Below are 57,671 nucleotides of genomic sequence, written 5' to 3' on the forward strand. Positions count from 1 at the left end.
TTTTGGCATGAAAAAAACCCCTCAATCCATATTCCGGATTTTGGGGTTCAGCTCAGTTTTATCCTAGCTTTTTTAATTGTATAATTTCCAATGACTAATTATCTAATCTCCTAATTTTAATATAAATTTATTATTTATATATACTATTCATTTTAAGTTTTAAAGATATTCAGCTACTGTTTTATAATAGATAGTATATAATTTTATTTACATTAAATGCTACCTCATAACAAAATACCAATTTGTGTACTTTTAAATATAGTTGTTAAAAAGATAATTTTTGAGCTTGAATACTATATAACCAGAAGTAAGATTATATTAAATAACCGAAAAAGTTACAAGAAAAGAGACAATGTTGTTAAAACCCATTTATATGGTAAGTATTTTTTGAGGAGAAACAAAGAGATGGATGATGACAAAAAAAGTAAGTCAATGCTATTAAAGTTAATGTGGTTAGACTTTATATTTGGGGTAATAGGGATTATTATAGCTCGTAATATAACACCAAGTAATGTTTCAGACCTCATTTTAAGTAGGACCGGAGGGAATGTCTATACGGTGGATGTAAACTATTATACGTATTTCTTAATTAAGCCACCTTTACTTATATACTCTATTCATAGAATATATACTGGCTTAAAAAAACTAATAATTTATAGTCCAAATTTTGCTAAAAAATCTGACAAGTAAATTTTGAATATAAAATTTGTAATAAAAAATATGAGAATTTGATAAATTCTCATATTTTTTTATTCTCTTATTATAATATTAAATTTATTTTTAAAAATTACCAGCTTCTATTTCTTCTATTGTTTCTATAGAGTTTTTAAAGGAAGATGATTCTATATCTGGAACTGTGCGTTTTTCTGCATTTATTGATCCGTCGGGCGCATAGCCTAGAGTATTTGTATAGGTAAAAACTAGGCCTGAATTTGGCATAACATCATTTATCACTCCTAGGGTTATCCCATCTCCTCCGGTTGTCTCACCGATTAGGCTTGCTGATTCAGAATTTTTCATAAAGCTTGCCATGCCTTCAGCGGCTGAAAATACCGCTTTATCAACCATTAGATAAATATTTCCATCAAATCCATATTCTTTGTTAGATTCATCAGGGTTTACTGTAATCGTGTCTTTTATATAGTAGTCAAAGTTTTTAAGATCACTTGAATGTTCTAGCTTTACCCCTGAAATATCAACATTTTTTAGGGTTTCGATATTTAAGGTATCATCTGCTAAGATTAATTTGGCCCTATCTGAGTCTTTGAAAAATAAGTGGTTAGTTACTGATTTTGGGCTTTTTAGGATTTTTGGTAAAAGGAATTTTTGCCAATAATCCATATTGCCCCCGTAGTTTTCACGGATGTCTATTATTAGCGCCTTATAAAGGTGTTTATTTCTTAAAAACTCATCTAAAATCGCCTCATCTTGGCTAAATTTTTCTGGGTCAACCATAGAATTTATCTTTAAAATAGCAATTCCTTCTGCTGGACTTTCAAGACTTAAATTCGTCTCTTGTTTTTTATTCATAAATGAAAGGGCTCTTTTTTGGGACTTTTGACCTGAATCTAACGTTTGCTCGCCATCTAGGTCGTAGCGATTTCTCACTACTTGCTTGTTCATTTTTAAAAATTCATAATAAATTGATGGTGTATTCCAATTTTTGGAATAATATTTTAACGTGTTTTGAACATAAGCTTTATCTGCAATCCTAGCGTGGGAATTGTTAAGCTCTCCTATAATTCCTGTCATCTCGTCTATAAATTCTTGGTCAGTTTTTGCATTTTCTATGCGTTTAAGATATTTATTATAAGAGCCAATAAAATCAACATTATACTCTCTTTTTAAAACTCCAAAAAATGGATAATTTGCCTTAAGCTCCTTAAAAACATAATTAAAATCTTCTATCATTTCTTTATTTGTTAGATCTTCTGGTTTTTCTGGAGCGGGCAATTGTAATTTTGGTGGTGTTTGTAAGTCTTTATACCATTTTAAATAAGAGGCAATATCATATTTATCAATATTATCTGGGAAAAAAACATCATCATTACCGTTAAATCCCCCATCATTGACAATACTTTCGGTTCGCCTTGCTTCTAGTTGGTCTAATCTTCTTTTTGCACAAGAGGTACTTGTTAGCATAAAAACGAGGACTAGACAAAAAATCTTAATCTTATTTTTCATCAAATCCTCCTCTAAGTACATAATCCCTTTTTAACAAATCATAGATTACAGGGATATTTCCTATTGGATTTACAAGTGAAAAGACAACAATTGCAATAACGAGGATATTTAATCTTTTCCTCTCACTTCTTGCAATTGCACCTAGACTTACATTTCTAATTCTTAATACAGCTATCCCGTAAATAAATGCAAGGATTCCGAAGATAATTTCAAAGATTTCTTTATAATAAATCCCAAATACCAAAACCCCAATACCAGCTAGTATCCAAATTACAGAACTTATCGTTTGCATTTTATTATATTTTTTTAATAAGTCTAAGTTTTCACTTCTTTTTCTTCTCATAATTTATATTATATCTTAAATTTCTAAATTTGGGTAAACTTTCATAAATTTATCAGATACTTCACCTGCTTGATAGTTTAAATACCCTGCCATGGCAATCATTGCTGCATTGTCTGTGCAAAGTTCAAGGGATGGATAATAAAATTTGATATTTTCTTTGGCACATTCTTCTGCCATACGTTCCCTTAATCTACTATTTGCTGCAACTCCGCCACTTAGGGCAAATTTGTCAAAGCCTGTTTCTTTTAAAAGTCTCATGGATTTTTCTACCAAAACATCCACAACTGCCTCTTGAAAACTTGCAGCAAGGTCTGCCTTATTGATTTCATTTCCCTTTTGTTCTTCTTGGTTCATATGGTTTAAGACCGCTGTTTTAAGTCCTGAAAAAGAAAAATCATATGAATCTTTTTCAAGTCTTACCCTTGGAAAATCTATGGCAGATCCATTTCCTTCTTTGGCAAGTTTATCAATTTTTGGACCACCTGGATAGCCAAGCCCCATTTTTCTTGCAACTTTGTCATAGGATTCACCCGCTGCATCATCACGAGTTTTGCCTACTACTTCATAATCTGTATAAGAATTTACTTTTACTAGATAAGTGTGGCCACCGCTTACTACTAGGGTTACAAAGGGTGGTTCTAAATCCTTGTGGGCAAGATAATTTGCACAAATGTGGCCTTGCATATGGTTTGTACCAATCATTGGTTTATTTGTTGCAAGGGATAAGGCCTTTGCTGCAGAAATTCCGACCAAAAGTGAACCCATAAGTCCTGGCCCCTTGGTTACAGAAATCAAATCTATATCATCATAGCTAAGATTTGTATCATCCAAGGCTTTTTTTATCAAAGGATTTATAGCTTCTAGATGTTTTCTACTTGCAATCTCTGGCACTACCCCACCAAAAAGTGTATGAATGTCAATTTGAGATGATATTAAATTTATTAAAAGCTCTCTATCATTTTTAAGAATTGCTACACAGCTGTCATCACAGCTGGTTTCAATCCCCATAGTATAAAAATCTGTCATTACAATTCCTTTTTCATATTGTAGGCATCTGCGCCAATTTTCTGGTAATAATTTTTCCTGATGCCCATTACTTCAAAACCAAATTTTTTGTATAAATTGATTGCTGCAGTATTTTTTGTAGAAACTTCTAGCCAAATTTCTTTTATATTTTTTGAAAGACTTGTTTCTACTAGGTGGTTTAAGAGGCTTGTGGCAATTCCCTTTTTTTGAAAATCACGATCCACTGCTATGGTAAATATTTCCGCCTCATCCATTACATGGCTTGATATATAAAAACCAACCACCTTGCCGTCTACTTCTGCAACATAATGATTTAAAAATGAATTAGATTTCAAATCTTTTATAAGATTTTTCTTAGACCACGGTTCAAAAAATGCCTGGTTTTCTATGTTATAAACCTCATCTGCATCTGAAATTTCCATTTTTCTAATCATTTTACACCTTATTCTTTTTCTCGTATTCTCTTTCTGCTTGGGATTTTCTAAGATAATTTGGGCTAATTTCAAATAAATCTGGACTATCATTTATATGAATAAGTCCTAATCTTACAAGAGACTTGCCAATACAATTATTAAAATTTATAGGCAAAGTGTGGGCACTTTTAAATTGCTCACAATATTTTCCGCTGATTTCTCCTATAAGCTCTACGTCCTCTTTTAAATCATCAACAAGTTTTATAAAATCTTCTATTTCATATAGGTCTTCTTTTATGATTTCATTATAATCCTTATCATAAACTGCTGCATAAACCCTATTGCCCCTAGCATCTAGCATAGGTGCTTTTAGTTTTTCACTTGAAGAATTATTTGCAAGGGCCAAAAGCGTGCTAATTGGTATAAGTTTTTTTTCATTTACTTGCGCTAGAGTTTTTGCCACAGTCATTCCAATTCTAAGACCTGTAAAAGATCCTGGCCCCTTAGAGATTACAAAGGCATCTATGTCTTTGATAGTCATCCCTAATAAATCCAATAAATTTTCAATCATAGGAACCAAGGATTCACTGTGAGTTTTTTGCTGGTTTACATTAAAATCCCCAATAATTTCATTATTACTTGCAATAGTTACTGTAGAAATCATAGTTGAGGTGTCAATTGCTAAAATATTCATTTATCTCTTGCCCCCTTTTTGTATCATCTAGGATTTTAATCTCACGAGTATCTTTATCTATTTTTGAAATCTCAACATTTATCATATCTTTTGGCAAGAAATCTCCTCCATTTTCTGCCCACTCTATAAAAGTAATGGCATCATCTGGATAAAAATATGTTTCAAAGTCGATTTCTAAAAGCTCATCAGGATTCTCTATTCTATATAAATCAAGGTGGTAGATGGTTTTATCTCCATCGTAAATATTTACTATAGAAAATGTCGGAGAGGAGCTATCTTTTATATTAAAATACTCAGCAATAAAGTTGGTAAGGGTGGTTTTGCCAGCACCCATATCTCCTATTAAATTTATAACATCATTTTCTTTTAGAAGGGATGCAAATTTATATGCAAAGCCCTTCATTTCATTTAAATTACTTATAATCATAAATCCTCTTTATCTTAAGTATTATACTATTTATAATAAAAAAATCCCTAGATATAAGCTAGGGATGACTTTAAATTTAAAATTTAAGCGATGGTGATATGCGTTTATAAAGCACTTGGGTAACCAAGGATTCGATAGCACCTTTTATAATATTAAATGGAGCTACTGAAAAAATCATAAGTGTGATGTAATTATTTACTAGTGAATTACCAGGAATCATACCTGCAAATGCTTCAAGATCCATATTCATCACCTTGCCATAGATTGGGAAAACTACAAAGGCATTTGATAAAGTTGCAACTGCACTCATAGCAATGACACCCAAAACTAGGGCTAAAATCGAATTTTTGCGTGTTTTTTTGTCGCGATAAATAAGTGAAGATACCAAAACAAAGGTAGATCCCACAACAAAGTTAGATAGTTCCCCAACACCGCCTGTCATAGTTTTACTTAGGTTAAGGACATTTTTAATAAGCTGAATTAAAACACCATACAAAGGTCCCATGGCAAAACCACCAATTAGCGCCGGTACATCAGCTAAATCAACTTTCATAAAAGGTGGAGCTATTGGAATAGGCAATTGAATAAACATCAATAAATATGAGATGCCTGCTAAAATACCAACTTTTACCATTCTGTCTAAACTAAATGATTTACTTCTTCTTTGAATCATAATTACCTCCTAAAATGGGCAATAAAAAATGCCCTGATCTTGGGGCACGAAAAAAATACAAAATATATATACTTCTCCCATCCAGACTATAACTGTCGGTTTTGGAATTGCACCAAATCAACCAAAAAAATGGCTCGCAGACTATAACTGCCGGTTTAGGAATTTCACCTTACCCCGAAAACAAGCCCGTCCGGCTAGAGGAGGACCCTCCACGGAGTGGCCGCAAGGCGGCACGCCCGAGGAAACTTATCCGGCATATAGAGGACTCGTGCCAATTAGGCACGGAATTACCGCAGACGCCAAGATGATTACCTATTACCGTATGGACTTTTAATCTATTTAGTTCTTGACAATATTATATCACAATCAAAACTCAATATCAATTACCTTTGAAAACAATTTCACAAAAATCAATCTTTTGGTTTACAACTATCCAAAACCCACTTATAGCCCTTGCGGTTTATGGTCTCTATTGGATTGAGATTTGCTTTTTTAAACTCAAGGCGGATTTTTCTGATATGTTCTCTTACAGACCTTTCTGTAGTCTTCATGCCTTTTTTGTTCATGGCTTCCACAATATCATCCTTGCTTAAAATTCTACTCATATTTGAAATTAAAACTGAGCAAATACTAATTTCAAATTTGGTTAGGTCTAGGATATCATTCCCAATCCTAAATATGCCATTATCCTCCTCCATTGTACAAAACCCAAGTCGGACAATATTTGTATCATTGATCTCTTCTACTTTTTCAAATACTGAGTTAATAAATTCCTCACGAGTATTTGAATGGATGACAAAGTCTTTATCATCTAGTTTTTGCTCATAAGGATTGTCTGTGTTTCTCTCTGTTAGATAAATAACAGGTGTAGTAGTTGTTTGCTTTATGTATTGAATCACCTGCAGACACTTATTGTAAGTCATATCAACCAAAATTAAATCGTATTCACTAAGGTCTAGACCTATCAGATCTTCCATTTGTTCAAATTTATGTATAACTACTTCGTTTTTATCAAATTGGGAATTTAAGAGAGATGAAACACCGTTTTCGTATTCGACTGATGCTATTTTCATATCTACTCCTTTTCTTCATTAATTATAGCCTTTTGGCATAAAAATGTAAAGATTTTTTATATAAATTTGCATTGCATTAATATAAAATACAAATTTGACTGAACTTTGTCAAGAAAAAAAAAGACTTGCCTTTGGCAAGTCCTATATCAAAATTTATAAATAGTATTTTTTAGTCATTTTTAAATCATCATCTAGTTCGTAAATTAGTGGTTGACCTGTTGGGATTTCTAAGTCCATAATATCTTCGTCAGAGATACCTTCGATGTGTTTAGCTAGTGCTCTTAGAGAGTTTCCGTGAGCTGCTACTAGAATTGTTTCATCTTTTAGTAGTTGTGGTGCAATATTATCAAAGAAATATGGTAAAGCTCTTTCTAGAGTAATTTTTAAGTTTTCTGCTGCTGGAATTACATCTTTTGGCAGATTTTTAAATTGTCTCATGTTTAGTTGTTCTTCTTGAGCTTCTTCTGATAATGTTGGAGGAAGTGTATCATAAGATCTTCTCCAAATGTGAACTTGCTCATCCCCATATTTTTCTGCTGTTTCTGCTTTGTTTAATCCTTGTAGGGCGCCGTAGTGACGTTCGTTTAGTCTCCAAGATTTTTCTACTGGGACAAATAATTGTTCAGAATATTCTAGGACATAGTTACAAGTTTTGATTGCTCTTTTTAAGATTGATGTGTGAGCGTGGTCAAAAACTATGCCGGCTTCTTTTATTTTTTTACCAGCTTCGATTGCTTCTTGTTGGCCTTGTTCAGATAAATCTACATCTACCCAGCCTGTGAATTTATTTGCAAGATTCCATTCACTTTGGCCGTGTCTTACCATTACTAATGTTTTTGTCATTATCTTCTCCTTAGTTTTTCATTATTTTCTAACTCTTTTTGCTTAGCTTTTACGGAATCATCAGCACCTTGGTCAATCTCATCAAGCCATGTTAGTGCTCGTCCTGTACCAATTACTACGCACTGGTCAGCATTTTCCGCAATATTTACATCTATTTGAAATTTATCAGCCAGTCTTTGGCGTAAGCCAATTGTGTATGCCCCACCACCTGTCAAAATAATTTGTTTTTCGTAAATATCTGCTGCAAGCTCTGGAGGAGTTACCTCTAATACTTTTTTTACCCCATCTACAATCAAATCAACATAAGGCTTGATAGCAAGCTCTATTTCTCCCACAGGTACAAAAACTTTTTGTGGAAGTCCAGTTGAAATTTCTCGTCCTGTAACTTCGATAGATCCATCAAAGTCGGTAGTTCCTGCTTTAATTTTCACTTCCTCAGCCTTATTATCTCCTAGGAGTAGTCCATATCTTTTTCTAATATAATCTTTAATTGCAGTATCAAAAGTAAGACCAGCAACTGGCACTGATGTACTTGCTATAATTTGTCCCATAGAAATTACAGCTATATCAGTAGTTCCCCCACCAATATCTACTATTAATTCTCCACCAGCATCTGTAATATCAATTCCAGCACCAATTGCGGCTGCTAAGGCCTCTTCTATTAGGTATGTTCTGTGAGCTCCTGCATTTTCGCTTGCTTGAAGAACCGCTCTTTTTTCAACTTGAGTTGCCCTACTTGGCACACAAATTAGTACGTCTGGTTTTAAAAGAGCTTTGCTTAATGACTTATCTAAAAAATATTTTAGCATACGTTCAGTAGATGGAAAGTCCGCTATGACTCCGTCTTTTAAGGGCATAACTGCTTTTACATTTCCTGGAGTTCTACCAACTAGTTTTTTGGCTTCATCTCCCACAGCAAGTATTTCATCTTTTAAAACATCAACGGCAATTACTGATGGCTCACTAAGGACAACTCCCTTGTTATTTACAAAAACTAAAACTTTGGCTGTACCAAGGTCTATAGCTACACTTCTTCTAATCCTCGCCATTTTTTCTCCTAATATTTTTTAAGTTCATCTACCTTATCAAGGGCTTCCCAGGTAAATTCTGGATTGTTTCTACCAAAATGACCGTAGCTTGATGTATTTTTATAAATTGGTCTTAGTAGATCCAAATTATCAATAATTGCTTGTGGTCTAAAGTCAAAGTTTTCTTTTACAATTTCTAAAAGTCTTTCATCTTCGTATTTGCCTGTTCCAAAACTATCAACATATATTGAAAGTGGACGGGCAACACCAATTGCATAGGAAATACCGATTTCAAGTCTATCAGCAAGACCTGCTGCAACCATATTTTTAGCTGCATATCTTGCCATATAAGCTGCAGATCTATCTACTTTTGTAGGGTCTTTTCCTGAAAATGCTCCACCACCAGATTTTGAATATCCACCGTAGGTATCTACAATTATTTTTCTACCAGTAAGCCCGCTATCGCCTTTTGGCCCACCGATTACAAATTTACCTGTTGGATTTACGTAAATTTTAGTATTTTCATCAATTAAAGATGGATCGATAACTTTATTTATTACTTCAGCTATGATATCTTCCCTAATTTGATCAAGGGATACATCTTCTGTATGTTGGGCAGAAATTACTATATTGTCAATACGAACTAGTTTATCATCATCATATTCTACTGTCACTTGAGTTTTGCCATCTGGTCTTAGGTAGTCAAGAACTTTATTTTTACGAACTTCTGTAAGTCTTTGAGCAAGCTTATGGGCATAGTTTATAGAAACTGGCATATATTCTTCAGTTTCATTATCTGCATATCCAAAGATAATTCCTTGATCTCCCGCCCCTATTTGATCGTATTTATCATTTGTTGACTTAAATTCTTGGGCACTATTTACCCCTTGGGCAATATCTGGTGATTGCTCAATTAAAGATGTAAGAACGGCTACATTTGAGTGATCAAATCCAATATTTGGATCATCATATCCAATTTCTTTTATAGTTTGGCGGACGATTTGTTCTACTGGTGCATAAGCTGTTGTAGAAATTTCTCCAACTACTAAAACTAGGCCTGTTGATGTTACAGTTTCACAGGCTACTCTTGCATTTTTATCTTGTTTTAAACACTCATCTAAGATTGCATCAGAAATTCTATCACAAACTTTATCTGGGTGTCCTTCTGTTACTGATTCACTAGCTATAAATCTACGCATCATTTCTCCTCTAATATTACAACTGCACGAGCTTCAATTCCTAGACCCTCTCCAGTAAAACCAAGGCCTTCACTTGTGGATGCCTTAATGGATACATTATCTGGGTCAGTTTTTAAGTGCTCTGCTAATAAGTTTTTAATTTTATCTCGTCTTGGGCTGATTTTTGGCATTTCACAAATGATAACCGTATCAAGATTGCCAATTTTATAGCCCATTTGTTCCATAAGCTCAACTACATGATCAAGTAGTTTTAAGGAAGATATATCCTTATATTGAGGGTCGGTATCTGGAAATAATTTTCCTATATCATCTTTAGCTAAAGCCCCTAAAATCGCATCCATAATGGCATGGATTAAAACATCTGCATCAGAATGCCCCAAAAGGCCCTTTTCATAATCAAATTTGATGCCACCTAGGATTAAATCTCTATTTTCTACTAGCCTATGAACATCATAGCCTATTCCAATTTTCATTTATTTTCCTCAATTTCTTCTTGATTTTTTATATAAGCTCTTGCAAATAGGATATCTTCATTTGTGGTAATTTTGATATTTGAATACTCTCCCTCCACTACCTTTACTGGAGTTTCCCTATCAAAAAACTCAAATAGCTGGCTGTCATCAGTTATTTTAAATTCGCTTTTTACGTATTTTTCATACATAGAAAAGATAGTTTTTTTATCAAAGGCTTGGGGAGTTTGGACATTATAAACAAAGGCCCTATTTGGTGTAAAATCAACAACCATATTTTCATCCAAAATCTTTACCGTATCCTTAGTTTTTGTTGCAGTTATCACTGCCTTATATTCTTTTAGTTCACAAAGAGTTTTATAAAAAAGCTCTCTACTTGCAAAAGGTCTTACCCCATCGTGGGTTAAGACCAATTTACAATCTTTATTTAAGGCTTTTAGCCCTTCAAATGTCGATAGCTCGCGTGTGCTGCTACCATAAACATATCTTACTTTTTTAGAAAATTTGTCATTTTTTAGTATTGATTTGATAATATCTTCATCTTCTTTTCTGATGACTAAAATTATTTCATCAAATTCATCTATACTTGTTACAGTTTCTAAAGTACGTTCGATTATTTTTTTATCATCTATGTTTAAAAAGGGTTTGTTGATATCGCTATTCATACGTCTGCCTGAGCCTGCAGATGTGATTATAGCTGATAAAAATTTGCCATCAAACATTTATTCCCCTTCACTTTTTACAAATATCATACGTCCTGCAGAAGTTTGTAAAACACTGGTTACAACAGCATTTATAGTTTGATCGATAAATTTATCTCCATCTTCTACTACTACCATTGTACCATCGTCAAGATATCCTACACCTTGATTTTTACTCTTTCCTTCCTTGATGACATCAATTCTCATGCGTTCACCAGGGATTACAACTGGTTTTAGGGCATTTGCAAGATCGTTTATATTTAAAACAGGTATGCCTTGGACATCTGCAACCTTGTTTAGATTATAGTCATTTGTAAATACTTTTGCTCCCAAATCTATGGCAAGTTTTAGCAATTTGCTATCTACTTCCTTAATATCAGGATAGTCTTGGTCTGTTATTTTTAAATTTATCTTATCTGACTTTTTAATAGCATTTACGATATCTAGTCCCCTGCGACCACGTTCACGTTTAAGATCATCTGGACTATCTGCAATGTGTTGGAGTTCTTCTAATACAAATTCAGAAATGATTAGGTCTCCTTCTAAAAAGTCTGTTTCGATAATATCTACTATTCTACCATCAATAATTACTGATGTATCAAGTACTTTTGGACTTGCTGGAGATTTGCTCCTATCAAGTTTAAAAGTAGATTTTAAGTCTTTACTATCCTTACTAGTTTTAAACAAGTTGACAAAATCATCGCTATTTTTAGCTGCCACTCTCCAACCTAAAAAACCTAAACCAAGATATAATAAAATAGATAATAGCACAAAAATTGAATTGCCCACATAAGGTAATTGTAGGCTGGTTAAAGGTCTTGAGATTAAAGTTGCAATTAAAATACCTAGTATTGCACCAACTGTTCCAACTATCAGTTTGCTTGCCGGTATGTCACTCATTTGGCCTTCAAGATTTGAAATACTGGCTATAAACTTATTTGCAAAGGATGCAAATATTACATAAAATATTACCCCACCAATTAGGCCTGCTATGACATTTGCAATAATAAATATAATGCCGCTTGGTTCAATAATGAAACTTGCGGCATTGACTACATTTAAAATTACTATGCCAAGGACTACCCCAATTAGCGTGATAAGAATTTCAAAAATTCTTTTCATAACACTCCTTGTTTTTTAAAGTCCGATAGACTCATCTATCATTTGTTCAGCTTTTTCTTTATCTAGAGAACCTGCCATGACCAATTCGCTAGCCATGATTCTTCTTGCTCTATTTAACAATTTCTTTTCTGTGGTTGATAAACCTTTTTCCTTATCCAAAATTGTAAGATTTCTAACCATCTTTGCAATTTCAAAAATATCGCCTGACTTAATAATTTCTTGATTTTCTCTGTATCTTACATTCCAGTTGTTAGACATTTCTGTTGGTTCATCATCCAAAATCTTAAGTACTTCATCGCCTTCTTCTTTGCCGATGACATCTCTTATGTTCATTTTGTCAATATTTGCTATTGGAATTGAAATATCCATAGAACCAATTGGCATTTTTAGGATGTAATAATCTTTTACTTCTCCCAAAAATTCCTTTTTTTCAATAGAATCAATAGTACCCGCACCGTGGTTCGGATATACGATTTTATCGCCGATTTTAAACATTTTTACCTCCTAGGTTCTCACTATTATTATAACAAATTTGAACCCTTTAGTAAATAAAATAAACTTTTGATAAAATCTGTTAAATCCTAGACCTAAGTCCTGTTCTCATTCTAATTTTTTGTCTTAATACCCTAATATCAGCTAGGGTTGTTGACCCTCCATATTCTCCATCTAGGGACCAGGCTACTTTTTGATTAGTTCTTACTATAAATTCGCTACCTTGGCGAAAGATTAGCATATCATTTTCTTTTCTATTTGTTAGACCAAAAACTATTTTATTTATATCAGCAAGAGATTGAGGTCGTTTTACCATGGTTAGCTCAAAAATCCCATCGGAAAGTCCTACATTTTCACCAGTTATGCCTACAAAACCACCGACAGAAACAGAATTTGTAACCATAAAGTGGATAAATTCTCCACCTATGATTTCGCCATTTACTTCCACTTCCATTTTATATGCTGGTATGTTAACTAGAGGTAAAGTTTGCTTTAATCCTTCAAAAATATAGGCAGAACGGCCAAAAATATTTTTTACATCTTGTCCTGTGCTATAAGAAACTTCTGCAATAGTTCCAAAGGCTGCTACATATACAAAATACTTTTCATCTAGTCTTCCAATATCTATATTTTTCTGGTAACCACGGCTAGCAACTTTTGTTGCTTTTTCAATATCTGCAGGAATATTTAATGATTTTGAAAAATCATTTGTTGATCCTGTTGGAATATATCCTACCAGCGGATTTATATCAGCTTTACAAACTGCAGATATAACTTCATCAAGGGTTCCATCTCCACCACTTACAAAGATTTCATCAAAACGATGACCCATTTTTTCTACTATGTAGCGAGCATCCCCTCGACTTTGAGTTGCATAAATGCTTGTTAAATATTCTCTTTCGCTAAGATAATCTACTATCCACGGCAAGTATTCATTTATAATCCTTTGGCCACTATTTGGATTGTAGACAAAAAGGGCATCTTTCATGGCATCTCCTTTATTTCTTTATTTAAGAAAAATATACACTTTATCGGATTTTTGTAAATAAAAAAGATGCCAATCTGGCATCTAATTTACGCTACGGATAGCTTGTCTTTATGGATTTTAAAAGTTGATATATAAAATATTGCTGTGATAATTAGGTTAAATAAACTTGGCAGAATCACTGTTTTCAAAAATGGTGCATTTTCCGCTACTTCAACCCTCAATTCTCCTGAAGTGGCAGTTGTCATATAGTCAGCTAAAATCCACCCTTGGAATTTAGAGAAAGTATATCCAACAATTATAAATATAATTGAAAATACAATTGCTGAAGCAGACTTTGAAGCTCCAAATATTCTAAGATGTCCTGCTGTGTTTGCAAAAGTAATCATAGCTGCAAAAGCAAGCCCAAGCATAAATAAATTTAGAATAACTCCAAAAAATATTTTGCTATCCATCTGGCTAATAGTAGTTGATATATCTCTAAGCATTTGCCAAATGCTGATTGCTTCAGTTGATTGAGTTCTCATCAACAATATAAAATTTATAAACATAGAAACAATAATTACCAAGCCTAAAAGTATATAATTTATATATCTTGCTCCTGTTACTTGACTCGCATCAAATGGCAATGCTGAGTAAAATGATGCATTATCAGAATAAAATCTCTTGTCATCATTTTTAGTCATAATTACCAGAGCAATAAGTGGTCCTATTACTAAAAGTATCCCAGAAAGTACCAATGCAATACCGACTAATGCTGAGTTATTAAAAACATTGATTAACTGAGAAAAAATCATAACTGCAGCTAAGGGTAAAAATAACCACAAAATTATAGATTTAATATCTTCCTTAAAAATTTGTCCGAGTAATTTTCCCATTACATAACCTCCGTAAAGTAATCTTCTACACCCATTTGATGTTTTAATCTTATATCGTCTACAGTTTCATTTATAATTATTTGTCCATTTTTTACAAAAACAGCCCTATCCAAAATTTTTTCAATTTCAGCAATCAAATGAGTAGATATTAGCAAAATTCCATTATAATCAAAATTTTCAATAATAGTATTTATTACCATCTTCCTTGATTTTGGATCAACACCGCTTATTGGCTCATCTAATAAATAAATTTTTGCTTGTCGGCTAAGTGTTAGGGCAATTTGGATTTTTTCTCGCATACCCTTTGAACATTCTCCAAGTTTTAATTCACTTGAAATATCAAAACCCTTTATCAGTTCATAAAATTTGTTGCTATCAAAATCATCATAAAATTTCTCATATATGCTAACCACTTCATCTATTTTTGTTTTTTTATCCAAAGGCAAGTGGTCTGGTTGATAAGAAACTATAGTATTTGTACGCCCTCCTGGTTTAGAGCCATTTATTTTGACAGAACCCATATAGTCTCTTTCAAGTCCTGCAAGTATTCTAAGTAAAGTTGTTTTACCAGATCCATTTTCTCCGACAAGACCAATTATTTGACCATCTTCTAAAGTTAAATTTACATTATCAAGGGCTGCCTTACCGCCATAAACCTTGGTTAAATTTTTTATCTCAATCATTTTTCTCCTCCCAATATTTTTTTAATTGGTTAATCGCTTCATCTTTTTTTAAGTTTAAACTTTCTGCACCGCTTATAAAATCATCCGCTATTTTATAAAAAGAATTATCTTCTAATTTAGAAATTAAGTTTTGATCATCTGTTACAAATCTGCCGGCAGTCCTACGAGTTTCTGTAAGACCGGCTCGCTCAAGCTCTGCTAGTGCCTTTTGGACAGTATTTGGATTTACCTGATAAAGACTTGCTAGATTTCTCACAGAATCAATCTTAGAGCCAGCTTGCCATTCACCAGTTGATATTTTTACCTTAAAATCTTCTAGAAGTTGCAGATAAATCGGTCTTGATGCATCAAATTCCATCCGCACCTCCATTTATTTTTGTATTATTGTATTACTATCTTAGTACAATAATATTATAACCGCTATATTTTATTTTTGCAAGTAGAAAAATAAAAAAATATTAGATAGAAAAAAATATCAAAATTTAGATAAAAAAAGCAACCTCTATGGGTTGCAAATTTTATTTCACTTATAAATCTAGTAAATCTTTTGTAATGAAATTCTTTAATAAGAATAGTATTACTAGGGCAATTGCGTATTCTACCGCTAAATATGATGCATTATAAACTATTGAATATACTAAAGCATTTTGTCCTTCTGGAGCATATGATGAGAAAAATACTACACCTGATAATACGTGTGTTATATATCTTGCAATAATTGCAATAAATGTTCCTTTTAATACTGGAGCAAATGAACGTGTCCTTTTAAATTCATCTGAGAAAAGTCCTGATAGACCAATTAGTCCGTATGGTAATGGGTAATCTAGGATTGCTTGTATAGGGTGAATTATATATCCACCAAACATCATATCTAAGATTCCATATACAGCTCCGATTAAAAATCCTTTTTTAGCACCGTATCTAAGTGAAAATATGATTAGTGGAATCATTTGGCCCGGTGTGATTTCTCCACCTTGTGGCATTTTAAATAATGTAAAACGCGCTAAAACAAATGATAGGGCAATTGCAAGTGCACCTTCCACTAGCATCTTAGTTGTCCAAGATGATTTTGTCTGATTATTTTGCATAAAAAATACCTCCTTTTGCACATACTTATAGAGGTTTAGACACTTTCCTCCGCAAGCATTACCTTGACCAGGTTAAGGGTATGTTCTCAGCCTTGTGGCACCCCTAGTGCATATTTATTATATTACATAAATAAAAAAATGCAAAAATAAAAGGGCAGAGCGCCCTATATTTCTTTTAGATATTTTGTTTTTATATATAAAGAATCACCGTTAAAATCTACCCTTATAAAGCCATTTTCACTTTCACTTAAAATCTTAACAACCGTTCCTTCATCCAATTTATCATATGCAGTAGATTCATCCATTTCTGCATAAATATCAGTTTTTTCACTTACTTCATAAAGTCCACCAATTTGTGGACTATCTTGTTTTTGATCTTGCTTTTGATTTTGATAAATTTCTATGTTTTGATCCTGGTAACTGTCCTCATTCTTGCAAGAAGTTAACATAATAAGGCAAAGAATTAGTAAAACTTTTTTAATAATAAATCACCCCTAAAAGATCAATCCCAAGTCTTTTTAGTTCTTTTACTGCGTTTTTCAAATCATTTTTTAATGCATTTTTTGAAACTAAAAGGATTTTGTAATCTTCGTATTCTGCAAGATCAATTGCATCTGAGCTATTGAAATTTGATTCCTTAATTAAAATATAAGGATAATTTGCTTTCAGTCCCTTTAATTCTTCTAAAATATTTTTCTCACTTTGAGGGTTAATCTCTACTGCGTTTAGTACTTCTGAAATATCTGTACTAATATTTTTGTTATCATTATTTTTATTAAGCTCGGATATACCTATCACGGCAGAACCTGCATTTGTTTTTATTTTTCTTTTTACTTTTGCAAGCTCAGCTTCCTTATCTTTTGTAAGATCAGCTAAAACTTCGTAATCTAGTTCACGAATATCATCAGCAGAGCTTATCTTATCTGAAATTAGTTCTCTAAGTATAAGAAGTAATATTCCAATTAGTGCTCCTACTATTAAGCCTAAAACCGCAAAAATTATGCCACGTAACTTTGAGGCCTTATTTACAACTACATTTTGTAAATACTCGATATTTTCCATACGCAGATAATTTCTTGCATAAGACCTAAATTCTTCTGCAATTAATGTTAGTGTATCTTCTGCTCGTTTTTCATTTGAATCTTTGTAAGTCAAACTAATTACCCCGCCTTGAGGGTTGACATCATAATCAAAGTTTTTTGAAACCATTTTGCTATCCCAATCTGGATCTATTTTCTCTGTAACAGTTTCAAATAAATTTTCTGATTCTAAAAACTGAGAATATACATTGGCAAGTTTTTCATTTAAAATCAGCTTATTATAGGTAATTGGCTCATCATCATTACTTGTTACAATCAATACAGCCTCAGCCTCATAATCTCCTGGCAAGATATTTTGGGTAAAATAAGCCAAAAATCCAATTAGTAGGGCTGGAATAATAATCAGCCATTTATTTTTTTTGATTGCTTTTCTAATTTCTTGTGTTGTTAACATAAATCTCTCCTATTTTAATGAGTGAATTGCATTTAAATTTGTAAAGAAAAAGTCATAGCTTGGCGCCTTTGCCATTAAGAAAATGGCGTATGGGATTAGGAAAAACACTACCGCAAGGGCAATTAAAAATTTGCCTAGCTTATCTATATTTTTTACTTTTTCTAAGACTAAAGGTATATAAATGATTTCCAAAATTGTAAAAAATGTTGAAAATCTAAAGGCTATGGCTGTTGATGACCTAAATACTAAAAGTACTAAAAGAGCAAACCACATAGCCTTGATACTTGCTTCTTCTAGGGAAAATTTTTCAAAATCTTCTTTCTTAAAGTACATCAATGTAGTGATAAATAAGGCTGCTGCAAAAATTATCCTTGGATCATAAAACTTCATTGCCCCAGCAAATTGTCCAGTAAAGGTGTAGTTTAAAACCTTAGTTGCCATTCGCCCCAAACCAATTGCCGATAAAATTTGGGCAAGGATTCTAAACATTAAGCTAGAAAAAACTGATGCCAGCAAAGCAGCACCTGCAGTTAGTATCTTAAAAAATCTACCAATATCAAAGGCCATAAAAAATAAAAATGGCAACAGTATTACGCTAGCCCTATGAAAAGTCATAGCAAATAAGAAAAATAATAAGCTTTTAAAAAACTTTTTGCTGACAAAAGAATCTATACTCAAAAGCCCAAGTCCTATGGCAGTTGCAGTTCTTGCCGTTTGCATATCAAATTGGATAAAAATTGGCAAAAATATAATTGCAGATAAAAATGGATTTGCACTTTTCTTTATGGATATATATGCCACTGGTATTATGGAAAGGGCATTCATAATTACAATTATCCACTGCCTTGAAAGGTTAAGAATATTTATCAAATAAGAAAATAATCTAAAGGCAAACTCTACTGGATAGGAAAAGTTTAAAACTTTTGAAAAATCTACTCCAATATCTTTTGCAAACCACAGGTAGTTGTAATAATCTGCATCTCCAGATCCTCTAAAAGCTGCAAAGGCAAACATTATAAAAAACATCAGTCCAGCAGCAAGATTTTTCTTGTTTTTGTCCTTAAATTTTATGAAATTGTTGATTAAAAATAAGCAAAGCTCACTTAAAGTAAATAATGCAAATCCCATATTTTCCCCTTAATATGAAATATTATATCATTGCCTTAAAATTTTAAAAAGAATTTTAGGCAAAAAAATAAAAAACAGGTCTGAAATATTCATTTAATCAGACCTGTATATTATTATTTTATTCTAAGGATTCACTTGTCCATTTATAAAAGTCATAGGCAATATTTTTCCAATAGTTCCAGTTGTGCTCATTTTCTTTTGAATCTATTTTAAACTCAGTATTAATATTACTTAGTTTTAAAGCATCTACAAATTTATTTACATCATCAAATGGTACAGTTGAGTCACCTAATGAAGTTCTTATATAAAAGTCAACATTTGAATTATTTTTTATATAAGTTTCTGGATGCATTTTTTGATAAAAATCATCAGACCATGGCTTATTAGCTTCTTTAAAAGCGTGATTATTTTTTCTTATATTATTATCTTCATCAAGCTTATACCAAACAGCTGGAGATATCAAGGTTGCTTTTGAAAATTTGTCAGGATACTTAAGGGCAAATCTTGCTGCACCATATCCACCCATAGATATGCCACCAATAGCTCGAGAGTTTCTAGAGTTTTTTGTATTGTAAGTTTTATCAATATATGGAATTAAATCTTCCATAATAGCTTTCTCCATTTTCATACCATCGTTTTGATCAATATAAAAACTATTAAATCCATCTGGAAATACTACTATCATATCTTTGCCAGTTTTTTTAATAACTTTATCCAAGATAGTTTTAGAGTCAAATCTCTCCAATAAATTTGTATGATTGCCTCCCAATCCGTGTAACATGTATAAAACTGGATAACCACCAGCTTTTTTAGGATCGTAATTTTTTGGTAGATATACATTGTAGTTCCAATCGAGTTTTAAATTTGGAGAATAAAGTGTGCTAGTTACTCTTTGACTTGGTTTTTCTTCTTTTAAAATATTATCAGCTTTTTTAAATTCTTCTAAAATATTATTTACTTCTATTAGAGTCTTATATTTTTCCTTATAATAGTCATTTACATTTTTTAAAGCAATATAGTCATTAATTTGGCCAATATTAAAGTAGTCATCATTTTCTCTAATTAATCTTTCTTTGCCCTTTAAAAGCTCATCTGATAAGGCAATAATTTGTTCTGGAGAGGACTCTTGTAATGATTTATAAAGCAAAGTTGTAATTGCTCCATATCCCGCTGATAAGGATTGGTCTGAATAAAATACATTTGGATTGTTTTCCTTATTTAAAACTGGAGAATTTTTCTTATTTGTAAGTAAAGTTATAACCATATTTTCTACTGGATCTATAACTGTTAATGTACCAGTCCAACCAGTATGACCATAGGTTTTTGAGCTAGCAAGATTTGAAAATGCCCATGCGTACTTACCATTTCCCATAAGTCTCCAACCTAAACCATAAGATGGATCGATTTGTTTTGGTCTAGTAAATAAATCTTGAGTTTCTTTATCCCAAAAAATAATATCCCCATATTTTCCATTATTTAACATAATATTAGCAAGTTTTGATAAATCTCTGGCATTTGAAAATAAACCCGCATGTCCACTTATCCCATTCATAGAGTAAAATGCTTTTTCATCGTGGACTTGACCCCAAATTGTATCCCTTCTAATATTGTTAAAATGAACTTCGCCATCTCTCGTATTTCCATTTAGTTCAGTGGCTGCTGTGTCATGTTTTTCAAAACCATTTTCCAAAGGATTAAATGTAGTTCTAGTAAGCCCAAGAGGTCTTACAAAACTTTCATTGAAATATTCATCTAATTGCATTCCTGTAACTTTTTCAATAATAAAACCTAAAAGCATATAATCTACATCAGAATATATAGTATCTTTTCCAGGTTCATATTTAAGAGGTGTTTTAAAAATCATATTTAGAGTATAATTTCTATTTTGAGAATACAAGTTATTTTTCCCGTTTTTTACACCATCATCTTTATCATATTTTTCATTATGATACTGAGGATCTGCTGGAAAACCTGCCTGGTGCATCAAAATATCTCTTATACTTATATTATTTTTTCCCTTTATGATATCAGCATCAGAATCTTTAAAATCGTCAAAATATTTATTTACCTTATCATCTAAGTTTATTTTTCCTTCATAAACTAATTTTTGAAGAGAGTAGTTAGTAACATACATTTTTGTATTGCTAGCTAGATCAAACATAGTTAAGTCATCAACTCTATCTCTTTTTTCCTTTTCAATTGGTCTTCCATCTTTATAATAATTATTTTTATATCCAAAATTATGATTATAAATTTCTTTATTATCTTTCATTATAGAGATTTGACCACCAGCAAAGTCTTTCTTAACTTCTTCATCTAAAATTTTTTCAAGCAAATCAGTGGTGCCTTTATCCAATGTCTCTTTTTTTGTTTCTAAAGGCTTTTCTTCTTTACTTGCTTTAATACTTACATTAGTTTGATCTTTAGAATCTAGGACATCTAAGTAATTCTTACCATCAGCTATATTTTCATCTACCTCTTTTTGATCAGATACTTTCTTTCCATTCAAATAAATTTCACTATCGTCAAAATCATCAATTTCAACTTCGCTTTCCCCTTTTTTTGCATCAAAAGCAAAAGATGAATTTAGTAATATGGAATCGTCATATTCACTTATATCTTTGGGAAACGAATAATCATAATAGATAATGTTTTCATTAGTTGAATCCTCATTACTATAATTGACATCAGAAGCAAAAGAAACGCCTGGAAATAGTAAAGCTACAGATAATATCAAAATGCTTTTTTTCACAATTACCTCCTTATATGAAAACTTTTTCAAGATTATTTTATAACATCCGAAATAATATTTCAACATAAATTTATATCATTTAAATAAATTATTCAACATTTTAATTTACTTATAATATTAAACAAATTCTAAATTTAACACTAACTTTACAATTCTTTTATAAATGCAAAACATTTATGCATTAACATAAATACCAAGGAAACAGTTTGAAGCTGACAGATTGATTTTCATCGCAAATGCGTGCTCTTCCTTAATAATAAATTTGTGTCAACTGTTTACCTTTCCGGGTACAAAAGTCTTAAACCCTCAAACTTTTGTGCTTCTCTCACAAACTTAAAAACTCTTCTTAGCATAAATTTTTGCAAAAAATTTTAGTGAGAGTAATCAACAGTCAAGCTGCGGCCTTGGCTGTTTTTTTGTATAAAAAATTATTTTGATATATTTCCTTAATAATAAATCATAAAAATTTTAGCTCTTTTGAATGTAACAAATAAATATGCTAAAATAATACTATGAATAATATTAATTTAGCAAAGACTACACTATTAGAAAATAACCATTCTATAGTTGTAGTTAAAGAAGATAAAGTTGTTTATAAGTCGGATAAAAATGGCTTATTACCTATTATCGATATTTATGACAGTGATGAAAACATCTTAAAGGGTGCAGCTGTTGCAGATAAAGTTATAGGTAGGGCTGCCGCACTTATTTTGATAAAGGCAAATATAAGTGAACTTTACACAGAGCTTATATCAGAAAATGCCATTAGTATTCTGGATGATACAAATATTAAGTATCAATATAATAAGAAAGTAAAGGAGATTAGGAATAGGGATAACACTGATATGTGTCCTATGGAAAAACTTTCCCTAAGCACAGATGATGCTGATCAGTTAATAGCAAAAGTTAAGGAGAAAATTAATAAATGAATACAAAAAAATTAGTATATTCAGCAGTTTTCTTGGCTTTAGGGATATTATTTCCAATGATATTTCACACTTTAGGCCTACCTGGCCAAGTACTATTGCCAATGCATATTCCTATTTTTCTAGGAGCTTTAACACTTGGACCTATTCCAGGTTTATTAATTGGTTTAGTAACCCCAATCTTATCAAGCCTACTTACTGGTATGCCTCCAATGGTGCCTATGGTTCCAATTATGGTTTTTGAGTTAGCGGCTTATGGATTTTTTGCTGGATATTTTTACGAAAAATACCAAAAAAATGTATTTCTTCCTTTAATCGGAGCTATGATTATTGGTAGAATTGTAGCAGGAATTGTTGCATCTATTGTATTTAATGTATTTAATATGGAAGCTATCAGCATCATTCCATTTATAACTGGATCATTTGTAAAGGGACTTCCTGGAATAATTTTAGCACTTGTCCTAGTGCCTCTTGTCTATAGATGGATGCCAGCTAATATTAAAAACGATTACAATCCAACAACAAATAGGATTACTTAATAAAAAAAAGACCTTTCTAGGTCTTTTTTTATTATCTAAGATTTATTTTACCAAAGGCTGCTGATGCAAAGATTTCTATATCTGTTTTTTCTAGATTTGTAGAAACTTCATAGCCTTTTTCTTTTTGCATTTTGTTTTTAAATTTATCGCTTAAGTTTAATCCTTGGCTTAAAACCTCTGCTTTTATTTCGCCAGTGTATGATTCGCTATCTATTACGATATTACCAAATCCTGAGTTTAAGTCGATTTTTTCGCTTTCTTTGATATTATAAATTCTAATATTTCCAGAATCTGTGTCTGCAAATAAGTTTTTAGTATTTAGGCCATCAACTCTAATATTTCCGCTAACTGCATCAATTTCTGCTTTTTCACCGCTGATATTAGCAAGATAAATAGATCCATTTACATTATCAATTGTTAAATCACCATTTGTATTTTTGATATCAACTTTTCCATTTGTATTTTGAATGTCGATATCTCCTTGAGAGTTAATAACATTTACTTTTGCATTGATTGAGTTAATGCTGGTATCTGTAAAGTCAACATCTTCAATTTCGATATTACCATTTACTAGGTTGATATTTAGATTTTCGTATAAATTTTTGCCTAGGGCAATTTTTATAATTGAAGTTGCTTCAAGGTTGTGATAGGCTTCATTGACACTGATATTTAAATCATTTTCAATGATTTCGATATCTAAATAATCAAGAAGTTCACCTTTTTTTGACCAAATATCTTGGTTAATTGTAATAGCAGAGTCATTTGCTCGCTCGATTAAAATTTTACCAGATGGGATATCAATATTGATGTTATTGATTTCATCATCAATTCTCATTTCTTTATTTGTATTTACTTGACCTTTGATGTTGTATTGGTTGATGTCAATATTTTCTAGGTCAATATTTGAAAGTGATTCAAAAGCATCAGTTGTTTTTTTGATAACACTTTCGATAGATTGGTTAATCCTTGCCATAAAGTCGCTATCATTACGGCCTTTTTTATTGCCAATGGCACTTAGTAAGTCGTTTGCTTCTTCGACAGTGATTTTACCTTCCTTAAGCATTTCTAAAATTAATTGTTTTTCATCATTCATCTTTTAATTCCTCCAATAATTCACGTGCTTGGTCAGCTGTGATTTCACCATTATCAAGCATATTAAGGATATCTAGACGGCTTTCTTTTTTATCGATTTTACCACCTAGTTTTGCTACTAATTTATCTATTCTATTTCTAACTGTTGGATAAGAAATACCGATTTCTTCTCCTACATCTTTAATAGATCCTCTTTTTTGTAAAAATAATTCTATAAATTCTTTATCTTCTTTATCAAGTCTTGAAAAGTTATCAATTTCAAACTCACCACTTACTTCTGTATAGCAACTATTACATCTATATGATGTGATGATCATCTCGTCACCACAGTTTGGACATTTATTAATCATTGATAGCCTCCTTTTGATAATAATATACTATCACTTTTAATTTTTGTAAAGTCTATTTTAATATTTTTAATATTTTTTGTTATATTTTTAAATTTATGAATTACAATTTGATGAATCATACTTTTGAGCAAATAAAAAAAGACTTGAATTTTCAAGTCTTATAAATAATCTTTCATCCAATATGATTTTAATGTACGGACTATCCATAATATGGTATTTACCATAACAACTGCCAAAAATAGCATTCCTAATAGTAAAAATGATGCCATGCTTATATCATTATTAAATATTTTTGGGGGAAGAAAATTATATAAAAATGCTGATACAAAGAAAAATACTATCCATTTTATGCTGGTTTTTAAATTGCCATCAAAATCTGGAAATATAAATTGCTTTTTGCCATAGCGATTTGCAAAATCATCTCTTTTTCTTCTTAGTTCTTCACGTTTATTTTTATCTGCTTGGTCAATTTTTGCTGAGTAATAGTGCTCCATGTCTTCATTACTTGTAGCATATTTTAGCAAGTTATCAACTTCATTTTGGCTGTTATCTTGATTTAGAATTTTGCTGGTAATGGATGCTTTTGATTTGTAGGTCTTGCGTTCTTCTCTTAAATCTTTTAACTTTTGGATATCTCTTGTATCTAGCAAAAGTTTTTCTGTTTCAGCCTCATATTTTCTTTGGTATTTCAAAATATTTGTAAAAATAAATACAAATACCAATATGACAAACATTTGGGCTATTAAAACCATTATCTCTCCTGCATTAAAAATTGTTGCAAGGCCCATAAATAGGGCTGGGATCAGGATTGTAATAATGGAAAGACCCAAAAATTTTAAAATAGATCTCATAAATTAAGTACCTTTTCGTAACACTCCACCAGACGTTTGCCGGTGTTTTCTATAGATTTTTCGGCAGCTTTTTTATAGCCCTCTTCTTTTAATGATGGTAATTGTCCCTCTAGTATTCCTTTTATTTTTGTTTCAAAATCATCAATTGAAGACCCCTTATAAATATTTTTGCCATCTACATAATCATTTTCAAATATTTCTATATCACGAATTAGAATGTCTGCCTTACAAGCTAGGGCTTCTAAAAGCACTATTCCTTCTGTCTCTTCGTGGGTTAAAAATACATATAAGTCTGATCCGCTGTAAGCTTCTCTAAGGTCAGTACTTGAAATATAGCCTGGAAAATGTAGATTTGAAGGGACTTTTTCAATTAATTTTTTAATTTCTGCTGGCATTACTGCATGATTTAGCTTACCGAACCAGACAAATTCGTATTCTGGCATCTTCTTAGCTAAGTAAACAAAATCATCAATACCCTTTCTTTTAATAGGCAAACCTACTGATATTATAGATTTTTTACTCTTATCTAAGCCATACTTATCATAAAAATTGTCCCTATCAAAATCCCTATCTTGCCAAAAATCTAAGTCAATCCCATTTGAAACGACTTCAATAGGTCTTTTTAGATCATAGGATTCTAAAATTTCCTTAGAATAATCAGTAGGGGTTAAAATCAAATCTCCTTTGTTGTAGCAATATTCTAGCCATTTTTTAAAGGCGGGGGCAATTTGATTTGAAAAGGTAAAAGAATTTTTAAAGTCTTCCTTTGTAGAGTGGGCATGATAGATTACCTTTTTCCCCTTTCTTTTTGCTTTTTCTGCAAAGCTCACAGATTTTGGAAAAACTGTATTTATGTGGACAATATCAAAATCTTCCTTCTCATTTAGGGTAAAATTGCAATCCACAAGTGATAAGGCCTTGATTTGGTGGTCAATTGCCTTGCCTACTCCACTTTCTTTAACTGTATCATAATCTTTTGTATATAAAAGAACTTTCATAATCAAACTCGTTTATTGCTTTCTCATATAAATTTTCACACTTGCGACCAAAACTTTCTACAGAGAAATTATCTAAAGCATATTTTCTAGCATTTGCTGATAATTCTTTTTGGTAGTCTGGATCTTCTAAAACTTTATAAATATATTCTTTGTATTCATCAAAATTATTAAATCTAAATCCATTAAAGCCATTTTTTAAAACACCATCTAGGGACTCATCATCACGGCAAACGGCAACTAAACCATTTGAAAGTGCTTCATAATAAGTAAGTCCTTGGGTTTCTGAAGTGGATGATGTAGTAAATATATCTGCTGCTTGGTAATATTTATTTACCTCACTTGGATCAACCATGCCCACAAAATGAGCATTTGCCTTTATTTTTTCATTATAAGCTATAAGCTTATCATTGTGAGGGCCACCACCTACTATAAAAAATTCAATATTAGGATCATCTAGCCTATGGTAAAAATCTATCAATTCCTCAATATTTTTCTCCTCGCCCAAACGTCCTAGATATAATAATATTTTTTTATCCTTTGGTATATCAAGCTCATCCCTTAAATCCTCATCATATAATTTTCCAATATGGACTCCGGTTGGAATTACTGCAATTTTTTCTCTATCTATATTATAAGACTCTAAAATATTTGCAGTTTTTTCAGTAGGGGCAATCATATAATCGCACATATCTGAAAAGTTTTTGCTAAAGGCTGCCACAATTTTTACACCTGCGCGTTTATTTTTTGTAAAATAGTGGGTGTAATCTTCATACACTGTATGATAGGTGTGGACAAGGGGGATATTTAAAATTTTTGCCAAAGTTTTTCCCATTACAAATGTAGAAAACTCACATTGGCTGTGAACAATGTCTGGCTCCCATTTTCTGATATTTCTTAAATGAGTTTTGGCCAAAATATTTGTAATACGAGCTTCTGGATATATTCTTTTTGCAGAAAGAGATCCTATGTAGTACACTTCCTCAGTTTGATAACTAGAAATGGTGTTTGAAAGTGTTAAGACTCTTACTTCGTGACCTTGACTTTCTAAATAATTTTTTAAATTTAATACTGATCTAACTACCCCGTTTACAACAGGATAGTACCAATCGCTTGTTATAAGTATTTTCATAAATTCCTCTCATATTACTATATTAGCTATTGATCCTTTTTACAATTCATCTTTAATTATCAATTTATTTTAGTATAGTTTATTTGAAATGAGGTGAAAAATGGGACCCCTAATTGCAACTGACATCATGCTTTTAATATTTAGTATTTATATAGGAATATTTTTTAGGCAATTTCATAGTGGCTATCCAGAAATGAAAGTAGGTTTTCACTTATGGGAAGTTTGCTATAATCAGGATACTTGGGAATACGGCAACAAATTTGCAGGCAATCTTTCAATTATCCTAGGCATATTATTTTTTGGAATTATTTATCCTATTTGCCTATATCTTAAGCTTGAAAGATCCTATATGACAGGCCTTATAATTATATTAACAATCCTTTTTCTTTTGCTATTATTTCTTATAGTGAAAATAAGGATGCGCAAAAAATTTAATCTAAAAGATAAATAAGACGGTGCTCATACTGTCTTATTTTTTTATCCTAAAAGTATTTTTGCCATAAATTTTAACTAGTGTATGAAAAATAATTATTAAAATAAGCATTATAGTGCTTACAATAATTAAAGTTAATTGTCCCTTAGATGTTTTTCCAATAATCAATGGAATAAAAATTACATTTGCATAATTTAATATATTGTATAAAACTTTGTAGCCATGTCCAACATTAGCAGCCTCAAAGTTAAAGGGTTGGAAAATATAGTAGATAAATAATTCAAAGGCCATATAAAATAAAAAACTTGCTAGCACAAAAATCTCACATACAATTAAATTTTTAATGCCTAGTGCTGGGAAAAGTATAAAAGCTAAAGCATTTATCAAAATCCCCGATAAAAGGCCAATTAAATTTATCTTTAATAAAGATTTATACCTAAGCTTATACATGGCAAAAATTGCCTCTTCCTCCTTATAAAACCCATATTGGAGCAAGGACCTATCGCAGTTTAAAAACATAGCCCTGCTAGAATTTGGATTGTTAAAAAGTATCGATACAAATATTGATTGAGTTAATAGCAAAATATTTTCCATAGCAAAGTTAGATTCACCAAATTTATACTTTGTAAATCCTAGGGCAAGGGCAGCTATAGCAAAGATAATACCAGCTTTTTTTAAAATTGGTTTGCCAAGAAGTCTCTTGTGCCTTGTAAAAAATAAATTGTTTAAAAGTTCATAGCCACTTCCATTTTCTTTTTTACCAGCTTCTATGTCAGTATCTTTTAAGGCCAAGCTATCATTGGCAATTTGATCAAAATCTAGACTTATATTAACTTCTTCGTCCTTTGCATCCTCTAATACCTTGCCATAGTCATCTAATTTTAATAGATATTTCATTGCAAAAATAGATCCTATAAGGCTAATTACAAATATTACCAGCAATATAAGAGTGTTATAAGTCTTTACATTCATAAGGATTACAAAAAGAATTATAAAGGATAGGATGTTTACCCACCACTTATCCGCATAAATTTCCTTTTGATTATTTGAAATCCTTAGTGTAAAGGTGTTTGAAATTATTCTTACAAATGCAAGGATAAAGCTTAGTAAAAATCCATTTTTGAGACCTAGAAATATCGCAAAAGCAAAGGCTCTTCCAAATCCTATCCTAAGGGGGTCAAAAACTCCTCTGATTAATCCACTTTCTTTAGGTGCCAATCTGTACTGATTATTTAGATTACGCATATCAACCTTATTTCCCGCAATGCTGTTTGAATTTATGGCAGCACTTAGGTAAAAGGCTAAAAATGATAGGTTTGAGAGGGATAGGTCGACAAATTGATTAGTCCCTAGTCCATCAAATTGTCCTGGAGTTTTTATAAGCCAAAGGATAAATCCCACAAAAGCCAAAGCCATAAAGTAAGCAACAACGCTTTTTAAAATCTGACCCAGAACAGAAAATATGGGCCCTAGGGCATAGACAAGTTTTTTTAATCCATAGGCCCTATATTTTTCTCCTGTATATTTGCCAATTATTGGTAGATGATGGAAAAAATAAATAATTTGGTTGATATTTTTGGCCAGATTTGCGTTTTCTATAATCCTATATTTTTTGTAATATTCCATACTAATCCTCCTTTTGGAGTAGGTCAATGACCCTATCTTCAAAATCAGGATTATTTTTTATTTCCCTATCCACTTCCTCTATTTGACCCTTATGTAATAAAACTATCTCATCTGATATGTCCTTGGCTAGGTCTAAAATGTGGGTTGAAAATATTATAATATGATCATGTTTTATAGACTTTATGAGGTCTTTCATTTCTTTTTGAACAACTACATCTAGGGAATTAAGGGGCTCATCCATTAAAATAACTCTTGGTTTTAGTATAAGAAACATCATCATTTGAATCTTATTTCTCATCCCAGTCGAATATCCTTGGATAAGTCTATCCTTATCATCTTCATCAAATTTTACTAGGTCAAAATAATAATTAGGATCAAGGGACCCTGCAATTCTTTTTCTATTTACATCTATAAAAAAATTTATAAACTCCCTAGCAGTTAAAAATCTTGGTAACTCTGGCTCTGCTAGCATAAAGAATACATCCTTACTATCAAGATTTATTTTTTCGTCATTATCTATTAGATAAATCTCCCCACTATCTTTTTTAAGTTCTTTTGCAATCAAAGAAAAAAGAGTAGTCTTTCCAGCTCCATTTCTTCCCAAAAGAGCATAGATAATCCCTTGGTCAAATGTAGCATCTAAATTTCTTAAGACACTCTTTTCTTCAAATTGTTTTGATAAGTTTTCGATTACTAATTTCATTTTTTCTCCCATCCCAAGATTATTTCACAATAAGGATATCAGAGAAAAATTATAATATCTAGTTTTATTAATAGTATTTAATAACATTTTAAATATATTTAATAAATTAACGCTTTATTATAGCCTTTTTATAGATGTAATTTCACTTGGTTCATCTATAATTGCATTTGGATTTTCTGCCTCTAGCACATTACGATCTCTAAAGCCCCATGAACATCCTATGGTAAATATGCTAGCATTTCTCCCGCATCTCATATCTACTTCACTATCGCCAAAGTATAAAATATCTGAAAATGGCACATCAAAATGGTTGGCGATAATCATAATGCCTTCTGGAGATGGCTTTCTTTTATAATCTTCCCTATAACCTAGGATGTAGTCAAAATATTTTTCGCCAAAAATAGATTTTAACACTCTATTACTGGTTTCATCTGGCTTATTAGAAAAAGCAGCTAATATTTCCCCATTTTCCTTTAACTTATCCAAGGACTCTTTGACTCCATCAAAGGGTTTGGTTAGATGTAGGGGATCGTTGTTGTAAGACTCGTTGTATCTATTATAGATTTCTTCTTTTAATAGCTCATCTCCGGTAAATCCAACATAATTTAAAGTTTTATCCAACAAAACTCTGGGGCCATTGCCGACAAACTCTCTAGTTTTTTCTTTGGGAACTGATTTTAATCCGTATTTTTTGAAAGTTTCGTTTATATGAAAGTTTATTGAATCAATAGTATTTAAAAGTGTCCCGTCGATGTCAAATATATACATTTTACCTCCTTTACAAAATTTAAGCTCTTAGTCTATCTTTACCCTAATAGAATAATATTTTAATAATATTTTGGATAAAGTATGAGAAAAGGGCATAATTATTGGTAAGAATAATTTTGCAAATGTTTGCAATTTTGTCCCATTGTATATACAATGAAAGAAGAAAAAGATTTTGAAAAGAGGGTTTTTATGAGTAATGTAAGAAATTTATCCATGCTCAGTGATTTTTATGAATTTACCATGGCCAATGCATATTTTAACCATGGTATGAAGGATACAATTGCTGTTTTTGATGCATTTTATAGGACAAATCCTGATGAAGGAGGATATTCCATCTTTGCAGGTTTAAATGATGTGATTGATTTTATAGAAAATCTACATTTTACAGAAGATGATATAGCTTATCTAAAAGAAGTGGGAGATTTTTCAGATGGTTTCCTAGACTATCTTCGTGATTTTAAATTCACAGGTGATGTATGGGCCTTTCCTGAAGGATCAGTTATGTTTCCAAATGAGCCAATCATCACAGTTAAGGCACCAATTATAGAATGCTCTATAGTAGAAACTTACCTATTGCTTTCTATGAATTTTAATTCGCTGATAGCTACAAAAACAAGTAGAATAGTAAAAGCAGCTGGCGACAGGCTCGTAATGGAATTTGGTGCTCGCCGTGCCCAAGGTGCAGATGCTTCTCTAACAGGAGCTCGTGCTGCTTTTATAGCTGGCGCACCAGTATCAAGTAATACTCTTTCTGCAAAAACATATGGTTTTAAGCCATCTGGAACTATGGCCCATGCTTGGATTCAAGCCTTTGATAGTGAGTATGAAGCATTTAAAATTTATGCAGAAACTTATCCAGAAAATTGTACTCTACTAATTGATACCTACGATACAATTAATAGTGGATTGCCAAATGCCATGCGTGTATTTAGAGAAGTTTTGGAACCAAAAGGGCTTACTGGTGGGGTAAGACTTGACTCTGGAGACCTTGCATACTTATCCAAAGAAATTAGAAAAATCCTAGATGATAATGGATTTACAGATACTAAAATCGTTGCAAGTAACTCACTAGACGAATTTAAAATCAACTCCTTAACTGCCCAAGGAGCAAAAATCGATGCCTTTGGTATTGGTGAAAGACTTATAACTAGTAAATCTGATCCAGTTTTTGGTGGAGTTTATAAACTGGTAGGAATATACGAAGATGATGAATTAAAAGCTCGTATTAAAGTTTCTGAAAACGTAGAAAAAATTACAACACCAGGATTTAAAAAAGTTTACAGACTTTATGATAAGGAAACTGGCAAGGCAGAAGCTGACTATATCACTCTTCGTGAAGAAGAAGTTGATGAAAGCAAACCACTAGTTATCTTTGATCCATTATTTACTTGGAAAATGAAAAAAATGGACAATTACGAAGCGCGTCTTATGCAAGTTCCTATTTTTGAAAACGGAAAATTAGTCTATGACCAACCATCTATAGAAGAAATCCACGACTACTGCAAAAAAGAACTAGATAGTATATGGGATGAGGTAAAAAGATTTGACCAACCGCACAATTATTATGTAGACTTATCCCAAGACCTATGGAGTCTAAAGCAAAATCTAATTTTAGAGGCTAAAAGAGGATTATAGATAAATATTTTTTATAGAAAAAGGAGACTAGCTAAAAGTCTCCTTTTTCATATTCTTCTTTAGCAAGTATATAGCCACCTATAAGTCCTGCTTCATTTCCTAAATTTGGGAATACTATATATTCTTCACTACTTGGTAAAATCAAATACTCTCCTTTGATTTTATCAAATTCCTCTCTAATTTTTTCTATCATACCATCCTTATTTGCAACTCCTCCACCGATTATTATTATATGAGGTCTTAAAATTGCAGTATAAGTATATAAAACTTTAGCAATATATCTTGCTGTTATTAAAAAAGCAGGATGATCAATATCTAACTCTTCACCCTTGCTACCCGCTCGTTTTTCAATAGCAGGACCTGAACAGAGTCCTTCAAAACAGGAATCGTGATAGTCACAAACGCTTTTAAAGTTATCATCAATTTCTCTTGATATTTCAATATGTCCCATTTCTGGATGAGAAAAGCCTTCGACTATCATTCCATCAACTATAAATGATCCACCTATGCCTGTTCCAATTGTTAAATACAAAGAACTCTTCTTATTTCTAGCAGCTCCTAAGAAAAATTCTCCTATCCCAGATGCTCCAACATCTGTAGTAAGTCTGATTGGGATATCCAAATTATTCTTTAAAGTTCCTATCAAGTCAAAGTTTCTCCAAAGTTTTTTTGGTGTTGATAAAATGTAACCATAACTTTTAGAATCTTTATCCAAATCAATAGGTCCAAAAGCTCCTACTCCTATAGATTTTATCTTCTCTGTTTTAAAAAAATCGCTTACTTGTTCTAAATTTCTATTTGGATCTTCTGTTTTTATCCTTATTTCTTTTATTATTTTTCCATTCTCATCAAATATGGCGCACCTAATTTTTGTACCACCTAATTCTATTGAACCATACATATTATTCTCCTGTTTCTGGCACTAGGCCTAAAGTAAATTTAATTTCACTTGCATTTATAAATTCTCTATGAGACATTTTTCTGTCCCTGTAAACTTTACCATTAACTTTCATTGTTTTGATAAATTTCTTTTGATGGTAATTTTCTTCAGTAGTTATTTTTAAAATATTTCTATTTGCAAGTTTTACATTTATTTCATCAAAAAATGGAATACCTATTATATATTCTTCTTTCCCTGGCGCAACTGGATATATACCGAGACTAGATAGTATAAACCAAGAACTAAGTGAGCCGTTGTCTTCATCGCCTGGATATCCCTTAAAATCATAGGAAAAATAATTTAGTAAAAGTTCCTTTACTAAAAGTTGTGTTTTATAAGGCTTATCTACATAATAATATAAATAAGGCAAATGAAATGAAGGTTGGTTTGATATTGCTATTTGACCAAAGTGTGCAACTTCTAATTCTTTCATTTCATGGATTACTTCTCCATACGATCCAACTTTGAAATCGGATGTCTCATTTGCTATTTCATCAAGTTTATCTTCAAAGGCCTTTTTTGATCCAAATAAACTGACAATACCTTCAATGTCATGGTAAGCATTAAAACTATTTTGAAAAGCAGCTCCTTCAGTATAAGGCGAACCCCAACTAAATTTATCAAACTCTTCAGTAAAATTACCATTTCTATCCTTGGCCCTAAACCATCCTATATCTTTATCAAAAAGATTTTGATAAGCTTTAGATTTTTTATAGTAAGTATTTGCTAATTCATCTTTAGCTAAGATTTCAGCTACTTTTCCTATAGAAAAATCTGACAAGCTATTATCTAAAGTTTGGTTTACTGATTCGTGTAAATCAGCTGGTACATATCCTAATTCATCCATCAGATTTGCACCAAATCTGCCATACTTACTCTTATTATTTTCTGGTTTTGCGGACTTTATCATTGCTTCTAGCAGTATTTCTGACTTATCATTTCCTATTTTTTTTGATAAAAGATCAGCTATAGTATTATCAACTAAAGTTCCTGGCATCATTGATCTCTCATCTGGCGATAGCCATTTTGGTAAAAATCCGGTATCTATATAAGTATTTATAATTCCTTCTAAAAGATCTTCTAAAAATTTGGTGTCAATTAAACTAAGAAGAGGAAATAAAGTTTTTTGCCCATCCCAAAATCCTATATTTGTAAACAACTTTCCATTTTTTATTGTTTTATTAAAAGTATCATAGTGGATTTCTTTATCGTCTTTATCAATTTCAAAAAATCTCATAGGAAATAAGTACGCTCTATATAAGCAGTGGTAGAAAAATTTTCTTTGTTTTTCCTTGCTGTATGAATTGTATTTTTGGTATAAATCATCTTCTTTTCTTATATTTATTTCAAAATTATTAAAAACTTTTTCCCATTTTTTACTTGTAGATGAAACTAATTTTTCAAAATCTTTTTCTAATCGTTGATGATTTATAATAGCTTGGTCGATTGAAATAAATGAAGTGCTTATATATAAATTTGTATTTTTACTATCAGTTATTATTTTATAAGCAGATTCCGTATTTTTTAAGTCAAAATCATTATCTAAGTCAATTACAATATACATTGTAAAATCTTCATCTTCGCTATCATAGCAATTTTTTACACTCCCTAAAATTAGCTTATCTTTTTTTTCAAGAAAAAGACCATCTGCATATATTAAAAAATTCGCTTTTGTATTTGCCTTATAGCTAATAATTCCAGAATAAATATCATTAGTAATTTCTGCTATTGACCCATCTTCATATATTATTTTATTATAATTAGGCCTAAAAATAGAGCTAGTGGTATCATATTTAATATTTTTTTCTAAATCAAAAGGGAGTATTGTAAGATATGAATAATCCCCCATCCATGGGCTAGGTTGATGGGTTAATCTGAAACCTTTAAAGTTATCTTCATTTGGATTAAACCACCATTCATTTTTATCAACATTACTTTGCACTGCAAAATAATTTGTTCCATGAGGCACACCTACTAATGGTAAGGTATTTCCATTAGAAAATTCTCTTTTAGAGTCCGTTCCAATCCTTGTATCAGTAAATCTAAAATCATTTAAAATTTCTTTTATAGACATATAATTTTTTCCTATTTAAAGTTCAAAACCATTATTTTCACTTAATTTCTTAAACCATTGACCTGACTTCTTTATTTTTCTTTGGCCAGTATTTAAATCTAATTCTACAAGACCATATCTATTTTTATAGGCATTTAGCCAGCTCCAGCAATCTATAAAAGTCCAAAGTTGATAACCCTTACAGTTTGCTCCCTCATTGATAGCCTTACTTAGCCAGTATAGGTGTTCTTTTATAAAATCAATCCTATAATCATCTTTTATCTGCCCATTTTCTCTAAATCTTTCTTCATTTTCAACACCCATACCATTTTCTGAAACTATCCACTCTATGTTTTTATAATTGTCACGGATATTTATTGCAATATCATAAAGGGCTTTTGGATATATTTCCCAACCTCTATATGGATTCATACGTTTGCCTGGCATATCATAAGTTAAATAATATTTGCTAGGCATAAAAAGTGCATCCTCTTTATATTGATAAGGATTTTCCCTCACTCTTAGGGGCTGATAATAGTTTACTCCTAGAAAATCAATAGTATTTTCTTTTATAATTTCAAGCTCTTCTTGGCTATATTCCGGAGTGAGTTTTTCATTTTTTATTAAGTTAATAAGTTTTTCAGGATATTTTCCAAAGACTGAAGGATCTAGAAATGAGGATTTATTGATTAATTCTGCCATTTCTGCTGCTTTTAAATCACCATTATTGTTGCTTCTTGGATAAGCTGGTGTTAGATTTAAAATTATTCCAATTTTTTTATTAAAATCCATTTCTTTATAGTTTTTAATAGCTAAGGCTGAAGCAAGCTGAGTGTTAAATGCTGCTTGGACTGCTTTTTTAGGATCTACTTCTGCTGGATAGTGATAACCATAAAGATATTGGCATTCTACTTGGACTATCGGCTCATTAAAGGTAAACCAACCATCTACTAAATCATCAAAAAGTTCAAAGCATTTTCTAGCATAATCCTTATAAGCTTCTACGGTTTTTTTATTAGTCCAGCCACCTATATCCATAAGATACATTGGCAAGTCAAAGTGAAATAAGTTTATATAAAGAGTAATATTTTTTTTGCGAATCCTAGAAAAATAATCTCTATAAAAACTAACAGCTTTTTGATTTATCTTTCCATCTATATCTGGTATAAGCCTAGCCCAGTTTATAGATGTCCTATAAACATTTTGTCCAGTTTCTTCTAACAAGTCTACATCAGTTTTATAATTGTTATAAATATCTGTCGTTTTACTTGGCCCTACTTGCTTATAAAATTTATACGGATCTATTTTATACCAATAGTCCCATATATTCTCAGATTTATTGTCTATATTTCCTGCACCTTCTGACTGAGTGGCTGATGTAGCCGTTCCATATAAAAATCCTTTAGGAAATTTAATCATAATTCCTCCTTTACTTTAATAATCTTTTTTCTTCTATAGATTGTTTTAAATTTGCGTAGGCCCCGTATAAGTTATTATCATTAAAAAACGATACAGGGCTAATCTCTATATCTATAGATTTGAAAACCCCTGTGTTTAATTTGTTTTTAATCTCTCTTACAAATCTCTCATCACTAGAAATAGCCCCTCCTAAATAAATTATTTCTGGATTTACAGTATAAAAAATATTGTATATTCCCATGGCTAAGTAAGTAAACATCTGGTCTACTTCTGTAAAATAAGGTTCTTTTTTTTGCATGTATTTATCAAAAATTAAATACGTACTTTCATCTATACCATATTTTTTTATCATTTTTCGCCTGATATTTGGTAGAGTTGCTAGTTTAGAAAAATTATCAAAATTACCTTCTTCATTTTTTAAAAGCATATAGCCAAATTCTCCAGCTTCTAAGCTTTTACCTTTTATAATTTTGCCATTTTTTGTTATAGCTCCACCTATACCAGAGCCTATAATTAAAAAAGCTAGATAATTTTTATCAACTTTCCCATAAAAAATCTCCGCTAAGGCAGCACAATTTGCATCATTTTCAATGGCCACTGGGAGATTAAATTTATTTTTTATTTCCATGGCAAAATTATATTCTGTAATAAACTCAACTGCGGATTTTCCATAAATATTGCCTGTAGAAGAATCAACAGTTCCTGGAGAAGAAAATCCTATGCCATCAAGCTTGTGGTTTTTAGCAAAAGAATTAATTTTATCTTCAAAAAACTTTAAAAGATCATCCATATTTTTCTCCTGTTTTGAAGAAAATTTTTCAACTATTTTATCATTTTCTATCAAAGCATATTTATTGCTTGAACCACCTATATCAAATACTAAATACAATTTTTATCTCCTGTGTTATAATTTACTTGTAGAAAGGAGCTACAATGACTGTTAGTTCTTATGAATTTATCATGGATATCATAAGTTCCAATGATATTAGCCTTTCAAAATCTGAAGAAAGCATTTTAAATACCTTAAAAATAAATAACTACGATATTACAAATTTTGATATAGCAGATTTTGCTAAAACTTTTTTTGTTTCAAATGCCACTGTAACTCGCTTTTCTCAAAAGCTTGGTTTTTCTGGATATCAAGAACTAAGATATGCCATTAGTGAAACAAAAGAAGTCTCTATATACAAAAGCCAAGATATATATCTAAATATGGTTAGTTCTTTTAAAGAATTGCCAGAAAGGACTATTAAGCTTATAAAAAGTTTAAATAATTTTCCAAAAATAGCTATAATTGGCATAGGTTCATCTGGGCTTTGCGCAAATGAATTTGTCTATAAGCTAAGAGAGCTTGATTTATTTACTTCAGATTATGCCAAAGAGCCTTATTCGATAAATCTTTTAACAAAAAATTTAAGCTATAATGACCTTTTGATTGCTATCTCCTTAAGTGGGGAAAATCACACAATATTAGAAGGCGTAAATAACGCTATTGATAAAGGAGCCCCAGTTTTTTCCATAACTAGAAACTACGATTCCAGTTTAGGAAAAAAATCCGATTACATAATACGCACTCCTGCTTACCCTAATCATAGTTATGAAATATCAAAAATGGCACCTATTCTCATTACTATGGATATAATTTGTGAGATTTATCAAAACAATTAGTTTTTAATTATTTCTAATCCTAGATAATTTAAAATAGCCTCACAAAACATAGAATTTGACCAAGAAAACCAATCTCTTGTGTATTTATTAGGATCATCTTTGTCAAATCCTTCATGCATAAGATAGGTATTTGCATGTGTATTTTCAAAATATTTTAGTATTTTATTTTTCTCACCTTCATTTGTACTTGTCATCATTTGTATACTTAAAGCTATATGCCAGATATAATCTTCTGGCGTATGGTCTGATCCTATTCCATCTGCTGCTCTTCCCATAAAATAATTTTTATTTTTATTTGATAAAATGGCTTTTCTAGTATTTTTATAAAGAGAATTATCCCTATCTATATATTGCAAATATGGTAAAGATAATAAAGATGGTACATTTGCATCATCCATAAATAAATACTTTCCTAATCCATCTACTTCATAAGCAAATATTTCTCCAAAATCTGGATCATTTATTATTCCATAGTCTTTTATTCCTTGATTGATTTCTGTTGCAAGATTTCGCATTTTTTCTGCTAATTGCTTATCTTTTTTTGCATCAATAAGACAACTAGCTAATTTGTTTAAAGTAACCACTGCAAAAGCATTTGCAGGAATCAAGTATTGGTAAAGGCAGGAATCATCACTTGGTCTAAAACCTGTCCAGCTCATACCAGTATAAGCAACTTCCGTTCCTCTTTTTCCAGTTCTTAAAGAATCTGTCTCTTTCCATGGATTTGGTCTTTCAAACTCGTAGCTAGATCTGCTATGGTCTTGTTCTAAGGCAATTAAATCTACTATATTTTTTAATATTCTAATAAATTCATAATCAAAAATAGAATTATCCTTAGTTTTTTCATAGTAAAGGTAAGCAGTTTGCATTACATAACATAAGGAATCAAGTTCGTATTTTCTCTCCCAAACCCAATCAGACTCAAAATCTGTTATATCTTCCTTGCTCCAAGAACGTCCATTAGCCTTTATATTAAAAGCATTGGCATAGTAGTCCTTGTCTACTAAAAAAATTTGCCTTTTTAATACTTTTTTTATTAAATCATCAGCCTCTTTACTATCTATATAAAAAAGTGGTCTGATTTGTCCGCTTGAATCTCTTAACCACATGGCATCAATATCGCCTGTGATTACAAAAGCATCATTTCTATCTGTAAGTTTTATAGTTGTGGTAAAGGTATTTTTTATAGCAATAGCAAATATTTTTTTTATTTCATCACTTAACTTATCAGAATTATTTACATATTCTATAAGGGGATTTACTATATTTTCCATATATTAGCCTCCTAATTATATATCTAACTTTATGGTTCTAATTTCAAAGGCATCTAGGGTATTTTTATCTACTGTTTTTTCTTCTTTTTTATCGCCCAAAATACTATATATTACACCATCTGCATTTATATTTTTTTCTTTATCATCTGGATTATAAGCTCTAAAAATTGCTTCTTTCTTATCATTTCTGTAAAGGACTGAATATAGGTTTTCACCAAGATCTACATTTGGGATTATATTTTCTTTTTGATTTGCAATATTTTTACCTAGCTTAACATCAAAAAACGGCACTCTCTCAGTCAAGGCTCTTTGAATAGATGTATTCGCTTTTTCAGAAAATATATCTAAATATAAATCAAATTCCATTTCTGCCTTATCTCCTAAAAGTTGAGCTTCAGGTGTTGGAAAATATCCCCAATCTCCTAATTCACCAATAGATCTAAATAAGGTTAGATACAAGCCTTCATTTTTTACCTGCTCATATTCAGCTATACCTAAGCTAGAAATAGTAAATCCGTTGTCTTTTTCGTCTTTTACTTGAACATATCTATTTAAATTTTGAGAATAATCAGGATTTACCCATGTTTTTGGTGGATACATATCTCTTTTTACAGTTTCAAAAATAGATTCTGCATGAATAACTGAAGTATCTAAACTATGACCAAAAAGTATCCTCATCCTGTGGTCTTTAGCAATATTCTTTAGTTTTATATGGCAATCAATAGTTCTTTTTTTGTCATAAATCCTTATAGTTTTTTCAACTATCATATCAACATACTCTTCTGATCTGTTAGACTTTCTGTTAGTAATATCTACAAGAGTTATTTGTTCCTCTTTTAAGCTATCTGCCGCTGATTTTGGAATGGATATCTTCTCTTTTAACTTTATAGTAAATTTATCTGAACTTTTGTGAATATCTTTACTTATAAGTTTGCCACCTAAAATTCTTTTTTTATCATAAGACTGCCTATAAATATATTCGTTGCCTATGTCTCCACTATCTTCTATCATAAAAATATTTTTGTATACGTTACCTGTACTTTTATTAGTAATATTTAAAGAAGCATTATCATTTATCCTAATCTCAAAATAATCATTTGAAATTACATCTTTTTTTACTTTTAAATCTTTAAATTTGCCTTCTCCTTTTACTAGCCTAAAGATTTTTTTCTCATAAGAATCTAGATCTGCTAAAAATGTTATATTTACCTGCCTTGCAAAATATGGTTTTCTAAATGAATCCTCTGGCAATTCATAGGAAAAATTAGTTCCCATATCTCTTATCTCGACTGCTATTTCACATCCCTTTTGATCTATCAATTTTAGTTCTGGTAAGCTTACCGCCTTTAATTCATTGACAACTTTTCTAAAGTTTTCTCCAAAATATTCTTTTTTAAAATCCAAATCAACACTAACTAGCCTACTTCTTTTATAAGGAAGGGTGTTTATTAGAGCAAAACTTATATCGTTAGAATCATTATAAGTATTATCTGCAATGATTTCTCTTGCCTTATCATCCAAATAGTCTAAGGCCTCACTAGCATCCTTAAATCTTCTTTCGTTTCCATCATGCACTGAATCTATGGAGCATCCACATATGCTATCGTGAGGATGGTTTGATATTAATCTTTCATAGATATAATCAAAACTATCATTAGGATATAGTTCCTTATTTACAAAAATTGTATACAAAGGCTGGCTAATTTCTTCAAGTCTCATCTCTAAAGTTTTATTAGCTTTTTTCAAATAATACCTAGATGAGGAAGTGCCTTGTAAAGTATACCAGCCATCGGTAGCTTGAGAACGCAATTCTCCTTTGATTGTAGCAAGTTTATTTGGATCAACTTCTTTTTTTACAGCTTCATAATACTTATCTAAATTCGAGTGTATAAATTCATAGTCATCATATAGGCTATTTGCTTTTTCAATTATTTTTCCTATATTTTTTTGAACTGGTGAGTGGTCACAGCCATTCATTAAAAGAAGTTGGTTAGTGGATGCATATTTTTCCATATCTGCTATTTTTTGATCCATATATTTTTTGAGCCTAGCAGTTTCTATTGGTATATCTACTCCATTGCAATACCAATTTGCAAAAAGAATGCCTAAAACTTGCGAGCCATCTGGAGCTTGCCAAAATAATTCCGAATTTTTGGATGTAAAATCTTCTACAACTACATTGTTTAACCCAGTAGCTTTTACTCCCCTGCCAAAATATGCAACATCTATATTAGCTTTATTAAGTATCTGAGCAGCTTGTCCAATATTTCCAAAAGTATCTGGGAAATATCCAATTTGTGCAGGCTTTCCTAATTTTTTAGACTTTTTAAGACCTAGTTGTAAATCTTTTATATTAGACTCAGCAGAAGTCAAAAATGCATCTTGTAAAATATACCAAGGGCCTATAATTATTTTTCCATCTTTTATTAGTCTATAGAGGATTTCCTTATTTTCTGGTTTTACTTTTAAATAATCTTCTATTGGTAAATATTGGCCATCAAATTGAAAGTACTTAAAGCTTTCATCTTCACAAGCCTCTATTACACCATCAACAAGATCTACTAATCTCATAGTATGATTTTCTAAAGGCATATACCATTCTCGATCCCAATGTGTATGGGATATTATATGAACTGTTTTTTTCATAAATTCTCTTTGCTTTCCATTAGTTTTTTATAAATTTCTTCTAAAACGCTAGATGTTTTAACTACTCTATCTTCTATTTCATCTAAGCTAAACTCTTTATAAATTCTTACCTTACATTCTTTAGATTTTTTATAAAAGTCAGCAGCTTTAGAATAATCTTTGTTTATAGCACATTTAACAGCTTTTAATAAGTATTTTAGACTTGTAAAAAATGAAATTACTTCTTTATAAAGATTTTGGTTACTATAATTACTTTCATAATTATCAATTGCCTCTAATTTTTGGTCTATCAAGTAAATTATTTTTTCATAATCTCTTGCTTTAAAAGCAGCTGCTAACCTACTATCTTCGAAATACTTTTTATTTTCTTCTCTGCTATAGATATCTGATCCAAAGAAAGAATCTGCTATTAGATATAAATCATCTGCTACACCTTTATCTAAATATATAAGTCCTTTTTTAAAGACTTCTATTGCTTTATAATTACTCGGATCTTTTAAATATTCATTTATCTGAAAAATGGATAGTTTGGAAAGTTCTGCTTGATTCATAGGATTTATTAAAAATGAATCAAAATTTAATGATCTGCTATCAAAAAATTCAAATACTTCCATAAAGATTTGATCTCTTTTATAATCATTTACCGGCCAATTAAACCATATATTTGGTTTTTGGTTAGCAAGTTTTATAAATTCTTCGTTTGCATCATATCTTAAAGGAGCTACTACATCATAACCTGTCCACATTATTTTTAAGTTTTTAATATTTTTAAATAAGTCAAAATATGAACATGCTTTATCATCAATCCAGCTTTGGTTGTACCATGGATGGACAAAGAGTAATTCTCTATTTTCAAAATCAGATATAAAATTTAATATATCTTTTACTAATTGTAGATGATATTCTCTTTGCTCATAAGCCTTTTTTTGATCGACATCATCCATGCAAAGGGCAAAAGATTTTATTCCTATACTATGTAATTGTTCATATTTTTTATATATACGTTCTATTTCGTTTTTATAATCAGAAAAATCAATTAAGTTTTGCCCTGGATGTATAGCCCAGACAAAGTCTATATTTTTTCTTTGAGCAAGTTTTGCTAGTTTTTCTAGTTCTTTAAGCTTATTATCTGGATATAAATCTCTCCATTTTACATTGTGGTAAGGGTCATCTTTAGGTGCATATATATATTGGTTCATATTTATATCCGATAAGAAATTGATCATAGAATATCTTTGTTCAAAAGTCCATGGTATTCCATAAAAACCTTCAATGACACCTTTTTTAATTTCTGTCATAGAAACTCCTTTTAATATTGAAAATATTTTTTTATTATCTTTAATCCTAATTTAAAAATGAAAATAAGTTCATTTTGCTATTTATAATTAAAGACTTACACAAAAGTGTAAGTCTTTAATATTAGTTCTTTTCACTGCTGAAAGTGTCAAGTTGATTTTGGATTTCTTCTATTGCTTTATCAATGCCTGCTGTTTCTAGTTGGTCTAAAAACTCTTGATAGTAAGCATCATCAAATGCTCCAGTTTTAAGATTGTTGTAATATCTTTCAACTGTAGCTTGAATATTTTCTAATTCACCTTGGATATTTGTTTTATCAACTCTAAATCCTAGGGTTGGTGAAGCTACTAACTTATCTTCAAATTCTTTTACTTCTTCATCAAATTCAGGATCTCCAATTCCTACACCATCTGCCATAGGAGTTCTATTAAACATTGATAAGTATTGGAAGCTTGCTACATCATATACTTCATCTTTTGTTCCAAGCTTTTTAACTTTTCCATCTTTTAATTCATAGTCTACTCCTTCAATACCGTATGATAATAGGTCTTGAAGTTTTTTATCTGTAAACATTCTTTCAACAAAGTCTAAAGCTTGGTCTTTGTATTCAGATTGGCTATTGATTCCAACTAATTTTCCTGTAGCTTTTTCATTATCTACAGGAATAGATTCTCCTATTATAGAAGCTACTTTTGGTTCTTCTTCCTTTGACCAAATAGCCTCTGATCCAGGTTCTCCTTCGTATTCTCCTACAAGTGATGCTTCATAAGCTCCTTTCGCTTCATCAGCTTGGATTTGTGGTGCATCTGGATTTATTAAACCATCGTCATAAAGCTTTTTCATTTGATCAATCTCTGCCTTAAAGTCAGGATCTTTATAAAGGTTGTAGGCTACTAATTTGCCATCTTTTTCTTTTACTCCTATACCTTTTTCAACTTCAAAAGCAGGATTTTCCCTTGCTAGTAAAAAGTCACTTGCAACATTGAATGGATATTCAACTTGATCTTCATTATCTTTTACTTCTTTTAAATATTCTTCTAGTTGTGTAGTATTTTGTATATCTTGGTATGGTATGTCATACTTTTCTACATATTCTTTGTTCCATACAAATTGATTAGCTGCAACTACTCCAGGATACGCTGCTGGCAATGCATATAAAGGTCCATTTATTTTTGTACCTTCAATCATCCTATCATCTATTAATTCTTTAGCACCTTTAAGTTCATTATCTAAATAGTCAGACAAGTCTAAAAATGCGTTTTGGTCTGCTAGAGTTTTATAAGGACCTGCCCAACTAGATGTAAAGGCTAAATCCCAATCTTCTCCAGAGTTTACAGCTAGTTGTAATTTTTGTTGGTAATCTCCCCAATCATAAAATACTGTATTTATATGATATCCTGCATCTACGCTATCTAGGTATTCATTTGTTGCATCTACTACCTCTTGGTGATTAACTGGTTCTTCTCCTATATTAAAATATGTTAGTGTAGGTATATCACCACTATCACTTGTTGTTACATCATTAGCTTTTTCTGAGCTTGTAGTTCCTTTTTCACCGTTATCAGTATCTTTATTCTCAGAGTTATTTCCACAGCCAGTAACTCCAAGTGCTAATGCTAAAATTAAAGCAAATTTCTTTTTCAAATTAAATGTTTTCATACTCTTCTCCTTATGAAAATGTATTATTTTAATAAGATATAAATATATAACTTAATTAAAATCTCATTAAATTTATTTATCTTCCCATTTATCTAATTGTTCTTGAACATCTTTTACTAATTTATCTATGCCTGCAATATCAAGTTTTTCTAAAAACTCTTGGTAGTATTCTTCGCTAAAGGCTCCAGTTTTTATATTCCTTTCGTATTGCTCAATGACTTCTTCTACATTTTCTGCTTCTTTTTCATTGCCAGTTTTATCAAAGTTAAATCCTAAAATTGGTGAAGCTTCTACCCTGTCTAAGTATGTATCAAGCATTTCCTTTTTACTTTTTTCATCTGTGTTAGCATTTACAGTTGGTGTCATCATTTCTGATGCTAAAAATGTAAATCCTGGTACTTCGTAGCCGCTATCTTCTATAATATCAACTTTTTCATCAACTAAATTATAGTGTTTGCCTTCTATACCATAAACTAAATATCTCATTAGTTCTGGGTCACTATACATTCTATTTAAAAAGTCCATAGCTTCTTTGGCGTGTTCAGTTTGAGAATTTATTGCTGCAAGAGATCCAGTTGCTTTTTCATTTGTAACTAGGGCTTTATCTTCTGCAAATGAAGAAACCACTTCAGTATTATAGCTTCTGGACCATATGTTATCAGGATTTACTCCTCCCTCACCTTTTGCTACAAGAAAAGTATCCCCTGATTGGGCATTGGATGCTTCTAGCTGTGGAGCTGACGGATCGATATAACCTTTATCCATATAATCTTTCATAGTAAAGGCTAAATCTTTTACCTCTTTGTTAGCCCATTTATTATATGCAATAAGCTTTCCATTTTCATTTTTTACTGCCACTCCTGGTGTAGCTACAGATTGTGGATCTTTTGTCTGAAATATATAATCACTAAGCACAACAAATGGATATTCTACACTAGCTTCTTTTTCTTTAACTTCCTTTAAATATGGTTCTAAGTCAGACTCTGTTTTTATATCATCAATAGGAATATCATATTTATCCACATATTCTTTGTTCCAGATAAAGTAATCAGCTGGTACTATATTTTCTGCTGTAGCTGGTACTCCATAAAGTCTACCATTTATGCTAGCTCCTTTTATAACTTCATCAGAAGCAGAGTCTAAAATAGCTTTTCCATCTTCTTTTATAAGATCAGTTATGTCTAAAAACGCACCTTTTTCAGCCATATTCTTATAAGGTCCAGCCCAGCTGGCAGTAAATGCAATATCCCAATCATCTCCAGCATTGGATGCTAATTGCAATTTTTGCTGATAATCTCCCCAATCAAAATATTGGAAACTTATATGGTATCCTGCATCTTTGTTATCTAAGTATTGATTTATACTTTCTGCCACCTCATCTGTGTCTGCTTGTGGTGGTCCTACATTGTAATAAACCAATGTAGGCACTTCATCTGAATTATTTTCTTGCTGCTTTACTTGATTTTTAGAATTACTTTCATCATTTTCTGCTTGATTACTACAAGCTCCTAATGATACTAACAAAGCTAGCAAGATAGCAACTTTTCCACTTTTTGAAAATATTTTCATATACCCCTCTACCCCTCCTATATATAAAATTTATTCTTTAACAGCCCCTAAAGTTAATCCACTTATAAAATATCTTTGGAAAAATGGATATGCAATAAGGATTGGTGCTGTCGTAATTACTACTATCGCCATCTTTAAAGATTCTTGAGGCAGGGTTTTTCTAATCTCGCCTGCTAGTCCTCCCAAGGCATCTTTTCTAAGGGACAAAAAGTTTGTTGAGTTTTGAATTCTCATAAGCATATATTGAACAGGTATCTTATCTTCACTATCAATATATAACATAGCTTGATACCAGTCATTCCAATAAGCTAAAGTTAAAAATAATCCAACTGTAGCAATTATCGGTAATGAAAGTGGCAAAATAATCTTAAAGAATATTTGCATCTCATTTGCCCCATCAATTGTTGCAGCTTCTACGAGTGCATTGGGTATGCTTGTTTGAAAATATGTTCTCATTAAAATAATATTATATGAACCAACAAGTCCTGGTAAAATCAAAGCCCACATAGAATCTTTAAGTCCCAAAAACTGTGTCATAATTAAATAATTTGCTACAAGTCCTCCACTAAATAGCATAGGAATTGTAGATACTTTGGTAAAAAACCCTTTATATTCATAATCTTCTCTGGATAAAGAATATGCATACATAGTGGTAAGAATTAAGGCAAGTATTACACCTACTACTGTAATAATAATTGAATTTTTGTATGACCTTGCTATTTGTCCACCACTTTTAAATATGAACTTATAAGCTTCTAAGGAAAATTTTTCAGGTATTAAGGAATAACCATTTGATTTTATAGTGGCTTCATCTGTTATAGATATCATTACCACAAACAAAAATGGTAGTATAGCGGATATAGTAAGAAGTATTAATACAATATTTAATACTACATTAGAAGTTTTACTTATCTTTAAAGGATCATATACTTTTTTTTGTGTCTTTTCTTTTTGCATATAAGCTCCTAGAATAGCGATCTTTGGGGATCATAACGTTTTACAATTTTATTAGAAAATAGAATTAAAATAGTACCAACAACTGATTGTAGTAGCGAAACTGCTGAAGATAATCCTATATCCCCTGTTTGTAAAAGCGCTCTAAATACATATGTATCAATTACATTTGTAACATTATATAATGGCCCTGAGTTTCTAGGCACTTGGAAAAACAAACCAAAATCTGCCCTAAATATATTTGCCAGTGATGTTACAAAAATTATTATAATGACAGGTTTTAAAAGTGGTATCGTAATTTTTTTTGTTTGCTGCCACTTAGTTGCGCCATCCATAGCTGCTGCTTCATAATAGGTCCTATCTATGCCCGAAAGAGCTGATAAGTAAACTACTGTATTATATCCTAGACCCTTCCACGAGTTAATAAGTACTAAAAAGAATGGCCAAAATTTTGTATTTGTATACCAGTTAATTTTATCCCCACCAAGGCTAACTATCAGTCTATTTAACAAACCCTTATCAGGAGATAAGAATGCAAAAACTGCATAGCTTATTACAACCCATGATAAAAAGTGAGGCAAAAACATAGACGTTTGATAAAATTTAGCAGCCTTTTTGTTTAAAATCTCATGTAAGGCAATGGCAGTAAACATAGCTAAAACTATATTTAATACTATGAAAATAAAATTGTAGCCAATAGTATTTCTAATAATTATCCAAGCATCCTTGCTTCTAAAGAAAAACTTAAAGTTATCTAGACCTACCCAATCACTTTTATAGAGATTATAAAAGAAATTTTTAGAAAAAATTTTATATCTTTTAAATGGTATAATCAAGCCAAACATCGGCAAATAGGCAAATATTATAAACCAAATAAAAGCCGGCAAGGAAAATACTAAAAGGGGCAAATTTGTTTTAAACCTTTGTTTAAAAGGTTTCTTTTTTGCTTTTCTTTTATTTTCTATCCCAGGTTGGTTAGAAATAGCTGTTTCTTTCATTTGTTCTTTTGGTTGTTTATCTTCCATCCCAGCCTCCTCTATAATTTCTTAATAGTATATTCATTTATAGTATTTACCATAGCTGCAAATATTAAGATAAAGATAAGCAGCCAAAAATTATTATTTATTATAAGTCTTTCAAAAAGTTCCCATACAAGATAAACTATTATAGAATAGAAAAAATATCTATATGTAAGTATGAGTGAATTTTTAATAGTTTGAATAATTCCCATATATTTTCTATGAGAAGTTTGTAAGATTGTATAAAATATAATTCCCCTATAAAAATACAAGAGTATGATCGTTAATATTCCTATAATTCCATTTGTTGATGAAATTATTCTTAAAGAAGAATCTGCATAAAAATATAAGGAAAAAAGTAATACATAAAGCAAATATTTAGAAAGCCCATTCTCATCAAAAGTTTCTTTAAAATAAGATGCTAAGGTCTTTTTGTCATTTACAAAAGTAGCTGTAAAAGAATTTGCCTGTCTTTCTAAAGCAAATCCTATAAGTCCACTTAAGGGAACAAATAAGACTAAATATTTGCTAATATTTTCCGTCAAAAATAAATTTAGTAAAAATATGGGCAAAAGTATTAATGAGCTATAAAATATACTTACAAAAGCATATAAAATTACTTCACCCAGTTTATACATGCCCTTAGCAAATGATTCCATTAATTTATTCTCTTTTGCGTTTTACTATCAAATAAGTGGATATCATCAAAGTTTACAAATAACTTTATGCTATCACCAACATTTCTATCCTTAGACTTACCAGAAACCTTTACTGCAATTTTATTATCTCCATCCTCTTCTATAGTTACTGAAGACTTTTTATCTTCTGCATAAATAATAGTTTCATCACCTAGCATTTCTATATTTACAATTTGAGCTTTAATATAATTTTCTCTCCCATCTAAATCATTTAGAGAAAATGCTTCTGGTCGTATACCTATAATTAAATCTTTATCTTTAAATGTTTTTAGTGCATCTTTATTTTTTTCAGAAAGATCAATACTATCATTGCCAACTATAAGTTTTCCTTGATCTATTTCTCCTTTAAAAAAGTTCATAGGAGGAGATCCTATAAAATTTGCTACGAATACGTTTGCAGGATAATCATATATTTCTTCTGGACTTCCTATTTGTTGGATATAGCCGTCTTTCATAACCACAATTCTGCTAGCCATTGACATAGCTTCTGTTTGATCGTGAGTTACATATATAGTTGTAGTATTTAAGCTATCATGGATTCTAGAAATTTCTGTTCTCATTTGGCTACGAAGTTTGGCATCTAAGTTACTTAAGGGTTCATCCATTAAAAATATATCTGCCTGGCGAACAATAGCTCTACCTAAGGCTACCCTCTGCCTTTGCCCTCCTGATAAAGCAGCTGGTTTTCTATCTAAATAAGGCAATAATTCTAGCATTTCTGCTGCTTTTTTTACTTTTTCTTCGATTTCTTTTTTATCTTTTTTTTGAATTTGTAATCCAAAAGCCATATTGTCAAACACACTCATATGTGGATATAGAGCATAGTTTTGAAAAACCATAGCTATATTTCTATCTTTTGGATTTACTTCATTCATCAACTTATCATTTATGTAAAGTTCTCCACTACTTATCTCTTCAAGACCTGCTATCATTCTTAAAGTAGTCGATTTGCCACATCCAGATGGACCAACAAAAACTATAAATTCCTTATCAGCTATATCTAAATTGAAATCGTATACCGCTTGTACACCATTGGGATATATTTTATCAATATTTCTTAAACTTAATGTTGCCAACTTACCCTCCTCATTATAAAGAAATTCAGTTATTGTCATTTTTATAAGAGCAAGTTGATATTTTTGTCAATCTTTTACTCTTTCTTATATAATTCTAAATTATCCCCTGATTTTTATCAACGATTTATTAAATATAGATTAAATTTTCATAAATTTTAAAAGTTTAAAAGTATTATGAAATTATTTTCATAAAAAAAAGAGCTCTATGACTCTTAATTTTTTGCTATATTTGATGCGATTATTGTCAGCTCTCCGTCAAATTCGTAGCTAGATACTTCATTGGTTAGTATAAAAAAGTCTCCCTTTTTTATATCGTATTCTTCACCATCTACTCTTAAAATGCCTACTCCCTCAACAACTGACTCTAATAGGTAATCACTAGCTCTTACCAATTCTTTATGTCCGCTTACTTCTAATTTTCTTACTTCAAAAAACTCATTTTCAGTTAGTTTTGTTATTTTTATATTAGCAGATTCTTCTTGTTTTTGCTCATTACTTACTTCATTTAGTTTTATAGCTTCAATTGATTTGTCTATATGAAGCTCGCGCAGATTGCCTTCTTTATCTGGGCGATCGTAATCGTAGAGCCTATAGGTTATATCAGATGCTTGTTGGATTTCTAGTATTAGACATCCTTTTTTAATGGCATGGACTGTGCCTGCTGGCACAAAGAAAAAATCTCCCTTATTGGTTGGGACTTCTTTTAAAACATCATCCCATTTTTTATTTTCAATTTTTTTAATAGCTTCATCCTTGCTATCTACATTTAGTCCGTAAATGATTGAAGCAGGATTTTCATTTAATATATACCAGCATTCAGTCTTACCTCTTGAATTTTCAAGTTTTGCTCCCATTTCATCATCTGGGTGTACTTGTATAGATAAGTCATCTGTGGCATCAATTATTTTTATCAAAAGAGGAAAAGTTTCCTCGTCGTCTCCTCCAAATAACTCTTTGTGATTTTTATAAACATCTTTTAAAGATTGGCCTGATAACTCTCCATTTATTACAACAGAGCTAGCCTCATCTATACCAGATATAGCCCAGTATTCACCAACGCTATCAGAATTTATATCATAATCAAATTCGTCTTTTAGTCGGGACCCGCCCCAAACTTTGTCAACAAACTTACCTTCTAAAATTAAAACTTTTTGCATATTTTCTCCTTAAAGTCTAGATAAAATATCAAGTGTGTCCTGGATTTGACCATCTCCTGGATTGTCGATGTCATCGTAAGGAGCACCCATGGTAACTATAATATATTCTTTCCCATTTTTGACAGAAAGTGTCGCCCAGCATAAACCAGCTTTATCAGTTGTACCAGATTTGCCACCAATTATTTCAAAACCATCTTGCTCATAATTTTCTAGCTTATCAAAAACTGTACTTGTCATATATAAACCTTCTGGGTGGTGATCATTTGGTGCAGTCAGATAGTCTTTCTTTGTAAATATCGCTCTAAAATTACCGTCTTCTAATGCATTTTTTAATATCATTGCCATATCTTTTGCTGATGAATAATGCCCTATATCATCCATCCCATCTACATTTTGAAAATGGGTGTTTTTTAGTCCCCATTCCTCACATTTTTCATTCATTAGTCCCACAAATCCTAGTTTTGATCCAGAAATATTAATTGCAAGTGAGTCAGCTGCTTCTCCTCCAGATGGAAGCATGGCTCCATAAAGCAAATCACGATATGTAGTCATTTCTCCACCAAAAAAACCGGCCATAGATGCATTTTCAGCAACTAACTTCTGATAGGAGTCTGTATCTACTGGTGCATAAGCACTCAAATCGTTTATTTTTTCCAAGGCTACATAAACTGTCATCATTTTAGTAAGGGAAGCCATAGCTAGTTTATCATCTTCGTTTTTGCCTGTCACTTTTCTATCATCAGTCAAATTGTAAACATAAACTGCTTTTGAGTTGTACTCGTAGACCTCACGACTTTGGTGACGACTGAGTAAAAAAAGTCCTATGATAAGTATTGGAATGAGTAATAGTGTATATGATTTCTTTTTCATAGTATCCTCTGTTTTTACCTATACTATACAGTTTATTAATTGATATAAAAACAAAAGTTCTTTTATGGCATAAAAAAAAGCAAGAACTTAAGTTCTTGCCCTTTAATTATTTTGTTTCTTCGATATAGCTTTTAGCGTTTTTAGCTGCATTTCTACCAAATACTACTATATCTGTTACTGCATTTCCACCTAGTCTGTTGCCACCGTGGATACCACCTGTTACTTCTCCTGCAGCATACAATCCTGGTATAGAAGATCCGTTAGCATCTTGGACTTCTGATTTTGTATTTACCTCTACACCACCCATTGTGTGGTGGATTCCTGGGGCTATTTGTACTGCATAGTATGGAGCTTTTGATAGGTCAGATTTTGAAGTTTCCATCCCCTCTCTACCAAAGTCAGGGTCCTTATTGTCAGCTGTTATTTTTATCCAGTCATTGATTGTTTTTTCAATACTAGACTCATCACAACCTATTAAATCAGCAAGAGCTTTAAAGTCATCTGCTTTTTCTAAAAAGCCTTTTTCAAAGTATTTTTGGATGGTGCTTGATTGGTCCATCATGCCTTGGTCTACCACTAGCCAAGCGCTTTTGCCTTCTTGGTTAAGGATAGCTTCTGAAACCTTATCTCTAGTTTCTAGCTCATTAAAGAATCTTTCTCCCTTATTATTTACAAGGATAGCTCCTTCTCCCCTAAGTCCTTCTGATATTAGAGAACCATTTTTTTGAACTACTGTTGGGTGGATTTGGATTTGGTCCATATCTATAAAGTTTGCATTAGTATCTTTTAAGAAATCTATTGCATCACCTTGGATTGATTTAGCATTTGTAGACACATATCCCTTTAGGTCAGGTCTATATTCTTCTATTCTTTCTTGGTTTGAACCAAAACCACCGCTAGCAACTATAACTGCATCTGCATTTACTGTTATGTCTTGGTCTTTATTTTTACCTTTTACTCCAACTGCTTTGCCATCTTCCATTAGGATTTCATCTACTTGGGCATCATAGACTATCTCTACACCTTCTTCGATAGCTTTTTGAGTTAGTTTGTCTACTAGGTATGATCCAACTGGTATGGATTTTCCGTTTTCATCTTTTGGCGCGTGAGTTCTCATCTCACTTTGTCCACCTGAGAATTTTAGGTCGGTAAATTCTACTCCATTTTCTTCTAACCAATCGATGGCATCAGAAGATTCTTCTGCCATTATTTTGACTAGCTCTTTGTTATTTAGGTTTTTTCCACCTTTCATAGTATCATTTATAAATAAATCTACTGTATCAGGTATATTTTTTTCTGCTTGGAGTCTTGTTTCTGCGGCATTCATACCACCAGATGCATACGAAGTATTACCACCTGTAATACCAGCTTTTTCTACAACCACTACTTTTTTACCTTGTTGGGCAAGATCAATCGCACTAGTAAGGCCTGCTCCTCCAGCACCCACTACGGCAACATCAGCATCATAGTTAGTTTTTACTTCTTTATCATCTTTATTTGCTTCTAAATTTTTAGCATCTATACCTGCTTTTTCTAAGGCCTTATTTACTGCTGATAGATAAGATGCAGATGATATAGTTGCCCCACTTACGGTATCCAGGTCGGTAGAATTTTTGCTGATTGTTTCTTCTTTCAATCTTTTAAGAGCTTGAGATCCTACTGCCTTCGTTTCACTTTCTTCAATATTTATATCTTTTATTTTTCCATTTTCGATACTAACATCTACTTTTATATCTCCACCAAATCCTTCTGATTGGCCTTGGTAGTCACCAGATATGTCTGAATAATCTGCTACTTCTTTTTGATCTTTAGTATCTTCACTAGTAGTATCGTTACTTTTTTCTTCTATTGCTTGGTCTTTGTTAGTATTTTGGTCAGTATTTTCATTTTGACATCCTACAAGGCTAATACTTAGAGCTAATAGGATAGGCAGGCTTAGGTATTTTTTCATATATTCTCCTTGATAAATTATAAACAAAGTTCGGCAAAATAAAAGCTATCGAGTTGATAGCCTTTAAAATTATTTTGCGTTTGCGATTGCTTCGTCTACAGCTGATTTGAATGCTTCAGATGTTACTGTTGCACCTGATACATTATCTACACCTTCTGTTCCGTTTGCTTCTACAATTGCATCTGTTAATTCTGGAATAGCTTTAGCTCCTATATCTTCTGATTCTGTGTGGTCTGTATCGATTGATTCGATAACACCATCTTTTCCAAAGTTAACTTTTACTTTGATGTCTCCACCGTAACCTGCAACTGTTGCTTCACCAGCTGATGGTTGAGCTTCTTCTGTTGGAACTGTTTCAGTGTTTTCAGCAGCATTTTTGTCTGCTGCATCTTTATTTTCTGCTGTGTTTGCATTGTTTCCACAAGCTGCAAATGTAAATGCCATAGCTGCTACTAGGGTAAATTTATTTAAGTTTTTCATAAAACTCTCCTTTTATATGTACGCCAATTTTGGCAAATTTTTTGCGAGATAGCTCGCATATGTCTTTTTGTATAAGTATTATAACACATTTCTTGATAAAATCAAGATTAACGATATTTTTTACTGAATATAAAATAATTTGATATTTCACTTACTATCTATATCTATTTTTGTTTCTTTAACCTCGCCTGTCCTGGCGTTAAATAAATATTCCTTGCCATAAGTCCTAATAAAATAATAATATATTTCCTTACTGTAAGGATTAAAGGAACTCATCTGATTAGTAGTATATGGGAGCAAATATGTGTCCTCACCATAGTTCTATTCATAAAATTTTCCGCATAAGTTGTGCTGTATTTTGGCATGGAAAACATATATAGAACAGTAATTATGATTGTTAGCAGATATTTAGAATATTTAGGAGTTTTTTTTAATCTGATTTCCATAAAATACATTATAGATATTAGCAGGATAAATAAAGCAATATTTATGTGCTTATCAAAATATCTATGATTTACATACATAATAAAAGCTATGGCAAGCCAAAAGAAAAGGTGATCTCATGAAAATCTTTCTTTAATAGTCTCCCACATATGCCCTCGTTGATTTTCTATCTAAAACATTCATCAATTACTTGTCTAATATTTGATTTTTGTAAGACCTTTATACCAGTAAATTCCTTTTCCTCAATAGAATTTCTTGCTACAAAGCATCTTTTATAGCCAAGTCTCTCTAGTTCCTTGATGCGTTGCTTGATTTGTGGTACTTTTTTAAGCTCTCCTGTAAGGCCTACTTCTGCAATAAAAACGGTTTTATCATCTATGGGCTTTTTAAGCAGAGAAGATGCAATAGACATCATTATGGCAAGATTTACCGAAGGCTCAGATAATTTTAGGCCACCAGTTGTTTTTATAATTACATTGTAATCAAAAAGATTTAGACCAGCTCGCTCTTGAAGGATTGATATTAGGGTGTTTAGGTCATCTTTTCTTAGCGAATCCCCAATTCTTTGTGGATATGGCAAAAATGATTTGCTGACTAAGGACTCGATTTCCACTTCCAAAAGCCTAGAGCCTTCCTTGGTTACAGATATGGCTGACCCTTCGATTTCATTTTCACGGGCTGTAATAAAATACTCACTAGGATTAGATATTTCTATTAATCCATCCTCAGTCATTGAAAATAGGCCAATCTCACCAGTACGACCAAATCTATTTTTTGTAGAGGTTAGGACCCTTAAGTCCTCATCACTTTCACCATCTAAAACTAAAACTGTATCTACCAAATGCTCCAAGGTACGAAGTCCTGCCATTTCGTTGGCCTTGGTCATATGCCCAATCATTATTATTGCGCGTTTTTTGTACTCATCTTTGGCAATTTCCACCGCCTTGTTGGCTACCTCTATGGTTTGAGTTGGGCTTCCAGCCTTATTATCAAACTCTGCTAGGGTAAAAGTTTGGATAGAATCAAGAAAAACCACATCAGCATCGATATTTTTTATCTCGCTAACTGCACTATCCATAGAGTTTGTAGAAAGAATCCAGACATTTTCTGGCAAACTTTCCATAATCCTATCTGCACGGGATTTGATTTGACTTTCTGACTCCTCTCCAGATACATAAAGAACTTTTAAGCCCTCATCTGCATATGCTTTTGATAATTGAAGTAAGAGTGTAGATTTTCCTGCACCTGGACGAGCTGTTAGGATTGTGACACTATCACGGACAAGTCCTCCTCCAACTGCACGGTCAAATTCTTCAAAAGTTGACTTTATCCTTTCAGATTCGTTAATCTCAATGCTATTTAGTTTTTTTGCAGCCTTATCATCCACCACTACACTGGCGCTTTTTTTGCTTTCCTTAACTGTTACTTCAACCAAGGATCCCCATTTGCCACACTCTGGGCATTTGCCCGCCCAAAGGGGTTGGGTGTGGCCGCAATTGGTGCATTCAAAGGCTTTTTTAATTTTTGCCACTAATTTTCCTTTATAAATTTATTTACTGAGTAATTGTAGATTGCTTTTTGTGGATCTTCTTTATATAAAGACTCATAGATATCACGTGGTGTCTGATCTTTTTTAAGAAGATCTTCTAATGGCTTGATATACTCACTATCTTCTTTTATCATTTGTGTAATTTCAAGCATCCATTCAGAGATTTTTTTGTCTTTATATATGGTATCTATACCTTGCATTAA

The 57,671-nt window shown here is 31.5% G+C and carries 57 protein-coding genes and 2 riboswitches (1 of these 59 running past the window's edge); of the genes, 6 read left to right on the forward strand and 51 right to left on the reverse strand.

Translation table 11 applies throughout. From position 1 onward, the window contains the following. The first annotated feature begins 405 nt into the window (after positions 1–405). Positions 406–690, forward strand: a complete 285-nt coding sequence (locus JNO63_RS02920) for a hypothetical protein (RefSeq protein WP_203126995.1) — start codon at positions 406–408, stop codon at positions 688–690. A 90-nt stretch (positions 691–780) separates the two neighbouring features. Here JNO63_RS02920 and JNO63_RS02925 read toward each other — a convergent pair whose 3' ends face one another. The 24 genes from JNO63_RS02925 to pbp4b all read right to left on the reverse strand — a co-directional run bounded on the left by JNO63_RS02925 (position 781) and on the right by pbp4b (position 21,696). Continuing rightward, positions 781–2,184, reverse strand: coding sequence for a S41 family peptidase (locus JNO63_RS02925; RefSeq protein WP_203126996.1), 1,404 nt, complete (start codon positions 2,182–2,184; stop codon positions 781–783). Continuing rightward, entirely contained in the window at positions 2,174–2,527 is a 354-nt protein-coding gene (locus tag JNO63_RS02930) for a hypothetical protein (RefSeq protein ID WP_203126997.1), read from the reverse strand. The genes JNO63_RS02925 and JNO63_RS02930 overlap by 11 nt, the downstream gene beginning before the upstream one ends. Before the next feature lie 15 nt (positions 2,528–2,542). Beyond that, positions 2,543–3,553, reverse strand: coding sequence for a tRNA (adenosine(37)-N6)-threonylcarbamoyltransferase complex transferase subunit TsaD (tsaD, locus tag JNO63_RS02935; RefSeq protein ID WP_203126998.1), 1,011 nt, complete (start codon positions 3,551–3,553; stop codon positions 2,543–2,545). Continuing rightward, positions 3,553–3,987, reverse strand: a complete 435-nt coding sequence (gene rimI, locus JNO63_RS02940; protein ID WP_203126999.1) for a ribosomal protein S18-alanine N-acetyltransferase — start codon at positions 3,985–3,987, stop codon at positions 3,553–3,555. The genes tsaD and rimI overlap by 1 nt, the downstream gene beginning before the upstream one ends. 1 nt (position 3,988) lies before the next feature. Beyond that, a complete protein-coding gene (tsaB, locus tag JNO63_RS02945; RefSeq protein WP_203127000.1) occupies positions 3,989–4,660 on the reverse strand; it encodes a tRNA (adenosine(37)-N6)-threonylcarbamoyltransferase complex dimerization subunit type 1 TsaB in 672 nt (223 codons plus the stop codon). After that, complete coding sequence (gene tsaE / locus JNO63_RS02950) at positions 4,641–5,087, reverse strand: tRNA (adenosine(37)-N6)-threonylcarbamoyltransferase complex ATPase subunit type 1 TsaE (protein ID WP_203127001.1); 447 nt, start codon at positions 5,085–5,087, stop codon at positions 4,641–4,643. Before tsaE ends, tsaB begins: the two co-directional genes overlap by 20 nt. A gap of 76 nt (positions 5,088–5,163) precedes the next feature. Continuing rightward, on the reverse strand, positions 5,164–5,760 hold the full coding sequence (locus tag JNO63_RS02955; RefSeq protein ID WP_203127002.1) for an ECF transporter S component: 597 nt from the start codon (positions 5,758–5,760) through the stop codon (positions 5,164–5,166). Positions 5,761–5,825: 65 nt separating this feature from the next. After that, positions 5,826–5,946: riboswitch (FMN riboswitch) on the reverse strand. Between the two features lie 224 nt (positions 5,947–6,170). Continuing rightward, the gene (locus JNO63_RS02960; RefSeq protein ID WP_203127003.1) at positions 6,171–6,833 is read right to left on the reverse strand and encodes a winged helix-turn-helix domain-containing protein; all 663 of its coding nucleotides are present in this window, start codon (positions 6,831–6,833) and stop codon (positions 6,171–6,173) included. 153 nt (positions 6,834–6,986) lie between these two features. After that, a complete protein-coding gene (gene gpmA, locus JNO63_RS02965; RefSeq protein WP_203127004.1) occupies positions 6,987–7,676 on the reverse strand; it encodes a 2,3-diphosphoglycerate-dependent phosphoglycerate mutase in 690 nt (229 codons plus the stop codon). After that, positions 7,676–8,725 carry a rod shape-determining protein gene (locus JNO63_RS02970; RefSeq protein ID WP_203127005.1) on the reverse strand — a complete coding sequence of 350 codons (1,050 nt, stop codon included), beginning with the start codon at positions 8,723–8,725 and terminating at the stop codon, positions 7,676–7,678. Before JNO63_RS02970 ends, gpmA begins: the two co-directional genes overlap by 1 nt. Before the next feature lie 8 nt (positions 8,726–8,733). Further along, a complete protein-coding gene (gene metK / locus JNO63_RS02975) occupies positions 8,734–9,903 on the reverse strand; it encodes a methionine adenosyltransferase (protein ID WP_203127006.1) in 1,170 nt (389 codons plus the stop codon). Continuing rightward, on the reverse strand, positions 9,903–10,376 hold the full coding sequence (gene ispF, locus JNO63_RS02980; protein ID WP_203127007.1) for a 2-C-methyl-D-erythritol 2,4-cyclodiphosphate synthase: 474 nt from the start codon (positions 10,374–10,376) through the stop codon (positions 9,903–9,905). Before ispF ends, metK begins: the two co-directional genes overlap by 1 nt. Then, entirely contained in the window at positions 10,373–11,095 is a 723-nt protein-coding gene (gene ispD, locus JNO63_RS02985; RefSeq protein WP_203127008.1) for a 2-C-methyl-D-erythritol 4-phosphate cytidylyltransferase, read from the reverse strand. The genes ispF and ispD overlap by 4 nt, the downstream gene beginning before the upstream one ends. Further along, positions 11,096–12,196 (reverse strand): PIN/TRAM domain-containing protein, encoded by a 1,101-nt coding sequence (locus JNO63_RS02990; RefSeq protein ID WP_203127009.1) that lies wholly within the window; start codon positions 12,194–12,196, stop codon positions 11,096–11,098. A gap of 15 nt (positions 12,197–12,211) precedes the next feature. Continuing rightward, positions 12,212–12,691, reverse strand: a complete 480-nt coding sequence (locus JNO63_RS02995) for a CarD family transcriptional regulator (protein WP_203127010.1) — start codon at positions 12,689–12,691, stop codon at positions 12,212–12,214. 79 nt (positions 12,692–12,770) lie between these two features. Next, on the reverse strand, positions 12,771–13,676 hold the full coding sequence (locus JNO63_RS03000) for a diacylglycerol/lipid kinase family protein (RefSeq protein ID WP_203127011.1): 906 nt from the start codon (positions 13,674–13,676) through the stop codon (positions 12,771–12,773). Between the two features lie 86 nt (positions 13,677–13,762). Beyond that, complete coding sequence (locus tag JNO63_RS03005; RefSeq protein ID WP_203127012.1) at positions 13,763–14,551, reverse strand: hypothetical protein; 789 nt, start codon at positions 14,549–14,551, stop codon at positions 13,763–13,765. Continuing rightward, on the reverse strand, positions 14,551–15,234 hold the full coding sequence (locus JNO63_RS03010) for an ABC transporter ATP-binding protein (RefSeq protein WP_101540731.1): 684 nt from the start codon (positions 15,232–15,234) through the stop codon (positions 14,551–14,553). The genes JNO63_RS03005 and JNO63_RS03010 overlap by 1 nt, the downstream gene beginning before the upstream one ends. Next, a complete protein-coding gene (locus tag JNO63_RS03015) occupies positions 15,227–15,592 on the reverse strand; it encodes a GntR family transcriptional regulator (protein WP_203127013.1) in 366 nt (121 codons plus the stop codon). Before JNO63_RS03015 ends, JNO63_RS03010 begins: the two co-directional genes overlap by 8 nt. Positions 15,593–15,761: 169 nt before the next feature. Beyond that, positions 15,762–16,322 (reverse strand): energy-coupled thiamine transporter ThiT, encoded by a 561-nt coding sequence (gene thiT, locus JNO63_RS03020; RefSeq protein ID WP_203127014.1) that lies wholly within the window; start codon positions 16,320–16,322, stop codon positions 15,762–15,764. A 27-nt stretch (positions 16,323–16,349) separates the two neighbouring features. After that, positions 16,350–16,437: riboswitch (TPP riboswitch) on the reverse strand. A gap of 49 nt (positions 16,438–16,486) precedes the next feature. Then, the gene (locus JNO63_RS03025; protein ID WP_203127015.1) at positions 16,487–16,771 is read right to left on the reverse strand and encodes an SH3 domain-containing protein; all 285 of its coding nucleotides are present in this window, start codon (positions 16,769–16,771) and stop codon (positions 16,487–16,489) included. 28 nt (positions 16,772–16,799) lie between these two features. After that, entirely contained in the window at positions 16,800–17,816 is a 1,017-nt protein-coding gene (locus JNO63_RS03030; protein WP_203127016.1) for a Wzz/FepE/Etk N-terminal domain-containing protein, read from the reverse strand. Positions 17,817–17,825: 9 nt separating this feature from the next. Then, positions 17,826–18,944: an EpsG family protein gene (locus JNO63_RS03035; protein ID WP_203127017.1), complete on the reverse strand. Its 1,119-nt coding sequence runs from the start codon at positions 18,942–18,944 to the stop codon at positions 17,826–17,828. Positions 18,945–19,062: 118 nt separating this feature from the next. Beyond that, positions 19,063–21,696 (reverse strand): penicillin binding protein PBP4B, encoded by a 2,634-nt coding sequence (pbp4b, locus tag JNO63_RS03040; protein ID WP_203127018.1) that lies wholly within the window; start codon positions 21,694–21,696, stop codon positions 19,063–19,065. Between the two features lie 512 nt (positions 21,697–22,208). Between pbp4b and JNO63_RS03045 the strand changes: the two genes are divergently transcribed. Together JNO63_RS03045 and JNO63_RS03050 are read left to right on the forward strand one after the other, a co-directional pair. Continuing rightward, positions 22,209–22,625, forward strand: coding sequence for a DUF1893 domain-containing protein (locus JNO63_RS03045; protein WP_203127019.1), 417 nt, complete (start codon positions 22,209–22,211; stop codon positions 22,623–22,625). Further along, on the forward strand, positions 22,622–23,161 hold the full coding sequence (locus JNO63_RS03050; RefSeq protein ID WP_203127020.1) for an ECF transporter S component: 540 nt from the start codon (positions 22,622–22,624) through the stop codon (positions 23,159–23,161). The genes JNO63_RS03045 and JNO63_RS03050 overlap by 4 nt, the downstream gene beginning before the upstream one ends. Before the next feature lie 31 nt (positions 23,162–23,192). Here the strand turns inward: JNO63_RS03050 and JNO63_RS03055 are convergent, their stop codons facing one another. The 5 genes from JNO63_RS03055 to JNO63_RS03075 all read right to left on the reverse strand — a co-directional run bounded on the left by JNO63_RS03055 (position 23,193) and on the right by JNO63_RS03075 (position 27,581). After that, complete coding sequence (locus tag JNO63_RS03055) at positions 23,193–24,254, reverse strand: DUF4097 family beta strand repeat-containing protein (protein WP_203127021.1); 1,062 nt, start codon at positions 24,252–24,254, stop codon at positions 23,193–23,195. Further along, complete coding sequence (locus tag JNO63_RS03060) at positions 24,247–24,603, reverse strand: DUF2089 domain-containing protein (RefSeq protein WP_203127022.1); 357 nt, start codon at positions 24,601–24,603, stop codon at positions 24,247–24,249. The genes JNO63_RS03055 and JNO63_RS03060 overlap by 8 nt, the downstream gene beginning before the upstream one ends. Positions 24,604–24,761: 158 nt before the next feature. Continuing rightward, positions 24,762–25,454, reverse strand: coding sequence for a hypothetical protein (locus JNO63_RS03065; protein ID WP_203127023.1), 693 nt, complete (start codon positions 25,452–25,454; stop codon positions 24,762–24,764). Beyond that, positions 25,451–26,452: a glycosyltransferase family 4 protein gene (locus JNO63_RS03070; RefSeq protein ID WP_203127024.1), complete on the reverse strand. Its 1,002-nt coding sequence runs from the start codon at positions 26,450–26,452 to the stop codon at positions 25,451–25,453. Before JNO63_RS03070 ends, JNO63_RS03065 begins: the two co-directional genes overlap by 4 nt. Beyond that, a complete protein-coding gene (locus tag JNO63_RS03075; protein WP_203127025.1) occupies positions 26,421–27,581 on the reverse strand; it encodes a glycosyltransferase in 1,161 nt (386 codons plus the stop codon). Before JNO63_RS03075 ends, JNO63_RS03070 begins: the two co-directional genes overlap by 32 nt. 100 nt (positions 27,582–27,681) lie before the next feature. Between JNO63_RS03075 and JNO63_RS03080 the strand changes: the two genes are divergently transcribed. After that, complete coding sequence (locus JNO63_RS03080) at positions 27,682–28,032, forward strand: SdpI family protein (RefSeq protein ID WP_203127026.1); 351 nt, start codon at positions 27,682–27,684, stop codon at positions 28,030–28,032. Between the two features lie 18 nt (positions 28,033–28,050). On the opposite strand, the gene JNO63_RS03085 is transcribed toward JNO63_RS03080, so the two are convergent. The 3 genes from JNO63_RS03085 to JNO63_RS03095 all read right to left on the reverse strand — a co-directional run bounded on the left by JNO63_RS03085 (position 28,051) and on the right by JNO63_RS03095 (position 31,111). Then, positions 28,051–29,640 carry a hypothetical protein gene (locus JNO63_RS03085; RefSeq protein WP_203127027.1) on the reverse strand — a complete coding sequence of 530 codons (1,590 nt, stop codon included), beginning with the start codon at positions 29,638–29,640 and terminating at the stop codon, positions 28,051–28,053. A gap of 1 nt (position 29,641) precedes the next feature. Next, positions 29,642–30,343, reverse strand: coding sequence for an ABC transporter ATP-binding protein (locus JNO63_RS03090; RefSeq protein ID WP_203127028.1), 702 nt, complete (start codon positions 30,341–30,343; stop codon positions 29,642–29,644). Positions 30,344–30,460: 117 nt separating this feature from the next. Further along, positions 30,461–31,111 carry an HAD family hydrolase gene (locus JNO63_RS03095; protein WP_203127029.1) on the reverse strand — a complete coding sequence of 217 codons (651 nt, stop codon included), beginning with the start codon at positions 31,109–31,111 and terminating at the stop codon, positions 30,461–30,463. Positions 31,112–31,300: 189 nt separating this feature from the next. Here JNO63_RS03095 and JNO63_RS03100 point away from each other — a divergent pair, with 189 nt between their 5' ends. Then, positions 31,301–32,746, forward strand: a complete 1,446-nt coding sequence (locus JNO63_RS03100) for a nicotinate phosphoribosyltransferase (RefSeq protein ID WP_203127030.1) — start codon at positions 31,301–31,303, stop codon at positions 32,744–32,746. 31 nt (positions 32,747–32,777) lie between these two features. On the opposite strand, the gene JNO63_RS03105 is transcribed toward JNO63_RS03100, so the two are convergent. Genes JNO63_RS03105 through JNO63_RS03120 form a run of 4 tightly spaced genes read right to left on the reverse strand, consistent with a single transcriptional unit; the run spans position 32,778 to position 38,047 of the window. After that, complete coding sequence (locus JNO63_RS03105; RefSeq protein ID WP_203127031.1) at positions 32,778–33,647, reverse strand: ROK family protein; 870 nt, start codon at positions 33,645–33,647, stop codon at positions 32,778–32,780. A gap of 1 nt (position 33,648) precedes the next feature. Continuing rightward, the gene (locus JNO63_RS03110) at positions 33,649–35,760 is read right to left on the reverse strand and encodes a GH92 family glycosyl hydrolase (RefSeq protein WP_203127032.1); all 2,112 of its coding nucleotides are present in this window, start codon (positions 35,758–35,760) and stop codon (positions 33,649–33,651) included. 15 nt (positions 35,761–35,775) lie between these two features. Beyond that, the gene (locus JNO63_RS03115; RefSeq protein ID WP_203127033.1) at positions 35,776–37,158 is read right to left on the reverse strand and encodes a glycoside hydrolase family 1 protein; all 1,383 of its coding nucleotides are present in this window, start codon (positions 37,156–37,158) and stop codon (positions 35,776–35,778) included. A 10-nt stretch (positions 37,159–37,168) separates the two neighbouring features. After that, positions 37,169–38,047, reverse strand: coding sequence for an ROK family protein (locus tag JNO63_RS03120; RefSeq protein WP_203127034.1), 879 nt, complete (start codon positions 38,045–38,047; stop codon positions 37,169–37,171). 44 nt (positions 38,048–38,091) lie between these two features. Between JNO63_RS03120 and JNO63_RS03125 the strand changes: the two genes are divergently transcribed. Next, positions 38,092–38,826 (forward strand): MurR/RpiR family transcriptional regulator, encoded by a 735-nt coding sequence (locus JNO63_RS03125; RefSeq protein WP_203127035.1) that lies wholly within the window; start codon positions 38,092–38,094, stop codon positions 38,824–38,826. Here the strand turns inward: JNO63_RS03125 and JNO63_RS03130 are convergent. From JNO63_RS03130 to JNO63_RS03200, 15 genes are all read right to left on the reverse strand, one after another. Next, positions 38,823–40,100 (reverse strand): glycoside hydrolase family 125 protein, encoded by a 1,278-nt coding sequence (locus JNO63_RS03130; RefSeq protein ID WP_203127036.1) that lies wholly within the window; start codon positions 40,098–40,100, stop codon positions 38,823–38,825. The two genes, JNO63_RS03125 and JNO63_RS03130, sit on opposite strands and share 4 nt — an antisense overlap. A gap of 15 nt (positions 40,101–40,115) precedes the next feature. Further along, the gene (locus JNO63_RS03135) at positions 40,116–42,746 is read right to left on the reverse strand and encodes an alpha-mannosidase (RefSeq protein ID WP_203127037.1); all 2,631 of its coding nucleotides are present in this window, start codon (positions 42,744–42,746) and stop codon (positions 40,116–40,118) included. Then, positions 42,743–44,044 (reverse strand): beta-N-acetylglucosaminidase domain-containing protein, encoded by a 1,302-nt coding sequence (locus JNO63_RS03140; protein WP_203127038.1) that lies wholly within the window; start codon positions 44,042–44,044, stop codon positions 42,743–42,745. The genes JNO63_RS03135 and JNO63_RS03140 overlap by 4 nt, the downstream gene beginning before the upstream one ends. A 121-nt stretch (positions 44,045–44,165) precedes the next feature. Next, on the reverse strand, positions 44,166–45,701 hold the full coding sequence (locus tag JNO63_RS03145; RefSeq protein ID WP_203127039.1) for an ABC transporter substrate-binding protein: 1,536 nt from the start codon (positions 45,699–45,701) through the stop codon (positions 44,166–44,168). A gap of 72 nt (positions 45,702–45,773) precedes the next feature. Continuing rightward, positions 45,774–47,270, reverse strand: coding sequence for an ABC transporter substrate-binding protein (locus tag JNO63_RS03150; protein WP_203127040.1), 1,497 nt, complete (start codon positions 47,268–47,270; stop codon positions 45,774–45,776). Between the two features lie 30 nt (positions 47,271–47,300). Further along, positions 47,301–48,227, reverse strand: a complete 927-nt coding sequence (locus JNO63_RS03155) for a carbohydrate ABC transporter permease (RefSeq protein ID WP_203127041.1) — start codon at positions 48,225–48,227, stop codon at positions 47,301–47,303. Between the two features lie 8 nt (positions 48,228–48,235). Then, positions 48,236–49,249 carry an ABC transporter permease gene (locus tag JNO63_RS03160; protein WP_203127042.1) on the reverse strand — a complete coding sequence of 338 codons (1,014 nt, stop codon included), beginning with the start codon at positions 49,247–49,249 and terminating at the stop codon, positions 48,236–48,238. An 11-nt stretch (positions 49,250–49,260) separates the two neighbouring features. Next, complete coding sequence (locus JNO63_RS03165; protein WP_203127043.1) at positions 49,261–49,902, reverse strand: hypothetical protein; 642 nt, start codon at positions 49,900–49,902, stop codon at positions 49,261–49,263. Further along, positions 49,902–51,017: an ABC transporter ATP-binding protein gene (locus JNO63_RS03170; RefSeq protein ID WP_203127044.1), complete on the reverse strand. Its 1,116-nt coding sequence runs from the start codon at positions 51,015–51,017 to the stop codon at positions 49,902–49,904. Before JNO63_RS03170 ends, JNO63_RS03165 begins: the two co-directional genes overlap by 1 nt. Positions 51,018–51,229: 212 nt before the next feature. After that, a complete protein-coding gene (locus JNO63_RS03175; protein WP_203127045.1) occupies positions 51,230–52,174 on the reverse strand; it encodes a type I phosphomannose isomerase catalytic subunit in 945 nt (314 codons plus the stop codon). Positions 52,175–52,183: 9 nt separating this feature from the next. Beyond that, positions 52,184–53,044 carry a D-alanyl-D-alanine carboxypeptidase family protein gene (locus JNO63_RS03180; RefSeq protein WP_203127046.1) on the reverse strand — a complete coding sequence of 287 codons (861 nt, stop codon included), beginning with the start codon at positions 53,042–53,044 and terminating at the stop codon, positions 52,184–52,186. Positions 53,045–53,150: 106 nt separating this feature from the next. Next, on the reverse strand, positions 53,151–54,995 hold the full coding sequence (locus JNO63_RS03185) for a flavocytochrome c (protein ID WP_203127047.1): 1,845 nt from the start codon (positions 54,993–54,995) through the stop codon (positions 53,151–53,153). Between the two features lie 69 nt (positions 54,996–55,064). Continuing rightward, complete coding sequence (locus tag JNO63_RS03190) at positions 55,065–55,475, reverse strand: FMN-binding protein (protein WP_203127048.1); 411 nt, start codon at positions 55,473–55,475, stop codon at positions 55,065–55,067. 610 nt (positions 55,476–56,085) lie between these two features. Next, positions 56,086–57,450 (reverse strand): DNA repair protein RadA, encoded by a 1,365-nt coding sequence (radA, locus tag JNO63_RS03195; RefSeq protein ID WP_203127049.1) that lies wholly within the window; start codon positions 57,448–57,450, stop codon positions 56,086–56,088. Then, positions 57,450–57,671, reverse strand: partial view of a glutamate-cysteine ligase family protein gene (locus tag JNO63_RS03200; protein ID WP_203127050.1) — the 3' portion only. Its footprint extends 1,068 nt past the window's final position; 222 of the gene's 1,290 nt are visible here — the last part of the coding sequence; its start codon lies beyond the right edge, outside the window; it ends in the stop codon at positions 57,450–57,452. Before JNO63_RS03200 ends, radA begins: the two co-directional genes overlap by 1 nt.

Source organism: Anaerococcus sp. mt242 (assembly GCF_016798225.1).
Classification (GTDB): domain Bacteria; phylum Bacillota; class Clostridia; order Tissierellales; family Peptoniphilaceae; genus Anaerococcus.

Coding starts and splice junctions, on each gene's coding strand:
- JNO63_RS02920 (WP_203126995.1), top strand. CDS start 406: ATGGATGATGACAAAAAAAGTAAGTCAATGCTATTAAAGTTAATGTGG.
- JNO63_RS02925 (WP_203126996.1), bottom strand. CDS start 2,184: ATGAAAAATAAGATTAAGATTTTTTGTCTAGTCCTCGTTTTTATGCTA.
- JNO63_RS02930 (WP_203126997.1), bottom strand. CDS start 2,527: ATGAGAAGAAAAAGAAGTGAAAACTTAGACTTATTAAAAAAATATAAT.
- tsaD (WP_203126998.1), bottom strand. CDS start 3,553: ATGACAGATTTTTATACTATGGGGATTGAAACCAGCTGTGATGACAGC.
- rimI (WP_203126999.1), bottom strand. CDS start 3,987: ATGATTAGAAAAATGGAAATTTCAGATGCAGATGAGGTTTATAACATA.
- tsaB (WP_203127000.1), bottom strand. CDS start 4,660: ATGAATATTTTAGCAATTGACACCTCAACTATGATTTCTACAGTAACT.
- tsaE (WP_203127001.1), bottom strand. CDS start 5,087: ATGATTATAAGTAATTTAAATGAAATGAAGGGCTTTGCATATAAATTT.
- JNO63_RS02955 (WP_203127002.1), bottom strand. CDS start 5,760: ATGATTCAAAGAAGAAGTAAATCATTTAGTTTAGACAGAATGGTAAAA.
- JNO63_RS02960 (WP_203127003.1), bottom strand. CDS start 6,833: ATGAAAATAGCATCAGTCGAATACGAAAACGGTGTTTCATCTCTCTTA.
- gpmA (WP_203127004.1), bottom strand. CDS start 7,676: ATGACAAAAACATTAGTAATGGTAAGACACGGCCAAAGTGAATGGAAT.
- JNO63_RS02970 (WP_203127005.1), bottom strand. CDS start 8,725: ATGGCGAGGATTAGAAGAAGTGTAGCTATAGACCTTGGTACAGCCAAA.
- metK (WP_203127006.1), bottom strand. CDS start 9,903: ATGCGTAGATTTATAGCTAGTGAATCAGTAACAGAAGGACACCCAGAT.
- ispF (WP_203127007.1), bottom strand. CDS start 10,376: ATGAAAATTGGAATAGGCTATGATGTTCATAGGCTAGTAGAAAATAGA.
- ispD (WP_203127008.1), bottom strand. CDS start 11,095: ATGTTTGATGGCAAATTTTTATCAGCTATAATCACATCTGCAGGCTCA.
- JNO63_RS02990 (WP_203127009.1), bottom strand. CDS start 12,196: ATGAAAAGAATTTTTGAAATTCTTATCACGCTAATTGGGGTAGTCCTT.
- JNO63_RS02995 (WP_203127010.1), bottom strand. CDS start 12,691: ATGTTTAAAATCGGCGATAAAATCGTATATCCGAACCACGGTGCGGGT.
- JNO63_RS03000 (WP_203127011.1), bottom strand. CDS start 13,676: ATGAAAGATGCCCTTTTTGTCTACAATCCAAATAGTGGCCAAAGGATT.
- JNO63_RS03005 (WP_203127012.1), bottom strand. CDS start 14,551: ATGGGAAAATTACTCGGACAAATTTTTAAGGAAGATATTAAATCTATA.
- JNO63_RS03010 (WP_101540731.1), bottom strand. CDS start 15,234: ATGATTGAGATAAAAAATTTAACCAAGGTTTATGGCGGTAAGGCAGCC.
- JNO63_RS03015 (WP_203127013.1), bottom strand. CDS start 15,592: ATGGAATTTGATGCATCAAGACCGATTTATCTGCAACTTCTAGAAGAT.
- thiT (WP_203127014.1), bottom strand. CDS start 16,322: ATGCAAAATAATCAGACAAAATCATCTTGGACAACTAAGATGCTAGTG.
- JNO63_RS03025 (WP_203127015.1), bottom strand. CDS start 16,771: ATGTTAACTTCTTGCAAGAATGAGGACAGTTACCAGGATCAAAACATA.
- JNO63_RS03030 (WP_203127016.1), bottom strand. CDS start 17,816: ATGTTAACAACACAAGAAATTAGAAAAGCAATCAAAAAAAATAAATGG.
- JNO63_RS03035 (WP_203127017.1), bottom strand. CDS start 18,944: ATGGGATTTGCATTATTTACTTTAAGTGAGCTTTGCTTATTTTTAATC.
- JNO63_RS03045 (WP_203127019.1), top strand. CDS start 22,209: ATGAATAATATTAATTTAGCAAAGACTACACTATTAGAAAATAACCAT.
- JNO63_RS03050 (WP_203127020.1), top strand. CDS start 22,622: ATGAATACAAAAAAATTAGTATATTCAGCAGTTTTCTTGGCTTTAGGG.
- JNO63_RS03055 (WP_203127021.1), bottom strand. CDS start 24,254: ATGAATGATGAAAAACAATTAATTTTAGAAATGCTTAAGGAAGGTAAA.
- JNO63_RS03060 (WP_203127022.1), bottom strand. CDS start 24,603: ATGATTAATAAATGTCCAAACTGTGGTGACGAGATGATCATCACATCA.
- JNO63_RS03065 (WP_203127023.1), bottom strand. CDS start 25,454: ATGAGATCTATTTTAAAATTTTTGGGTCTTTCCATTATTACAATCCTG.
- JNO63_RS03070 (WP_203127024.1), bottom strand. CDS start 26,452: ATGAAAGTTCTTTTATATACAAAAGATTATGATACAGTTAAAGAAAGT.
- JNO63_RS03075 (WP_203127025.1), bottom strand. CDS start 27,581: ATGAAAATACTTATAACAAGCGATTGGTACTATCCTGTTGTAAACGGG.
- JNO63_RS03080 (WP_203127026.1), top strand. CDS start 27,682: ATGGGACCCCTAATTGCAACTGACATCATGCTTTTAATATTTAGTATT.
- JNO63_RS03085 (WP_203127027.1), bottom strand. CDS start 29,640: ATGGAATATTACAAAAAATATAGGATTATAGAAAACGCAAATCTGGCC.
- JNO63_RS03090 (WP_203127028.1), bottom strand. CDS start 30,343: ATGAAATTAGTAATCGAAAACTTATCAAAACAATTTGAAGAAAAGAGT.
- JNO63_RS03095 (WP_203127029.1), bottom strand. CDS start 31,111: ATGTATATATTTGACATCGACGGGACACTTTTAAATACTATTGATTCA.
- JNO63_RS03100 (WP_203127030.1), top strand. CDS start 31,301: ATGAGTAATGTAAGAAATTTATCCATGCTCAGTGATTTTTATGAATTT.
- JNO63_RS03105 (WP_203127031.1), bottom strand. CDS start 33,647: ATGTATGGTTCAATAGAATTAGGTGGTACAAAAATTAGGTGCGCCATA.
- JNO63_RS03110 (WP_203127032.1), bottom strand. CDS start 35,760: ATGTCTATAAAAGAAATTTTAAATGATTTTAGATTTACTGATACAAGG.
- JNO63_RS03115 (WP_203127033.1), bottom strand. CDS start 37,158: ATGATTAAATTTCCTAAAGGATTTTTATATGGAACGGCTACATCAGCC.
- JNO63_RS03125 (WP_203127035.1), top strand. CDS start 38,092: ATGACTGTTAGTTCTTATGAATTTATCATGGATATCATAAGTTCCAAT.
- JNO63_RS03130 (WP_203127036.1), bottom strand. CDS start 40,100: ATGGAAAATATAGTAAATCCCCTTATAGAATATGTAAATAATTCTGAT.
- JNO63_RS03135 (WP_203127037.1), bottom strand. CDS start 42,746: ATGAAAAAAACAGTTCATATAATATCCCATACACATTGGGATCGAGAA.
- JNO63_RS03140 (WP_203127038.1), bottom strand. CDS start 44,044: ATGACAGAAATTAAAAAAGGTGTCATTGAAGGTTTTTATGGAATACCA.
- JNO63_RS03145 (WP_203127039.1), bottom strand. CDS start 45,701: ATGAAAACATTTAATTTGAAAAAGAAATTTGCTTTAATTTTAGCATTA.
- JNO63_RS03150 (WP_203127040.1), bottom strand. CDS start 47,270: ATGAAAATATTTTCAAAAAGTGGAAAAGTTGCTATCTTGCTAGCTTTG.
- JNO63_RS03155 (WP_203127041.1), bottom strand. CDS start 48,227: ATGCAAAAAGAAAAGACACAAAAAAAAGTATATGATCCTTTAAAGATA.
- JNO63_RS03160 (WP_203127042.1), bottom strand. CDS start 49,249: ATGGAAGATAAACAACCAAAAGAACAAATGAAAGAAACAGCTATTTCT.
- JNO63_RS03165 (WP_203127043.1), bottom strand. CDS start 49,902: ATGGAATCATTTGCTAAGGGCATGTATAAACTGGGTGAAGTAATTTTA.
- JNO63_RS03175 (WP_203127045.1), bottom strand. CDS start 52,174: ATGCAAAAAGTTTTAATTTTAGAAGGTAAGTTTGTTGACAAAGTTTGG.
- JNO63_RS03180 (WP_203127046.1), bottom strand. CDS start 53,044: ATGAAAAAGAAATCATATACACTATTACTCATTCCAATACTTATCATA.
- JNO63_RS03185 (WP_203127047.1), bottom strand. CDS start 54,995: ATGAAAAAATACCTAAGCCTGCCTATCCTATTAGCTCTAAGTATTAGC.
- JNO63_RS03190 (WP_203127048.1), bottom strand. CDS start 55,475: ATGAAAAACTTAAATAAATTTACCCTAGTAGCAGCTATGGCATTTACA.